General features: G+C 67.4%; 64 protein-coding genes, 3 tRNA genes and 1 pseudogene (1 of these 68 only partly in view). 10 read left to right on the plus strand and 58 right to left on the minus strand.

Annotated features, from left to right (window positions below):
- The 8 genes and pseudogenes from FB157_RS42950 to secY form a co-directional block, all read right to left on the minus strand.
- Nucleotides 1-261: pseudogene (locus tag FB157_RS42950) on the minus strand (DNA-directed RNA polymerase subunit alpha); the annotation flags it as partial.
- A 151-nt stretch (nt 262-412) separates the two neighbouring features.
- Entirely contained in the window at nt 413-817 is a 405-nt protein-coding gene (rpsK, locus tag FB157_RS42955) for a 30S ribosomal protein S11 (RefSeq protein ID WP_003956432.1), read from the minus strand.
- Nucleotides 818-882: 65 nt separating this feature from the next.
- Nucleotides 883-1,263: a 30S ribosomal protein S13 gene (gene rpsM, locus FB157_RS42960; RefSeq protein WP_020135802.1), complete on the minus strand. Its 381-nt coding sequence runs from the start codon at nt 1,261-1,263 to the stop codon at nt 883-885.
- 185 nt (nt 1,264-1,448) lie between these two features.
- Nucleotides 1,449-1,562, minus strand: coding sequence for a 50S ribosomal protein L36 (gene rpmJ, locus FB157_RS42965; protein ID WP_003998809.1), 114 nt, complete (start codon nt 1,560-1,562; stop codon nt 1,449-1,451).
- 59 nt (nt 1,563-1,621) lie between these two features.
- On the minus strand, nt 1,622-1,843 hold the full coding sequence (gene infA, locus FB157_RS42970; protein WP_004927214.1) for a translation initiation factor IF-1: 222 nt from the start codon (nt 1,841-1,843) through the stop codon (nt 1,622-1,624).
- 151 nt (nt 1,844-1,994) lie between these two features.
- The gene (map, locus tag FB157_RS42975; RefSeq protein ID WP_145886781.1) at nt 1,995-2,831 is read right to left on the minus strand and encodes a type I methionyl aminopeptidase; all 837 of its coding nucleotides are present in this window, start codon (nt 2,829-2,831) and stop codon (nt 1,995-1,997) included.
- 100 nt (nt 2,832-2,931) lie between these two features.
- Nucleotides 2,932-3,597 carry an adenylate kinase gene (locus FB157_RS42980; protein WP_145886657.1) on the minus strand — a complete coding sequence of 222 codons (666 nt, stop codon included), beginning with the start codon at nt 3,595-3,597 and terminating at the stop codon, nt 2,932-2,934.
- The gene (gene secY / locus FB157_RS42985) at nt 3,597-4,910 is read right to left on the minus strand and encodes a preprotein translocase subunit SecY (protein ID WP_145886659.1); all 1,314 of its coding nucleotides are present in this window, start codon (nt 4,908-4,910) and stop codon (nt 3,597-3,599) included. Before secY ends, FB157_RS42980 begins: the two co-directional genes overlap by 1 nt.
- A 704-nt stretch (nt 4,911-5,614) precedes the next feature.
- Here secY and FB157_RS42990 point away from each other — a divergent pair.
- Complete coding sequence (locus tag FB157_RS42990) at nt 5,615-5,950, plus strand: hypothetical protein (RefSeq protein ID WP_145886661.1); 336 nt, start codon at nt 5,615-5,617, stop codon at nt 5,948-5,950.
- 95 nt (nt 5,951-6,045) lie between these two features.
- The gene (locus tag FB157_RS42995; protein ID WP_145886663.1) at nt 6,046-6,990 is read left to right on the plus strand and encodes a hypothetical protein; all 945 of its coding nucleotides are present in this window, start codon (nt 6,046-6,048) and stop codon (nt 6,988-6,990) included.
- Between the two features lie 77 nt (nt 6,991-7,067).
- Here FB157_RS42995 and rplO read toward each other — a convergent pair whose 3' ends face one another.
- The 28 genes from rplO to rpsL all read right to left on the minus strand — a co-directional run bounded on the left by rplO (nt 7,068) and on the right by rpsL (nt 24,916).
- Nucleotides 7,068-7,523, minus strand: coding sequence for a 50S ribosomal protein L15 (gene rplO, locus FB157_RS43000; RefSeq protein WP_023547373.1), 456 nt, complete (start codon nt 7,521-7,523; stop codon nt 7,068-7,070).
- Between the two features lie 2 nt (nt 7,524-7,525).
- A complete protein-coding gene (rpmD, locus tag FB157_RS43005; protein WP_003974250.1) occupies nt 7,526-7,708 on the minus strand; it encodes a 50S ribosomal protein L30 in 183 nt (60 codons plus the stop codon).
- Nucleotides 7,708-8,313 carry a 30S ribosomal protein S5 gene (gene rpsE / locus FB157_RS43010; RefSeq protein WP_015658456.1) on the minus strand — a complete coding sequence of 202 codons (606 nt, stop codon included), beginning with the start codon at nt 8,311-8,313 and terminating at the stop codon, nt 7,708-7,710. The genes rpmD and rpsE overlap by 1 nt, the downstream gene beginning before the upstream one ends.
- Before the next feature lie 39 nt (nt 8,314-8,352).
- Nucleotides 8,353-8,736: a 50S ribosomal protein L18 gene (gene rplR, locus FB157_RS43015; RefSeq protein WP_145886665.1), complete on the minus strand. Its 384-nt coding sequence runs from the start codon at nt 8,734-8,736 to the stop codon at nt 8,353-8,355.
- 3 nt (nt 8,737-8,739) lie between these two features.
- Nucleotides 8,740-9,279, minus strand: a complete 540-nt coding sequence (gene rplF / locus FB157_RS43020) for a 50S ribosomal protein L6 (protein WP_020941678.1) — start codon at nt 9,277-9,279, stop codon at nt 8,740-8,742.
- A 24-nt stretch (nt 9,280-9,303) separates the two neighbouring features.
- Entirely contained in the window at nt 9,304-9,702 is a 399-nt protein-coding gene (gene rpsH / locus FB157_RS43025) for a 30S ribosomal protein S8 (protein ID WP_116148541.1), read from the minus strand.
- A gap of 212 nt (nt 9,703-9,914) precedes the next feature.
- Complete coding sequence (locus FB157_RS43035; protein ID WP_003948630.1) at nt 9,915-10,100, minus strand: type Z 30S ribosomal protein S14; 186 nt, start codon at nt 10,098-10,100, stop codon at nt 9,915-9,917.
- A gap of 5 nt (nt 10,101-10,105) precedes the next feature.
- Nucleotides 10,106-10,663: a 50S ribosomal protein L5 gene (gene rplE / locus FB157_RS43040; RefSeq protein ID WP_145886667.1), complete on the minus strand. Its 558-nt coding sequence runs from the start codon at nt 10,661-10,663 to the stop codon at nt 10,106-10,108.
- A complete protein-coding gene (gene rplX, locus FB157_RS43045; protein ID WP_033272457.1) occupies nt 10,663-10,986 on the minus strand; it encodes a 50S ribosomal protein L24 in 324 nt (107 codons plus the stop codon). Before rplX ends, rplE begins: the two co-directional genes overlap by 1 nt.
- Before the next feature lie 2 nt (nt 10,987-10,988).
- Nucleotides 10,989-11,357, minus strand: a complete 369-nt coding sequence (gene rplN, locus FB157_RS43050) for a 50S ribosomal protein L14 (RefSeq protein WP_003998823.1) — start codon at nt 11,355-11,357, stop codon at nt 10,989-10,991.
- A gap of 131 nt (nt 11,358-11,488) precedes the next feature.
- Nucleotides 11,489-11,773, minus strand: a complete 285-nt coding sequence (gene rpsQ / locus FB157_RS43055) for a 30S ribosomal protein S17 (RefSeq protein WP_018543912.1) — start codon at nt 11,771-11,773, stop codon at nt 11,489-11,491.
- Entirely contained in the window at nt 11,773-11,997 is a 225-nt protein-coding gene (rpmC, locus tag FB157_RS43060) for a 50S ribosomal protein L29 (RefSeq protein ID WP_018564811.1), read from the minus strand. Before rpmC ends, rpsQ begins: the two co-directional genes overlap by 1 nt.
- On the minus strand, nt 11,997-12,416 hold the full coding sequence (rplP, locus tag FB157_RS43065; protein ID WP_007443989.1) for a 50S ribosomal protein L16: 420 nt from the start codon (nt 12,414-12,416) through the stop codon (nt 11,997-11,999). Before rplP ends, rpmC begins: the two co-directional genes overlap by 1 nt.
- 5 nt (nt 12,417-12,421) lie before the next feature.
- Complete coding sequence (gene rpsC / locus FB157_RS43070; protein ID WP_055706471.1) at nt 12,422-13,240, minus strand: 30S ribosomal protein S3; 819 nt, start codon at nt 13,238-13,240, stop codon at nt 12,422-12,424.
- A complete protein-coding gene (gene rplV / locus FB157_RS43075; protein ID WP_019329637.1) occupies nt 13,240-13,587 on the minus strand; it encodes a 50S ribosomal protein L22 in 348 nt (115 codons plus the stop codon). Before rplV ends, rpsC begins: the two co-directional genes overlap by 1 nt.
- 44 nt (nt 13,588-13,631) lie before the next feature.
- Nucleotides 13,632-13,913, minus strand: a complete 282-nt coding sequence (rpsS, locus tag FB157_RS43080) for a 30S ribosomal protein S19 (RefSeq protein ID WP_003992359.1) — start codon at nt 13,911-13,913, stop codon at nt 13,632-13,634.
- A 12-nt stretch (nt 13,914-13,925) separates the two neighbouring features.
- Nucleotides 13,926-14,762 carry a 50S ribosomal protein L2 gene (gene rplB / locus FB157_RS43085; protein WP_145886669.1) on the minus strand — a complete coding sequence of 279 codons (837 nt, stop codon included), beginning with the start codon at nt 14,760-14,762 and terminating at the stop codon, nt 13,926-13,928.
- Nucleotides 14,763-14,802: 40 nt separating this feature from the next.
- Nucleotides 14,803-15,222: a 50S ribosomal protein L23 gene (gene rplW, locus FB157_RS43090; protein WP_145886671.1), complete on the minus strand. Its 420-nt coding sequence runs from the start codon at nt 15,220-15,222 to the stop codon at nt 14,803-14,805.
- Entirely contained in the window at nt 15,222-15,875 is a 654-nt protein-coding gene (gene rplD / locus FB157_RS43095) for a 50S ribosomal protein L4 (protein WP_145886673.1), read from the minus strand. Before rplD ends, rplW begins: the two co-directional genes overlap by 1 nt.
- 8 nt (nt 15,876-15,883) lie before the next feature.
- Entirely contained in the window at nt 15,884-16,528 is a 645-nt protein-coding gene (gene rplC, locus FB157_RS43100; RefSeq protein ID WP_020135811.1) for a 50S ribosomal protein L3, read from the minus strand.
- A gap of 17 nt (nt 16,529-16,545) precedes the next feature.
- The gene (gene rpsJ, locus FB157_RS43105; protein WP_003948644.1) at nt 16,546-16,854 is read right to left on the minus strand and encodes a 30S ribosomal protein S10; all 309 of its coding nucleotides are present in this window, start codon (nt 16,852-16,854) and stop codon (nt 16,546-16,548) included.
- 555 nt (nt 16,855-17,409) lie between these two features.
- Entirely contained in the window at nt 17,410-17,952 is a 543-nt protein-coding gene (locus tag FB157_RS43110; protein WP_145886675.1) for a hypothetical protein, read from the minus strand.
- Nucleotides 17,949-19,970, minus strand: a complete 2,022-nt coding sequence (locus tag FB157_RS43115) for a hypothetical protein (RefSeq protein ID WP_261386924.1) — start codon at nt 19,968-19,970, stop codon at nt 17,949-17,951. The genes FB157_RS43110 and FB157_RS43115 overlap by 4 nt, the downstream gene beginning before the upstream one ends.
- Nucleotides 19,971-20,005: 35 nt before the next feature.
- Nucleotides 20,006-20,440, minus strand: a complete 435-nt coding sequence (locus tag FB157_RS43120) for a hypothetical protein (protein WP_261386926.1) — start codon at nt 20,438-20,440, stop codon at nt 20,006-20,008.
- Between the two features lie 116 nt (nt 20,441-20,556).
- A complete protein-coding gene (tuf, locus tag FB157_RS43125; protein ID WP_020941664.1) occupies nt 20,557-21,750 on the minus strand; it encodes an elongation factor Tu in 1,194 nt (397 codons plus the stop codon).
- A 155-nt stretch (nt 21,751-21,905) separates the two neighbouring features.
- Entirely contained in the window at nt 21,906-24,032 is a 2,127-nt protein-coding gene (fusA, locus tag FB157_RS43130; protein WP_145886679.1) for an elongation factor G, read from the minus strand.
- A 39-nt stretch (nt 24,033-24,071) separates the two neighbouring features.
- Nucleotides 24,072-24,542 (minus strand): 30S ribosomal protein S7, encoded by a 471-nt coding sequence (gene rpsG, locus FB157_RS43135; protein WP_003992340.1) that lies wholly within the window; start codon nt 24,540-24,542, stop codon nt 24,072-24,074.
- Between the two features lie 2 nt (nt 24,543-24,544).
- On the minus strand, nt 24,545-24,916 hold the full coding sequence (gene rpsL, locus FB157_RS43140; RefSeq protein ID WP_003948652.1) for a 30S ribosomal protein S12: 372 nt from the start codon (nt 24,914-24,916) through the stop codon (nt 24,545-24,547).
- Between the two features lie 394 nt (nt 24,917-25,310).
- Between rpsL and FB157_RS43145 the strand changes: the two genes are divergently transcribed.
- Nucleotides 25,311-25,718 carry a hypothetical protein gene (locus tag FB157_RS43145; RefSeq protein WP_145886681.1) on the plus strand — a complete coding sequence of 136 codons (408 nt, stop codon included), beginning with the start codon at nt 25,311-25,313 and terminating at the stop codon, nt 25,716-25,718.
- Entirely contained in the window at nt 25,715-25,933 is a 219-nt protein-coding gene (locus tag FB157_RS47795; RefSeq protein WP_186581940.1) for a hypothetical protein, read from the plus strand. The genes FB157_RS43145 and FB157_RS47795 overlap by 4 nt, the downstream gene beginning before the upstream one ends.
- Before the next feature lie 307 nt (nt 25,934-26,240).
- Here the strand turns inward: FB157_RS47795 and FB157_RS43150 are convergent, their stop codons facing one another.
- From FB157_RS43150 to FB157_RS43205, 11 genes are all read right to left on the minus strand, one after another.
- On the minus strand, nt 26,241-26,903 hold the full coding sequence (locus tag FB157_RS43150; RefSeq protein WP_145886683.1) for a hypothetical protein: 663 nt from the start codon (nt 26,901-26,903) through the stop codon (nt 26,241-26,243).
- 174 nt (nt 26,904-27,077) lie between these two features.
- Nucleotides 27,078-30,977, minus strand: coding sequence for a DNA-directed RNA polymerase subunit beta' (locus FB157_RS43155; protein WP_145886685.1), 3,900 nt, complete (start codon nt 30,975-30,977; stop codon nt 27,078-27,080).
- Nucleotides 30,978-31,074: 97 nt separating this feature from the next.
- Nucleotides 31,075-34,560, minus strand: coding sequence for a DNA-directed RNA polymerase subunit beta (gene rpoB, locus FB157_RS43160; RefSeq protein WP_145886687.1), 3,486 nt, complete (start codon nt 34,558-34,560; stop codon nt 31,075-31,077).
- 568 nt (nt 34,561-35,128) lie between these two features.
- On the minus strand, nt 35,129-35,512 hold the full coding sequence (gene rplL, locus FB157_RS43170; RefSeq protein ID WP_145886689.1) for a 50S ribosomal protein L7/L12: 384 nt from the start codon (nt 35,510-35,512) through the stop codon (nt 35,129-35,131).
- A 116-nt stretch (nt 35,513-35,628) separates the two neighbouring features.
- The gene (gene rplJ, locus FB157_RS43175; RefSeq protein WP_145886691.1) at nt 35,629-36,159 is read right to left on the minus strand and encodes a 50S ribosomal protein L10; all 531 of its coding nucleotides are present in this window, start codon (nt 36,157-36,159) and stop codon (nt 35,629-35,631) included.
- A gap of 315 nt (nt 36,160-36,474) precedes the next feature.
- Nucleotides 36,475-37,398 (minus strand): hypothetical protein, encoded by a 924-nt coding sequence (locus FB157_RS43180; protein WP_145886694.1) that lies wholly within the window; start codon nt 37,396-37,398, stop codon nt 36,475-36,477.
- Between the two features lie 164 nt (nt 37,399-37,562).
- Nucleotides 37,563-38,288 (minus strand): 50S ribosomal protein L1, encoded by a 726-nt coding sequence (gene rplA / locus FB157_RS43185; RefSeq protein ID WP_145886696.1) that lies wholly within the window; start codon nt 38,286-38,288, stop codon nt 37,563-37,565.
- Between the two features lie 81 nt (nt 38,289-38,369).
- A complete protein-coding gene (rplK, locus tag FB157_RS43190; RefSeq protein ID WP_055515278.1) occupies nt 38,370-38,804 on the minus strand; it encodes a 50S ribosomal protein L11 in 435 nt (144 codons plus the stop codon).
- A 168-nt stretch (nt 38,805-38,972) separates the two neighbouring features.
- On the minus strand, nt 38,973-39,821 hold the full coding sequence (gene nusG, locus FB157_RS43195) for a transcription termination/antitermination protein NusG (protein WP_145886698.1): 849 nt from the start codon (nt 39,819-39,821) through the stop codon (nt 38,973-38,975).
- Nucleotides 39,822-39,901: 80 nt separating this feature from the next.
- Entirely contained in the window at nt 39,902-40,189 is a 288-nt protein-coding gene (secE, locus tag FB157_RS43200; protein WP_145886700.1) for a preprotein translocase subunit SecE, read from the minus strand.
- Nucleotides 40,190-40,294: 105 nt separating this feature from the next.
- Nucleotides 40,295-40,367 (minus strand) — tRNA-Trp (locus tag FB157_RS43205).
- 261 nt (nt 40,368-40,628) lie between these two features.
- Between FB157_RS43205 and FB157_RS43210 the strand changes: the two genes are divergently transcribed.
- Together FB157_RS43210 and FB157_RS43215 are read left to right on the plus strand one after the other, a co-directional pair.
- Nucleotides 40,629-41,855 (plus strand): pyridoxal phosphate-dependent aminotransferase, encoded by a 1,227-nt coding sequence (locus FB157_RS43210; protein ID WP_145886702.1) that lies wholly within the window; start codon nt 40,629-40,631, stop codon nt 41,853-41,855.
- Between the two features lie 123 nt (nt 41,856-41,978).
- The gene (locus tag FB157_RS43215) at nt 41,979-43,019 is read left to right on the plus strand and encodes an adenosine deaminase (RefSeq protein ID WP_145886704.1); all 1,041 of its coding nucleotides are present in this window, start codon (nt 41,979-41,981) and stop codon (nt 43,017-43,019) included.
- On the opposite strand, the gene FB157_RS43220 is transcribed toward FB157_RS43215, so the two are convergent.
- Both FB157_RS43220 and FB157_RS43225 read right to left on the minus strand, forming a co-directional pair.
- A complete protein-coding gene (locus tag FB157_RS43220; RefSeq protein ID WP_145886706.1) occupies nt 42,964-43,674 on the minus strand; it encodes a hypothetical protein in 711 nt (236 codons plus the stop codon). The two genes, FB157_RS43215 and FB157_RS43220, sit on opposite strands and share 56 nt — an antisense overlap.
- 57 nt (nt 43,675-43,731) lie before the next feature.
- The gene (locus tag FB157_RS43225; protein WP_145886708.1) at nt 43,732-44,328 is read right to left on the minus strand and encodes a TetR/AcrR family transcriptional regulator; all 597 of its coding nucleotides are present in this window, start codon (nt 44,326-44,328) and stop codon (nt 43,732-43,734) included.
- Nucleotides 44,329-44,432: 104 nt separating this feature from the next.
- Between FB157_RS43225 and FB157_RS43230 the strand changes: the two genes are divergently transcribed.
- Nucleotides 44,433-45,065, plus strand: a complete 633-nt coding sequence (locus tag FB157_RS43230; RefSeq protein ID WP_145886710.1) for an NAD(P)-dependent oxidoreductase — start codon at nt 44,433-44,435, stop codon at nt 45,063-45,065.
- 61 nt (nt 45,066-45,126) lie between these two features.
- On the opposite strand, the gene FB157_RS43235 is transcribed toward FB157_RS43230, so the two are convergent.
- The 8 genes from FB157_RS43235 to FB157_RS43270 form a co-directional block, all read right to left on the minus strand.
- Entirely contained in the window at nt 45,127-46,182 is a 1,056-nt protein-coding gene (locus FB157_RS43235; protein WP_145886713.1) for a UDP-N-acetylmuramate dehydrogenase, read from the minus strand.
- A gap of 189 nt (nt 46,183-46,371) precedes the next feature.
- A complete protein-coding gene (locus FB157_RS43240) occupies nt 46,372-47,808 on the minus strand; it encodes a DHA2 family efflux MFS transporter permease subunit (protein WP_145886715.1) in 1,437 nt (478 codons plus the stop codon).
- Nucleotides 47,809-47,901: 93 nt separating this feature from the next.
- A complete protein-coding gene (locus FB157_RS43245; protein ID WP_145886717.1) occupies nt 47,902-48,471 on the minus strand; it encodes a TetR/AcrR family transcriptional regulator in 570 nt (189 codons plus the stop codon).
- A 129-nt stretch (nt 48,472-48,600) separates the two neighbouring features.
- Nucleotides 48,601-49,029, minus strand: a complete 429-nt coding sequence (locus FB157_RS43250; protein WP_145886719.1) for a MaoC family dehydratase — start codon at nt 49,027-49,029, stop codon at nt 48,601-48,603.
- A gap of 7 nt (nt 49,030-49,036) precedes the next feature.
- The gene (locus tag FB157_RS43255; protein ID WP_145886721.1) at nt 49,037-49,489 is read right to left on the minus strand and encodes a MaoC family dehydratase N-terminal domain-containing protein; all 453 of its coding nucleotides are present in this window, start codon (nt 49,487-49,489) and stop codon (nt 49,037-49,039) included.
- An 88-nt stretch (nt 49,490-49,577) separates the two neighbouring features.
- The gene (gene rpmG / locus FB157_RS43260; protein WP_003948671.1) at nt 49,578-49,742 is read right to left on the minus strand and encodes a 50S ribosomal protein L33; all 165 of its coding nucleotides are present in this window, start codon (nt 49,740-49,742) and stop codon (nt 49,578-49,580) included.
- 88 nt (nt 49,743-49,830) lie between these two features.
- Nucleotides 49,831-49,903, minus strand: a tRNA-Met gene (locus FB157_RS43265).
- Nucleotides 49,904-49,949: 46 nt separating this feature from the next.
- A tRNA-Thr gene (locus FB157_RS43270) sits at nt 49,950-50,022 on the minus strand.
- A gap of 373 nt (nt 50,023-50,395) precedes the next feature.
- On the opposite strand from FB157_RS43270, the gene FB157_RS43275 reads away from it, so the two are divergent.
- The gene (locus FB157_RS43275) at nt 50,396-51,661 is read left to right on the plus strand and encodes an amidohydrolase family protein (protein ID WP_145886723.1); all 1,266 of its coding nucleotides are present in this window, start codon (nt 50,396-50,398) and stop codon (nt 51,659-51,661) included.
- 233 nt (nt 51,662-51,894) lie between these two features.
- Entirely contained in the window at nt 51,895-52,551 is a 657-nt protein-coding gene (locus FB157_RS43280; RefSeq protein WP_145886725.1) for an SDR family oxidoreductase, read from the plus strand.
- Nucleotides 52,552-52,623: 72 nt separating this feature from the next.
- Here FB157_RS43280 and FB157_RS49110 read toward each other — a convergent pair whose 3' ends face one another.
- Nucleotides 52,624-52,836 carry a hypothetical protein gene (locus FB157_RS49110; protein ID WP_145886727.1) on the minus strand — a complete coding sequence of 71 codons (213 nt, stop codon included), beginning with the start codon at nt 52,834-52,836 and terminating at the stop codon, nt 52,624-52,626.
- A 244-nt stretch (nt 52,837-53,080) separates the two neighbouring features.
- On the opposite strand from FB157_RS49110, the gene FB157_RS43290 reads away from it, so the two are divergent.
- Nucleotides 53,081-54,408, plus strand: part of the annotated coding region (locus FB157_RS43290) for a tetratricopeptide repeat protein (RefSeq protein ID WP_261386927.1) (this coding region is incomplete at its 3' end). The annotated region continues 977 nt past the right edge of the window; 1,328 of its 2,305 annotated nt are in view.

The following is a 54,408-nucleotide window of genomic DNA, read 5'->3' on the forward strand; positions in this document are numbered from 1 at the left end:
CGAGGAGACGACCAGCTGCTTGATGTTGAGGATCAGGTCGGTGACGTCCTCCTTGACGCCCGGCACGGTGGTGAACTCGTGCAGGACACCGTCGATACGGATGGACGTGACCGCCGCACCCGGGATCGACGACAGGAGGGTCCGGCGCAGGGAGTTGCCGAGGGTGTAGCCGAAGCCCGGCTCCAGCGGCTCGATCACGAACCGGGAGCGGAACTCGTCGACGACCTCTTCGGTCAACGAGGGACGCTGAGCGATCAGCATGTGTGGATCAGATCCTTCTTTCGTGGACGCCCGCTATTTGACGCCCGACGGACCGCGCCGCTCGCGCAGCACGGGGTACTGCAAGGGTACGGGCGGCACGACCCCGATGGGGTGGTACCGCCCGAGAACCGCAGGCCGCGAAGGCGACGCGTCAGACGCGACGACGCTTCGGCGGACGGCAGCCGTTGTGCGGGGTCGGGGTGACGTCCTGGATGGAGCCGACCTCGAGGCCCGTGGCCTGCAGGGAGCGGATCGCGGTCTCACGACCGGAGCCCGGGCCCTTGACGAACACGTCGACCTTGCGCATGCCGTGCTCCTGAGCGCGGCGGGCAGCCGACTCGGCGGCCATCTGCGCGGCGAACGGCGTGGACTTCCGGGAGCCCTTGAAGCCGACGTGGCCGGCGGAGGCCCAGGAGATCACGTTGCCGGACGGGTCCGTGATGGAGACGATCGTGTTGTTGAACGTGCTCTTGATGTGCGCGTGGCCGTGAGCGACGTTCTTCTTTTCCTTGCGGCGCACCTTCTTGGCAGCGCCCTGACGTCCCTTGGGGGGCATCTACTAACTCCTACGGGAGGTGGTCGGTCCTACAGCGAAGACCGTGGACTGAGGTCCGCTGCGGACTACTTCTTGCCCGGCTTCTTCTTGCCGGCGATGGCGCGACGCGGGCCCTTGCGGGTGCGAGCGTTGGTGCTGGTGCGCTGACCGCGGACGGGCAGACCGCGGCGGTGCCGCAGACCCTGGTAGCAGCCGATCTCGACCTTGCGGCGAATGTCGGCCTGGATCTCGCGACGGAGGTCACCCTCGGTCTTGATGTTGTTGTCGACGTACTCGCGGATCGCGACCAGCTGCTCTTCGCTCAGGTCACGAACGCGGGTGTTCGGGTCGATACCGGTCTCGGCCAGCGTCTGCTGGGAGAGCGTCCGGCCGATGCCGAACACATAGGTGAGGGCGACTTCCACACGCTTTTCGCGCGGGATGTCAACACCGGAAACGCGTGCCATTCAATGGCTCCTGGTGATCTTCGGAGGTCTTCCGCAGAGCCGGCTCCCGGCCGCCGTACGAGGTACGAACCGGGTCCTCGGCCTCCGAACCGAGGGTGTCGAGCTGGATGGCTCGGGCTCTGCGTATGAACAAATTCAGCTTGCGTCGCGCGAATCTCTGCGGGTGCAGAGGGTTCGGTCCTGCGTCAGCCCTGGCGCTGCTTGTGGCGCGGGTTCTCGCAGATGACCATGACCCGACCGTGACGGCGGATCACCCTGCACTTGTCGCAGATCTTCTTGACGCTCGGCTTGACCTTCATGGGATTGAGGTTCTCCGGGTCAGTGCCACCACCCCGCCGGAACGGGATGCGGGCAAGATCTACTTGTACCGGTAGACGATCCGGCCACGCGTCAGGTCGTACGGAGAAAGCTCCACCACGACCCGGTCGTCAGGGAGGATGCGGATGTAGTGCATACGCATCTTGCCGCTGATGTGTGCCAGGACCTGGTGGCCGTTCTGGAGCTCGACCCTGAACATGGCGTTCGGCAGAGACTCGACGACAGTGCCCTCGATCTCGATGGCACCTTGCTTCTTGGCCACGCTTCGCCCTTCGAATCGACTACCTTGATCGACTCTCCTGCTTCCCTTACGGGCGCATGCGGACATGCGGGTACACGAGAGCCGACGAGTCAGTCTACGTCAGCGCACCCGGAAACACGAATCGAGGGAATCTGCCCCGCATGGAAGATCGTCATGCAAGGGGATCGGGAGCGGCCACGATCCCGTACTCGGCCAGCTTCGCCCTGCCGCCGTCGGGAGCCGTCAGCACCAGCGGGCCCTCCTCGGTCAGCGCGACCGAGTGTTCCCAGTGGGAGGACCAGCTGCCGTCGGTCGTGATGACCGTCCAGTCGTCCTCGAGGACCTCGGTCCGCGGGGTGCCGAGGGAGACCATCGGCTCGATCGCGAGGCAGAAGCCGGGGACCAGCTTGGCGCCCTTGCCGCGGCGGCGGTCGACATAGTTCAGCAGGTGCGGGTCCATGTGCATCTCGGTGCCGATGCCGTGGCCGCCGTAGTCCTCGATGATGCCGTAGCGGCCGCCGCCGGGCTTCGGCTGGCGGCGGATGTACGTCTCGATGGCCCGGGAGACGTCGACCAGGCGGTTGCCCTGCTTCATGGCCGCGATGCCGGCCCACATCGACTCCTCGGTCACCCGGGAGAGTTCGATCAGCTCCGGAGCGTGACCGGAGCCCACGAAGGCGGTGTACGCGGCGTCGCCGTGCCAGCCGTCGACGATCGCGCCGCAGTCGATGGAGATGACGTCGCCGTCCTTCAGGACGACGTCGTCGGAGGGGATGCCGTGCACCACGACGTCATTGACCGAGGTGCAGATCGTCGCGGGGAAGCCGCCGTAGCCGAGGAAGTTCGACTTGGCACCGTGCTCGGCGATCACCTTGCGGGCGACCTCGTCCAGGTCCTTGGTGCTGGCGCCGGGGACGGCGACTTCGCGAGTGGCCGCGTGGATGGCGGCTACGACCAGGCCCGCCGCACGCATCTTGGCGATCTGCTCGGGGGTCTTGATCTGCACCATGGGGGGCCTGCGCTCTCCGTCACTCACGTCGACTGGGTTACCTACACAACACTACGGCCGCGGCGCCCGGGGAGGGCACCGCGGCCGGAAGGACCGCGATCTACTTGTTCTCGGCCTTCTCGCGCTTGAGCGCCTCCAGCGCCCGCTGCGTGATCTCGTCGACCGGACCCAGGGCGGAGATCGTCACGACCAGGCCCTGCGCCTTGTAGTAGTCGATGATCGGCTCGGTCTGCGTGTGGTAGACCTCCAGCCGCGTACGGACGGTCTCCTCGGAGTCGTCGTCGCGCTGGTACAGCTCACCGCCGCAGACGTCGCACACGCCCTCCTGCTTCGGCGGGCTGTACGTCACGTGGAAGACGTGGGACGAGTCGTTGCGGCAGATGCGCCGGCCGGCGATCCGCTTGACGACCTCCTCCTCCGGGACCTCCAGGTCCAGGACGGCGTCCAGCTTGATGCCCTCGTCGTCCAGCAGGCGGTCCAGCGCCTCGGCCTGCGAGACGTTGCGCGGGAAGCCGTCCAGCAGGAAGCCGTTCTCCGCGTCCGCCTGCTCCATGCGGTCCTTGGCCATCGCGATGGTGACCTCGTCGGGTACGAGGTTGCCGGCGTCCATGTAGGACTTCGCGAGCTTGCCCAGCTCGGTCTGCCGGCTGATGTTCGCCCGGAACAGGTCACCGGTGGAGATGTGCGGGATGGCCAGCTTCTCTGCGAGCCGGACGGCTTGCGTTCCCTTACCGGCACCAGGCGGCCCGACGAGGACGATACGCATCAGCGGAGGAACCCTTCGTAATTGCGCTGCTGGAGCTGGCTCTCGATCTGCTTCACCGTCTCAAGACCCACACCCACGATGATCAGGATGCTGGTCCCGCCGAACGGGAAGTTGTTCGACGCGTTGAACCCGACCAACGCCATTGTTGGCACGAGAGCGATCAGTCCCAGATACAGCGAACCCGGCCAGGTGATCCGGTTGAGCACGTAGCTCAGGTACTCAGCGGTCGGTCGGCCAGCCCGGATGCCCGGGATGAAGCCACCATACTTCTTCATGTTGTCGGCGACTTCCTCGGGGTTGAAGGAGATCGCCACGTAGAAGAACGCGAAGAAAACGATGAGCAAGAAGTACAGAGTGATGTAAATCGGGTGGTCGCCCTTGGTCAGGTTGTTCTGGACCCACTGCTTCCAGCCCGAGTTGCCCCCGGAGAACTGGGCCACCAGCGCCGGAATGTAGAGCAGCGACGAGGCGAAGATGACGGGAATCACACCCGCCTGGTTCACCTTGAGCGGGATGTAGGTGGACGTACCACCGTAGGAACGACGCCCGATCATGCGCTTCGCGTACTGCACCGGGATACGGCGCTGGGCCTGCTCCACGAAGACGACGAGCCCGACCATGACCAGGCCGACCAGGATGACGGTGCCGAACTCGATCCAGCCGCCGGCCAGGGAGCCCTGCTTCTTGATGGCCCACAGCGCGGACGGGAAGGTCGCGGCGATCGAGATGAACATCAGGATCGACATGCCGTTGCCGATGCCGCGGTCGGTGATCAGCTCACCGAGCCACATGACGACGGCCGTACCGGCGGTCATGCAGATGACCATGGTGATGGTGGTGAAGATCGCCTGGTCCGGGACGATCTGGTTCGCCACCGAGCAGGTGCTGAACAGAGCACCGCTGCGGGCGGTGGCCACCAGGCCGGTGCCCTGGAGGATGGCCAGCGCCACGGTCAGGTAGCGGGTGTACTGCGTGATCTTGGCAGTACCCGCCTGCCCTTCCTTCTTGAGCGCTTCCAGGCGCGGAATCACGACCGTCAACAGCTGCAGGATGATGCTCGCCGTGATGTACGGCATGATCCCGAGCGCGAAGATCGTGATCTGCAGCAGCGCACCACCGCTGAACATGTTGACCAGCCCGAAGAGACCCTGATTACCGGAGGCCTCACGGACACACGTCTGCACGTTCTTGTAGTTGACGCCCGGGATCGGGACATGGGTACCGACCCGGTAGACCACGATGATGGCCAGCGTGAACAGCAGCTTCTTGCGCAGGTCGGGCGTCCTGAACGCCCGGGCGAACGCGGTGAGCACGGTGCCTCCTGCGACCCCCGCGTATGCGCGTGAGGTGACGACTAATTTCGGGTTGATGAGCCTGTGTAACGAGGTTACGGCATGCCAAGACGGCGCTGGATGCCAGTCGCCACAGCCTACCTATATCAGGGCTGAGCCGGAACGCCGACCGACGGCCCGTCAGGAGTGAGGTGACGTGGCCCACACTTCGGGACATATTCGAATGTATGCCTGGAAACCACCCTCGTCCCCGCACAGGCACCTCGCAGACCCCCTGATCGAACGCGGCGCATCCTGCCGCGAGGCCCTGCTCGACGCGGGTCCGCGGGTCGACAGGGAGCGACGATCTGGCATCCAAAGACACGGAGCATTCCCCAAACCTGCCCGCCACTGATCACCCACCAACGCCTCAGCTCATCGCCGGGCGATACCACAGGCCGTCGGTCAAGGATAATTTTAAATTCGAACTGCCTCCGTTTTCAGCCATCATCTGCCACCCAGGGGCGGCCAAAATTCCTTGACAGGTTCAAACCAGGCTCCCTATGATCATCGGCGACCAATCCGATCAGGGATTTTCAACTGATCGCACTCGTGCGCGAGGACATCACGCACGAAAACACATTCCAAATAAAGGGGGACCTGTGGCAAAGGCGCGTCTGGCCGCCAGTACTGCGGCAGCCGTTGTAGCTGGGATTGCGTTGACTGCGACGCTCTCGTCACCTGCCATGGCCTCTACGGGGGACGGAAAGTGCGAGAGCACCGAACTGTGCGTGTACGACTCCTACGGCGAGAAGGCGAGTGAGGGCTACTACGACCTCAGGGGCGGACACAAGAATTTCCACGGAATGTACTGGTTCCGTGGCGACCACGGCTATATCGGTGATGACATCAGCTCTGTCAAGGCGGGGTCGAACCCTGACTGCGAGGGCTGGACCATTTGGAAGAACGTGAACTACACGGGCTACAGCTTCCACATCGCCAAGGGCGTGAAGTTCGACTTCACGGGTGGCTACTCCTGGATGTACAACGAGGCCTCCTCGCTCGAGAAGTGGCGCTGTTAATCCTCCGAGTGACGCCATCAACCAAATGCAGTTGAACTGAGTGCCGGTCCTTCAGGGCCGGCACTCAGCCGTCTCATAGGGCAGCTGAAAGAGGAATGAAGAATCTTACTCAGCGCAGCATAGGCACTCTTGCGCTCGCTGCAGCGCTGGTCGCCTGCTCGACAGAGGGAAAGGGCTCGCAGGAGAGACACCGGCCCGAACACGCGAGCATCGATGCGAAGGCGGAACACGTCAACCGGCCGCTGGACAGATACTTCCTGTCACCGCAAGACGTTCTCCAGATCCGGAAGGCAGAAGCCTCTCTGACCAATCGATGCATGCGCAATCTTCACTACGCGAGTCACCCCCTGCCAATGCCCCGGCTGGAACACGAGGAGTCGAATCTTTCCGAGTTCCTGATATTCCCTGTGTCGCAGGCCAGAGAACACGGCTACGAAGTTGCGCGCAAGGCGTCCGATTCAGATACGGAGTGGAAGAGTCGGGCTACGCGTACGCAGATCGCGCTATTAGACGGAACCCTAAGGCAGTACAAACGCAAGACCGTCCCCAAGGGCGGATGCTCGGCATTCGCCGCCCAGACCCTCATGAGGGGAACGAGGCACCAACGAATTCAAATCGACGGCATGTCGATTACGCATGACGCAAGCGCAACACCAGATGGAATTTTCGACACCGTGTTGAGCGCTATGCGGTACTCCACTGCCGTGAAATCCGACAGCGATGAAAGAGTCAAGAGCGTCACCGAAGAGTGGTCTTCCTGCATGCAGAAAGCAGGGTTTCACTACGCCTCTCCGGCGGAAGCGGCGACTGACAGCCGATGGTCCAAAGGCAACAGGCCGACAAAGCTGGAAACATCTGTGGCGGTAGCGGATATGAAGTGCAAGAAGGAGGTCCGCTACCTGGACACCGTGGTGGAAGTTCAATCCGAGAACGAGCGAAACATGGCTGCAGAGCAGTCAACGACTCTGAAATCGCTTCAGAAAGACTTGAAGGTGTGGCTGTCCAACGCCAGGAAAGAAGTCAATAGACAGCCGGCCTGAAAGTCGAGGCTATGAACAAGTAGAGCCGCCCCCCGCGACAACGCGGGGGGCGGCTCTACTTGCTACTGAGAACGAGCTCAGACGAGCTCGGTGACCGTACCGCCGGCGGCGGTGATCTTCTCCTTGGCGGAGCCGGAGACGGCGTCGACCGTCACCTGCAGCGCCACGGAGATCTCGCCCTGGCCGAGGACCTTGACGAGGCTGTTCTTGCGAACGGCACCCTTGGCCACCAGACCCTCGACCGTGACCTCGCCACCCTCGGGGTAGAGCGCGGCCAGCTTGTCGAGGTTCACGACCTGGAACTCGGTCTTGAACGGGTTCTTGAAGCCCTTCAGCTTCGGGAGGCGCATGTGGAGCGGCATCTGGCCACCCTCGAAGCGCTCCGGAACCTGGTAACGGGCCTTCGTACCCTTGGTACCACGACCGGCCGTCTTACCCTTCGACGCCTCACCACGACCGACACGGGTCTTGGCGGTCTTGGCGCCGGGGGCCGGACGGAGGTTGTGGATCTTGAGCGGGTTCTGCTCCGCCATGATCAGTCGACCTCCTCGACCGTCACGAGGTGGCGGACGGTGTGCACCATGCCGCGGAACTCGGGGCGGTCCTCCTTGACGACCTGCGTGTTGATGCCCTTGAGACCAAGGGAGCGCAGGGTGTCGCGGTGGTTCTGCTTGCTACCGATGTAGGACTTGACCTGCGTGATCTTGAGCTGAGCCATCACGCACCCGCCCCGGCACGCGCACGCAGCAGAGCCGCGGGAGCGACGTCCTCGAGGGGCAGGCCACGGCGGGCCGCGACCTCCTCGGGACGCTGCAGGCCCTTCAGGGCCTCCACGGTCGCGTGCACGATGTTGATCGCGTTGTCGGAGCCGAGCGACTTCGACAGGATGTCGTGGATACCGGCGCACTCGAGCACGGCACGCACCGGACCACCGGCGATAACACCGGTACCGGGGGACGCGGGCTTGAGCAGCACGACGCCGGCAGCCTTCTCACCCTGGATCGGGTGCGGGATGGTGCCCTGGATACGGGGGACCTTGAAGAAGTGCTTCTTGGCCTCCTCAACGCCCTTGGCGATGGCGGCCGGCACCTCCTTGGCCTTGCCGTAACCGACACCCACGGTGCCGTCACCGTCGCCCACCACGACCAGCGCGGTGAAGCTGAAGCGACGACCACCCTTCACAACCTTGGCGACGCGGTTGATCGCGACAACGCGCTCAACGTACGCGGTCTTCTCGGCGGCAGCAGCGCCGCCGTCACGGCCCTTCCGGTCCCGCCGCTCGCCGCCACCGGCACCGCCACCGCGGCGCTGGGGTCCAGCCATTGGAATTACCTCTCTCTGTTTCCGCTAGCTACGGCAGGCTCAGAACTTGAGCCCGGCTTCGCGGGCGGCGTCCGCCAGGGCGGCAATGCGCCCGGCGTACTGGTTGCCACCACGGTCGAACACGACAGCCTCGACACCGGCGGCCTTGGCACGCTCGGCGACCAGGGCGCCGACCTGCTTGGCCTGCGAGGACTTGTCGCCCTCGCCACCGCGGACGGACGCGTCCAGGGTGGACGCGGACGCCAGGGTGTGGCCCTTGAGGTCGTCGATCACCTGCGCCACGATGTGGCGGTTGGAGCGGGTCACGACCAGACGGGGACGCTCCGCCGTACCGGAGATCCGCTTGCGGATCCGGATGTGACGGCGCTTGATCGCGGCGCGCTTGTAGGCGTCGCCCTTGAGGATCTTCTGCCCGTATGCCATGGCTTACTTACCCGCCTTTCCGACCTTGCGGCGGATGACTTCGCCCTCGTACTTGACGCCCTTGGCCTTGTACGGGTCAGGCTTGCGCAGCTTGCGGATGTTGGCCGCAACCTCGCCGACCTTCTGCTTGTCGATGCCCTCGACCTGGAAGCGGGTCGGGGTCTCCACCTTGAAGGTGATGCCCTCGGGCGCCTCGACGGTGATCGGGTGGCTGTAGCCGAGCGCGAACTCGAGGTTCGAGCCCTTGGCCGTGACGCGGTAACCGACACCGCTGATCTCGAGCTTCTTCACGTAACCCTGGGTCACGCCGGTGATCATGTTCGCCACCAGCGTGCGGGACAGGCCGTGCAGGGCCTTGTTCTGACGCTCGTCGTTCGGACGGGTGACGTTCAGCACGCCGTCCTCACCCTTGACGATGTCGATCGGCGCAACGACGGTGTGGGTCAGCGTGCCCTTGGGGCCCTTGACCGAGACCGTACGGCCGTCGATGGTGACGTCCACGCCGGCGGGAACCGTGATGGGGAGCTTGCCAATACGCGACATAGCTGTTTCCTCCGTTCCCTTCCGCTACCAGACGTAGGCGAGGACTTCCCCACCCACGCCCTTCTTGCCGGCCTGCTTGTCGGTGAGGAGCCCGTGCGACGTGGAGATGATCGCCACGCCGAGGCCACCCAGCACCTTGGGCAGGTTGGTGGACTTCGCGTACACCCGGAGACCGGGCTTGGAGATCCGCTTGATGCCCGCGATGGAGCGCTCACGGTTCGGGCCGAACTTCAGCTCGAGGGTGAGGTTCTTGCCCACCTCGGCGTCCTCGACGCGCCAGCCCGTGATGAAGCCCTCCTGCTGGAGGATCTCCGCGATGTGAGACTTGATCTTGGACGCCGGCATCGTCACGGAGTCGTGGTATGCCGAGTTCGCGTTCCGCAGACGCGTAAGCATGTCTGCGATCGGATCAGTCATGGTCATGAATTGGCCTTCGGCCTCTCTCGCCGGGGTTTCCAGGTGCCCATCCCTCTCCTCGATCCGAGACGAGGCGGGTGCGATGCGGTGGACCTACGGCGTAGTAAGTCGTACGGGCGCGGCAGACGCCCAACCCCACAAGCCTACGGCATGCGGAGAAGGGCCCCTGCCGACCCAGATGCTTACCGAGAGCTTCAGGAATCCCTAAAAAGCGGGGATTACCAGGAGCTCTTGGTCACGCCCGGCAGCTCGCCACGGTGAGCCATCTCACGAAGGCACACGCGGCACAGGCCGAACTTGCGGTACACGGAGTGCGGGCGGCCGCAGCGCTGGCAGCGGGTGTAGCCACGCACACCGAACTTGGGCTTACGAGCAGCCTTGGCAATCAGAGCCTTCTTCGCCATCTCGCTTACGCCTCCTTGAACGGGAAGCCGAGGTGACGGAGAAGGGCACGGCCCTCAGCGTCGTTGGTCGCCGTGGTGACCACGGTGATGTCCATACCCCGGACGCGGTCGATCTTGTCCTGGTCGATCTCGTGGAACATGACCTGCTCCGTGAGACCGAAGGTGTAGTTGCCACGGCCGTCGAACTGCTTCGGGGACAGGCCGCGGAAGTCGCGGATGCGCGGGAGCGCGAGCGACAGGGTGCGGTCCAGGAACTCCCACATGCGGTCGCCACGGAGCGTGACGTGGGCACCGATCGGCTGACCCTCACGCAGCTTGAACTGCGCGATGGACTTGCGGGCCTTGGTGACCTGCGGCTTCTGACCGGTGATCGTGGTGAGGTCGCGGATGGCGCCGTCGATCAGCTTGGAGTCGCGGGCGGCGTCGCCCACACCCATGTTGACCACGATCTTGACGAGGCCGGGGATCTGCATGACGTTCTCGTACTTGAACTCGTCACGCAGCTTGCCCGCGATCTCCTCGCGGTACTTCGCCTTCAGACGCGGAGTGGTGGTGGTAGCCATCAGATGTCCTCACCCGTCCGCTTGGCAACGCGGATCTTGTTGCCTTCGTCGTCGAAGCGGTAACCGACACGCGTGACGACCTTGTTGCCGTCCTTCTCAACGACCAGCTGGACGTTGGAGACGTGGATCGGCGCCTCGGTCGTGACGATGCCGCCGGCCTGCGAACCGCTGGCGGTCGGGCCGGCCTTGGTGTGCTTCTTGACCCGGTTGACACCCTCGACCAGGACACGGTCCTCGCGGGGGAAGGCCGCGATGACCTTGCCCTGCTTGCCCTTGTCCTTACCGGTGATGACCTGGACCAGGTCGCCCTTCTTGATCTTCATGCTTACAGCACCTCCGGCGCGAGCGAGATGATCTTCATGAACTTCTTCTCGCGCAGCTCACGGCCGACCGGGCCGAAGATGCGGGTGCCGCGAGGGTCGCCGTCGTTCTTCAGAATGACGGCGGCGTTCTCGTCGAAGCGGATGTACGAGCCGTCCGGACGGCGGCGCTCCTTGACGGTGCGAACGATGACCGCCTTGACGACGTCACCCTTCTTCACGTTGCCACCGGGGATCGCGTCCTTGACGGTGGCGACGATGACGTCACCGATGCCCGCGTAGCGGCGACCGGAGCCACCGAGCACACGGATGCAAAGGATTTCCTTCGCACCAGTGTTGTCGGCGACGCGCAGTCGCGACTCCTGCTGGATCACGTCTATCTCCTGTTTGTCTGCCGGTTCCCGGCAGGGGCCCTGTTACGGAACCCCTGCCGAGCCTGGCGGAACTGTCCTGCGAGGGATGTCCCGCAGGAACTTACTTTTTGGAATTCCCTTGCGGGAATTACCTACTTGGCCTTCTCGAGGATCTCGACGACGCGCCAGCGCTTCGTCGCGGACAGCGGCCGGGTCTCCATGAGGAGGACGCGGTCGCCGACGCCCGCAGCGTTCTGCTCGTCGTGCGCCTTGAGCTTGTTCGTACGGCGGATGACCTTGCCGTACAGCGCGTGCTTCACGCGGTCCTCGACAGCGACGACGACGGTCTTGTCCATCTTGTCGCTGACGACGAGACCCTCACGGGTCTTGCGGAAACCGCGCGCCTCTGCGTTCTCAGTCACGTTCTTCTCGCTCATCAGGCGTTCTCCACCGTTTCGATGCCCAGCTCACGCTCGCGCATCAGGGTGTAGATCCGCGCGATGTCCTTGCGGACCGCCTTCAGACGGCCATGGTTCTCGAGCTGCCCCGTCGCCGCCTGGAAGCGGAGGTTGAACAGCTCTTCCTTGGCCTCGCGGAGCTTGCCCAGAAGCTCCTCGTTGCCCAGCTCGCGCAGCTCGGACGCCTTGGTACCGGCCGACATCACGCTTCACCTGCCTCGCGCTTGACGATCCGGCACTTCATCGGCAGCTTGTGGGCTGCACGAGTCAGGGCCTCACGGGCGATCTTCTCGTTCGGGTAGGACAGCTCGAACATCACCCGACCCGGGTGAACGTTCGCGATCCACCACTCCGGCGAACCCTTACCGGAACCCATGCGGGTCTCGGCAGGCTTCTTGGTCAGCGGACGGTCCGGGTAGATGTTGATCCAGACCTTGCCGCCACGCTTGATGTGGCGGGTCATCGCGATACGAGCCGCCTCGATCTGGCGGTTGGTCACGTACGCCGGCGTGAGGGCCTGGATGCCGTACTCGCCGAACGCAACCGTCGTACCACCCTTGGCCATACCGCGGCGCTTGGGGTGGTGCTGCTTGCGGTGCTTGACCCTACGGGGGATCAGCATGTCGGTCAGGCCTCCGTTCCGGTGCTCTCAGCCGGAGCGGCGGGGGCCTCGGCCTTGGGGGCCTCGGCGCCGGCAGCCTGCTGCGGCTTACGACCACGCCGCTCGCCACCACGGCCACCACGGGCCGGGCGGTCGGCGCCACCGCGAGCCGGGCGGTTACCCGCACGGGCGGCAGCGTTCTCGGCGCGGACCTCGGCGATGTTCTTGACATCGCCCTTGTAGATCCAGACCTTCACACCGATGCGGCCGAAGGTCGTCTTGGCCTCGAAGAAGCCGTAGTCCACGTTCGCACGGAGCGTGTGCAGGGGCACACGGCCCTCGCGGTAGAACTCCGAGCGGGACATCTCGGCGCCGCCGAGACGGCCACCGCACTGGATCTTGATGCCCTTGGCGCCCGCCTTCATCGCCGACTGCATGCTCTTGCGCATGGCACGGCGGAAGGAGACACGGGAGGAGAGCTGCTCGGCAACGGCCTGGGCCACGAGCTGAGCGTCGGTCTCGGGGTTCTTGACCTCGAGGATGTTCAGCTGGACCTGCTTGCCCGTGAGCTTCTCGAGGTCGCCGCGGATGCGGTCGGCCTCGGCGCCACGGCGGCCGATGACGATGCCCGGACGAGCGGTGTGGATGTCCACCCGCACGCGGTCACGGGTGCGCTCGATCTCAACCTTCGAGATACCGGCGCGCTCCATGCCGGACGTCATCATCCGACGGATGGCGACGTCTTCCTTGACGTAGTCCTTGTACAGCTTGTCGGCGTACCACCGGGACTTGAAGTCCGTGGTGACACCGAGCCGGAACCCATGCGGGTTAACCTTCTGGCCCATTACCGGGTTCCTTCCTTGCTGCTGACGACCACGGTGATGTGGCTGGTCCGCTTGCGGATCCGGTAGGCACGGCCCTGGGCACGCGGACGGAACCGCTTCAGGGTCGGACCCTCGTCGACGTACGCCTCGGAGATGTAGAGGCTGTCGGCGTCGGTGTGGTCGTAGTTGTGCGCGGCGTTGGCGATGGCGCTGTCGAGCACCTTGCCGACCGGCACGGAGGCTGCCTGCGGAGCGAATCGCAGAACAGCCTGAGCCTCCGTGGCGTCCATGCCACGGATAAGGTCCACCACGCGGCGGGCCTTCATGGGCGTAACGCGGATGTACCGCGCCTGGGCCCTGGCTTCCATGGTTGTCCCTCTCAGTTACTTACGTGTCTGAATGCGATCCGCTACTAGCGGCGCTTCGACTTCCGGTCGTCCTTGACGTGGCCCCGGAAGGTGCGGGTCGGCGAGAACTCGCCGAGCTTGTGGCCGACCATCGACTCGGTGACGAACACCGGGATGTGGGTCTTGCCGTTGTGCACCGCGAGCGTGTGGCCCAGCATGGCCGGGACGATCATGGAGCGACGGGACCAGGTCTTGATGACGTTCTTGGTGCCGGCTTCGTTCTGGGCGTCCACCTTCTTGATCAGGTGGTCGTCGACGAAGGGCCCCTTCTTCAGGCTACGAGGCATCTCAACCCGTCCTTAGCGCTTCTTGTTCGTCTTGCGGCGGCGGACGATGTACTTGTTCGACGCCTTCTTGGGCGAACGAGTACGGCCTTCCTTCTTGCCCCACGGGGACACAGGGTGGCGACCACCGGAGGTCCGGCCCTCACCACCACCGTGCGGGTGGTCAACCGGGTTCATGACGACACCACGGACGGTCGGGCGAACGCCCAGCCACCGCTTACGGCCGGCCTTACCCCAGTTGATGTTGCTCTGCTCGGCGTTGCCGACCTCACCGATGGTGGCGCGGCAGCGGATGTCGACCAGGCGGATCTCACCGGACGGCATGCGCAGGTGGGCCATCTGGCCCTCCTTCGCGAGCAGCTGCACGGAGGCACCGGCGGAGCGGGCGAACTTGGCACCGCCACCGGGACGGAGCTCGATCGCGTGGATCGTGGTACCGACCGGGATGTTGCGGATGGCCAGGTTGTTGCCCGGCTTGATGTCGGCCCCGGGACCGTTCTCGACGCGGTCACCCTGCTGCAGGTTGCGCGGGGCGAGGATGTAGCGCTTCTCGCCGTCGGCGTAGTGCAGCAGCGCGATGCGCGCGGTGCGGTTGGGGTCGTACTCGATGTGCGCGACCTTCGCCGGCACGCCGTCCTTGTCGTGACGACGGAAGTCGATCACGCGGTAGGCGCGCTTGTGTCCGCCACCCTGGTGGCGAACGGTCACACGACCGGCGTTGTTACGGCCGCCCTTGCTGTGCAGGGGGCGGACCAGCGACTTCTCCGGCGTGGACCGCGTGACCTCGACGAAGTCGGCGACGCTGGCGCCACGACGGCCCGGCGTAGTCGGCTTGTACTTGCGGATTCCCATTTCTCAGTCCTCGTCCGATATCGGACGATCCGGACCGCCCTTAGGCGGTCGGACCGCCGAAGATGTCGATACGGTCGCCCTCGGCGAGGGTCACGATCGCGCGCTTGCTGCCGGCACGCTGACCGAAGCCGGTCTTCGTGCGCTTGCGCTTGCCTTGGCGGTTGATCGTGTTGACCCCGGTGACCTTGACCGAGAAGACCGCCTGGACGGCCTGCTTGATCTGGGTCTTGTTGGCGTTCGGGTCGACGATGAACGTGTACTTGTTCTCGTCGAGGAGCGCGTAGCTCTTCTCGGAGACGACCGGCTTGAGCAGCACGTCACGGGGGTCCGTGTACGACTTGCTCAGCGGGGTCTCGACGGTGTTCTTGCCCTCGGTGGCGTGGCGACGCGCCTTGGCGACGCGCGCGGCCTTGGCGGCCTTGGCGGCCTTCGAGGCAATGCTCGGGTGACGCGTAGCCATCAGGCCTCGCTCCCTTCGGTGTCAGCGGCCTTGGGGCCAGACACGAAGGACTCGAAAGCGGCCTGGGTGAAGACCACGTCGTCCGAGACGAGAACGTCGTACGTGTTCAGCTGGCCCGGCTCCAGGATGTGGACCTGGGGCAGGTTGCGGGCGGACAGCCACGCGGCCTCGTCGGCGCGGTCGACGACCAGGAGCAGGTTCTTGCGCTCCGAGATCTTGCCGAACAGCGACTTGGCGGCCTTCGTGGACGGGTTCGCGCCCTCGACCACGCCGGAGACGACGTGGATGCGGTTGTGACGCGCCCGGTCGGTGAGGGCACCGCGCAGGGCGGCGGCCTTCATCTTCTTCGGGGTGCGCTGCGAGTAGTCACGCGGCTGCGGGCCGTGCACGACGCCACCACCGGCGAACTGCGGGGCGCGGGTCGAACCCTGACGGGCGCGACCGGTGCCCTTCTGGCGGTACGGCTTCTTGCCGCCACCACGGACCTCGCCACGGGTCTTGGTCTTGTGCGTGCCCTGACGGGCAGCAGCCAGCTGCGCGACGACGACCTGGTGGATCAGCGGAACGCTGACCTTGGCGTCGAAGATCTCCGCGGGGAGCTCGACGGAACCGGCCTTGTCGCCCGCCGGCGAAAGGATGTCAACAGTGCTCATCGGTTACCTCAGGCCCCCTTGGCCGCGGTGCGGACCAGGACGAGGCCGCCGTTCGGACCGGGAACCGCGCCCTTGATGAGCAGCAGACCCTTCTCCGCGTCAACGGCGTGGACGGTCAGGTTCTGGGTGGTGACCCGCTCGTTGCCCATGCGACCCGCCATGCGGAGGCCCTTGAACACGCGGCCCGGGGTGGCGCAGCCACCGATGGAACCGGGCGAGCGGTGCTTGCGCTGGGTGCCGTGTCCGGCGCCGAGGCCCTTGAAGTTGTGACGCTTCATGACACCGGCGAAGCCCTTGCCCTTGCTCTTGCCGGTCACGTCGACCTTGATGCCGGCCTCGAACACCTCGGCGGTGATCTCCTGGCCGAGGGTGTACTCGCTGGCGTCAGCGGTACGGATCTCGACGAGGTGGCGGCGGGGAGTGACGTCGGCCTTGGCGAAGTGGCCCTTGAGGGGCTTGTTCACCTTGCGCGGGTCGATCTCGCCGAAAGCGATCTGGACGGACTCGTAGCCGTCGACATCGTTCGTACGGACCTGGGTGACGACGTTGGGGCCGGCCTTGACGACGGTGACCGGAACAACGCGGTTGTTCTCGTCCCACACCTGCGTCATGCCGAGCTTCTCGCCCAGGATGCCCTTGATCTGCTTAGCCATTCTCAGCTCACCGACCCTCAGAGCTTGATCTCGATGTCGACACCGGCCGGGAGGTCGAGTCGCATCAGAGAGTCAACGGTCTTGGGGGTGGGGTCGAGAATGTCGATCAGGCGCTTGTGCGTGCGCATCTCGAAGTGCTCGCGCGAGTCCTTGTACTTGTGCGGCGACTTGATGACGCAGTACACGTTCTTCTCAGTGGGCAGCGGCACCGGGCCCGCGACCGACGCACCAGTGCGGGTCACCGTCTCGACGATCTTCTTCGCCGAGGAGTCGATGACCTCGTGGTCGTAGGCCTTGAGCCGGATGCGGATCTTCTGTCCCGCCATGGCTACTCAGTAGTCCTGTCTCTTCTAACGCTCTGGAACCCGGTGTTCCTGACTTCTTTCTCCGACCCACGCGGTCGGGCGTGTCGCGCTCCCGCTGACACAGATGTCCCTTGTTCGAACATCCCTGCGGGGAATGCACACGGCCCTTCCGGAACCGCAAGCCGAGGGCGGAAGGCCCACCGGGCGCCTGGTCGGTGCCGCACCACACTTCCCGGAAGATTCCCGTACGTCCGCCCCAGTGCTGCCCGCAGGCAGTTAGGGCGACGAGTACTGTGGGACTCGCTTCCGGTCCTCCCGGCGGGAGGCGCGCAGCATCAACACTCGACCGAGCAACTCCGACAGTCTGCCATATGGGGCGGGGGGCTGGCCAATCGGGCCGGAGAGAATACCCCCAGGGTGACGCAGGTCAAACACAGACCCGACGCCGACGACCCATCGCCCCGCGCGCCCCGCACGGCGCGTAACCGACCGATCACCGGTTACGACCACCCGGGTCGGCGCGCCGCCGGCCCCGCGAGGCGGACCCCACACGGAGGACTCCCTCCGCCCCCTGACCTACTCCCGCTTGCAGCCGAGAGTCTCGACAGTGGCAGGAAAGTAGGCACGCATGAACTTTTCGATGTCCTTGCGGTGAGTTTGGTCCGTTGGGTTGATTTGGGGGAGTTGGAGGGTGAGCGTGAAGTAGTTGCCACCCTTGGTTTTGCAGGGGGCCTGCGAGATGGCTCCGTCGGTGCCGATGATTGTCTTGTTGGGAATGCCCTTCACGTAGCGCGGGGCTGTGACTCCCGAGACTGAACCTGTGCCAGTTGCCAAGTACATGAGGTCCGTCGCATAGCCGTCCCACGAGAAACGAAACTCGAGCACGGGATCATGGCGCGACAAAAGAATACAAGGTGCTGTAATTTCCTCGCGCCTATCCACTCGAGTGAACTCGTGCAAGTCATCGGCGGACTGCACGAGCAGGCGCGCGAGACCCTTATCGATGCGAGTACCGCAGATAGCCCCGGGCATCTCAGCGGGATGGGCGCAGGAGAGCTCACACAGAGCGAGGGACAAGGCAGCCAATCCGAGCATACCGGCACGAAGGACAGCATTCACTTGGGCTGCTCTCCCGACATTCCAGCTGCATGCGAAATTCCAGCCTCAGCAGATTGAGTGATCTCCTCTTTAGGGTTGTAGTACGGGTCGCCGCCCAGTTGGCGAGCCTTCGTCCACTCCCCTGCAAGCGCCATCAACTGACCGTTCCTCATGGAGTAGGCCTTGACGTTGTCCTCCGCCTGCTGGCCATCGAGTCTCTTCTGCTCGTCCGCGAGCCATTGGTCGGTGACATAGTCGAATCCGGTCTGTACGTCTCCACCGACCATCGGAATGTAACTGATTGCCTTGTCGAAGAACGGCTTGGTTTCGAACTCCGCACCCTTCGGGGATCCCGCTGCCTGAATCCGGGCCTCCTCCAGGAAGCCAACCGTCCGGCCTGCCCGGGTCAGTGATTCCGCCGACTCGCTGTGATCGCCGTGAATGTTCGCAACCATCGCCTGGTTCATCCCCCCGTTCAAAATGCCGTAGGCACCCTTGTCCTTCGACACCTGTTTTGCCACCTCGAAGAGCTGGTCCTGGGGAAGAGGCGAGTGCTGGATGTCGATCTCGCTCATGGACGCGTGAACCGTGGCGCCATGGTTGACAAGAATGTTGGCCATCGGACGGCGCAACGACGGTGGGAAGTCGTCACCCCGGTCGGCCAGGCAACCCAGAGCCGATCTGAAGGCCGCATCGTTCGCACCGGTATGAGCCACATAATGCGCGTGCTTGTCGGTGGGATCGATGCCCGTCGCCGCCGCCTGGAGCGCCGCCCCGAACCCCGCCCGGTCGTCCCCGTCGACACGCGCCTCGTACGTACCCACGTCGGAGTTCTTCGGATCGCGCAGGGTGACCTGCCAGTCGCGCTCCTGCACCAGGTACTTCATGCGCGCGTCCGAGCCCAGATAGTGCGCCGCCGTCTTCGGATCGTGGCTCATGATGCCGAGCACCCCGTCCACCGGATCGTTGGCGAACCAGCCGCCCCGCTCGCCGGCGTAGCCGCCCTTCAACCGCCAGATCCCGGGCTCCCGCCGCTCCGCCGCGATCATGTCGTCGCCCAGGTCCTCGAGCATCTGCGGCGCATACCCGTGCCCCCGCTCCATGAGCGTCACCAGCGACTGGTACCCCACCGCCTTGTCCAGCCGCTCCCCCTGCGCGGCCGTGGCGTAGTGCCGGACGCCGGCGTGCCGCATCGCCGCGCGCCAGTGCCGGTACCAGGCCGAGCCCGTGTCCCGCGTCGCCGCCGCCAGCGAGTCCGCCAGGCCCGTTTCGATCGGGGCGTACGCGCCCGCGGCCGACCCGCCCCGCACATGGATCAGGTCGTTCAGCTCGTTGGTCAGCCGGATCGTGCCCGCCGCGCCCAGATCGTCCAGCAGAGTGCGGGAGAACGCCTCGTCGTCGGAGTTGTCGTGGAACAGCCGCCGCAGTTCCGTCAGTTCGCGCCCCGAGAGAAGCCGGCCGCCGCTCAGCTTCTCCAGCGTGTCCTCGGCCTTCAGGGCCTCGTACTTCTCGACGTCCCCCATCGCCCGGCCGTTGAAGCCCCGGCCCCCGGCCAGCGGGTCCGAGTCGACGACCGCGGCCGTGAGCGCGAGCTGGACGCCGGTGTCCGCGTCCGTCACGTCCCGCACCGCCTTGTCGAGCCGGTCCTGCCAGGAACGTACGGCCGACTCGTCCCCCTCGCCCTCCCCCGCCTCACGGTCGGCTCCCGCGCTGACCAGGCCACGCTCCGACACCCGCAGCCCCGCCGCCACCGCCTCCCCCCGCACCGCCACCAGCCGCCCCCGCAGCTCCACGAACTGCGCATGCGCGTCCCGCAGCAGGGAGGCGATCGCCTTCGCCTCCGTCTGCGCGTACTGGAACTCCCTGAGGGTCACGTCGAAGCGCCCGTGCGCCGCCTCCGCGCTCATCCCGGTCCAGGCGGGGCCCGTCGTGATGCCGTACACATCCCGCCGGTACACCCGCTCCTGCTTCGCGAACTCCCCCGCCATGCCCTCCCAGGACTCCGCGGCGGAGGTGAGCGCGGAGAGGTCGGCGCTCATGATCTCGTGGTACGTCGGCATCCCGGCCGGGCCCGTCAGTAACGGTCCAGCGGGGACAGCTGCCGGACGCGCGCCCCGGCCGCCAGGTCCGCGGCCGTCAGTACCGTGTTCGCGCTGCCCAGGGCGTCCCGTTCCGAGCCCAGCCGGGCCATCAGGTTCCGCACCTGGTCGTCCCACGTCTCGTGGGCCTTCCGCAACGCCGTCGAGGTCAGCCAGCCGTCACCGTCCCGCGCACCGAACGCCCTGACCGCCGCCGCGGTCTCCTCGTCCGCCCGGTTCCCGGCCTTGCGGGTCTCAGGCTCGATGTGGTCCTGGATCGCCCTGACCGCCGCCCGCTTCCCGGCGGGCGAGGACGCCAGCCCCTTCGCTCCGTACCCCATGACCAGGCCGCCCACCGTGCACCCCTCGCCGTGCCACACCGTCGACAGCTTCAACCGGTGCACACCGATCTTCGTCACGGTGTGTCTCACGGCCACCAGGTTGACGTGGTCCGGGGCGTGAACAGCAGAAGGGCCCGTACGACCGAAGTCGTACGGGCCCTTCCGACAGCTACCAGGTCGAAGACCCGGGCCGGATCAGCTCAAGATCACTTGTTGATCTTGGTGACCTGGCCGGCGCCCACGGTCCGGCCACCCTCACGGATGGCGAACTTCAGGCCCTCCTCCATGGCGACGGGCTGGATGAGCTCCACCTTCATCTCGGTGTTGTCACCCGGCATGACCATCTCGGTGCCCTCGGGGAGGGTCACAACGCCGGTCACGTCCGTCGTACGGAAGTAGAACTGCGGACGGTAGTTGTTGAAGAACGGCGTGTGGCGGCCACCCTCGTCCTTGGACAGGATGTAGGCCTGCGCCTCGAACTCGGTGTGCGGGGTGACCGAGCCCGGCTTGATGATGACCTGGCCGCGCTCGACGTCCTCGCGCTTGATGCCACGGAGCAGCAGACCGACGTTCTCACCGGCCTGGCCCTCGTCGAGCAGCTTGCGGAACATCTCGATGCCGGTGACCGTGGTGGTGGTCTTCTCGGTCTTGATGCCGATGATGTCGACGGTCTCGTTGACCTTGAGGACACCACGCTCGATACGACCGGTGACGACGGTGCCACGACCGGTGATCGTGAAGACGTCCTCGATCGGCATCAGGAACGGCTTGTCGACGTCACGCTCGGGCTCGGGGATGTTCTCGTCCACAGCCTGCATCAGGTTGAGGACGGACTGGCCCCACTCCTTGTCGCCCTCGAGGGCCTTGAGCGCGGAGACGCGGACGACCGGCAGGTCGTCGCCCGGGAACTCGTACTCGGAGAGGAGCTCACGGACCTCGAGCTCGACGAGCTCGAGGATCTCCTCGTCGTCCACCATGTCGGCCTTGTTCAGGGCGACGACGATGTACGGAACGCCGACCTGGCGGGCCAGGAGCACGTGCTCCTTGGTCTGCGGCATCGGGCCGTCGGTGGCGGCGACCACGAGGATGGCGCCGTCCATCTGGGCAGCACCGGTGATCATGTTCTTGATGTAGTCCGCGTGACCGGGGCAGTCGACGTGGGCGTAGTGACGGGTCTCCGTCTGGTACTCGACGTGCGCGATCGAGATGGTGATACCGCGCTGGCGCTCCTCAGGAGCCTTGTCGATCTGGTCGAACGCCGAGGCCTCGTTCAGGTCCGGGAACGCGTCGTGCAGCACCTTGGTAATGGCGGCCGTGAGGGTCGTCTTACCGTGGTCGATGTGACCGATGGTGCCGATGTTGACGTGCGGCTTAGTCCGCTCGAACTTCGCCTTCGCCACTGGGGTCCTCCTGTGGAGTGGTTCTGAACGCCTTGCTTCATCGGCGCCAGGTGATCTTTGCTGGAAAGCCCGGAACCCGGGGCAAACATCCAGGAATGCGGGTGTTTGCCCCTCGAGGCTCCGGAGTCAAGCCTAAAGCGTGTGAACGCGGTGCGTTACTCGCCCTTGGCCTTCGCGATGATCTCCTCGGCGACGTTCCGCGGAACCTCGGCGTAGGAGTCGAACTGCATGGAGTAGCTCGCACGGCCGGACGTCTTGCTGCGCAGGTCGCCGACGTAGCCGAACATCTCCGAGAGGGGCACGAGGCCCTTCACGACGCGGGCACCGGCCCGCTCCTCCATGGCCTGGATCTGGCCACGGCGGGAGTTGATGTCACCGATGACCTCACCCATGTAGTCCTCGGGCGTGGTGACCTCGACGGCCATCATCGGCTCGAGCAGCACGGGGCTGGCCTTGCGCGCGGCCTCCTTGAAGGCCTGCGAACCGGCGATCTTGAAGGCGAGCTCGGAGGAGTCGACCTCGTGGTAGCCACCGTCGATCAGCGTGACGCGCACGCCGGTCATCTCGTAGCCCGCGAGGATGCCGAACTGCATGGCCTCCTGAGCACCGGCGTCCACCGAAGGGATGTACTCCTTCGGGATACGGCCACCGGTCACCTTGTTCACGAACTCGTACGAGGCGTCGCCGCCCTCGATGGGCTCGATCGCGATCTGCACCTTGGCGAACTGGCCGGTACCACCAGTCTGCTTCTTGTGCGTGTAGTCGACGCGCTCGACGGCCTTGCGGATCGTCTCGCGGTACGCCACCTGCGGCTTGCCGACGTTGGCCTCGACCTTGAACTCACGGCGCATACGGTCGACCAGCACCTCGAGGTGCAGTTCGCCCATACCACCGATGATGGTCTGGCCGGTCTCCTCGTCCGAGTGGACCTGGAAGGACGGGTCCTCCTCGGCCAGGCGCTGGATCGCGACGCCCAGCTTCTCCTGGTCACCCTTCGACTTGGGCTCGATGGCGACCTGGATGACCGGCGCCGGGAAGTCCATGGACTCCAGGATGACCGGGGCCTTGTCGTCGCACAGCGTCTCACCGGTCGTGGTCTGCTTCAGACCCATGACGGCGATGATGTCGCCGGCGCCCACCGACTCGATCTCCTCACGCTTGTTCGCGTGCATGCGGTAGATCTTGCCGATGCGCTCCTTCTTGCCCTTGACGGAGTTCAGCACCGCGGTGCCGGACTCCAGGCGGCCCGAGTAGACCCGGACGAAGGTGAGCTTGCCGAGGTGCGGGTCGCTCATGATCTTGAACGCCAGCGCCGACAGCGGCTCGTCGTCGGACGGCTTGCGCTTGACGACCGTCTCCGGGTCCTTCACGTCGTGGCCCTCGATGGCCTCGACGTCCAGGGGGGAGGGGAGGTAGCGCACGACCGCGTCGAGCAGGGGCTGAACACCCTTGTTCTTGAACGCGGTACCGCAGAACACCGGGGTGACCGTGGTGTCCTTGGACTTGCCGGACGCGATGGTGATGCGACGGATCGCGGCGTACAGCTGCTCCACGGAAGGCTCGGCGCCCTCCAGGTACAGCTCCATGATCTCTTCGTCGTTCTCGGCCACGGCCTCGAGCAGCTTGCCGCGGTACTCCTCGGCAGCCTCGGTGTGCGTGTCCGGGATGTCGACGACGTCGTACATCTCGCCCTTGGTGGCCTCGGCGGACCAGACCAGGGCCTTCATCGTCACCAGGTCGACGACGCCCTTGAAGTCGGCCTCGGCACCGATCGGGAGCTGCATCACGATCGGCTGAGCGCCCAGGCGGTCAGAGATCATGTCGACGCAGCGGTGGAACTCGGCACCGGTCCGGTCGAGCTTGTTGACGAAGCAGATACGCGGAACGCCGTAACGGTCCGCCTGACGCCACACGGTCTCGGACTGCGGCTCAACACCGGCGACGCCGTCGAACACCGTCACGGCACCGTCGAGCACGCGCAGGGAACGCTCCACCTCGACGGTGAAGTCGACGTGGCCCGGCGTGTCGATGATGTTGATGGTGTGATCGACGTCTTCCAGCGGCCAGTGGCAGGTGGTGGCAGCAGAGGTGATCGTGATGCCACGCTCCTGCTCCTGCTCCATCCAGTCCATGGTGGCAGCGCCGTCGTGGACCTCACCGATCTTGTAAGACACACCGGTGTAGAACAGGATCCGCTCGGTGGTGGTCGTCTTGCCCGCGTCGATGTGGGCCATGATCCCGATGTTGCGGACCTTGGCCAGGTCAAGTGAAGTGGTAGCCATAAGGCTTCAGTCTTCTCTCGGTCTCGATGTGGGTAGCGACTACCAGCGGTAGTGCGCGAAGGCCTTGTTGGACTCGGCCATCTTGTGCGTGTCCTCGCGCTTCTTCACAGCGGCACCAAGGCCGTTGGAGGCGTCGAGGAGCTCGTTGAGCAGACGCTCGGTCATGGTCTTCTCGCGACGGGCGCGGGAGTAACCGACGAGCCAGCGCAGCGCGAGGGTGTTGGCGCGACCGGGCTTGACCTCGATCGGAACCTGGTACGTCGCACCACCGACACGGCGGGACTTGACCTCGAGGGTCGGCTTGATGTTCTCCAGCGCGCGCTTCAGCGTGATGATCGGGTCGTTGCCCGTCTTCTCACGCAGACCCTCCATGGCGCCGTAGACGATGCGCTCGGCGGTGGAGCGCTTGCCGTTCAGCAGCACCTTGTTGATCAGGGAGGTCACCAGAGGAGAACCGTAGACCGGGTCGATGATGACCGGGCGCTTCGGGGCGGGGCCCTTACGAGGCATTCTTACTTCTCCTTCTTGGCGCCGTAGCGGCTGCGGGCCTGCTTGCGGTTCTTGACACCCTGGGTGTCGAGCGAACCACGGATGATCTTGTAGCGAACACCCGGCAGGTCCTTCACACGGCCGCCGCGCACGAGCACGATGGAGTGCTCCTGCAGGTTGTGTCCCTCACCCGGAATGTAAGCGGTGACCTCGATCCCGCTGGTCAGACGCACACGCGCGACCTTACGCAGGGCCGAGTTCGGCTTCTTCGGGGTGGTCGTGAACACACGCGTGCAGACGCCACGACGCTGAGGAGAACCCTCAAGTGCGGGCGTCTTGTTCTTCTCGACCTTGTCCTGCCGGCCCTTGCGGACCAGCTGCTGGATCGTAGGCACTACTTCTCCGGTTTCTGTGTGCCGATAGGTACAGCTAACCTGGAACGTCGCCGACCCACGCGGTCGGGTGTGTCGAATCTCGCGGACCTTTGCCGCAAGGCGAAAAGGGCGCAGATTACGGTGGCCGGTGTCGGCTCGCCATGCGGTTAAAGGCACGCACGAGAGCCAGGGCACACCCCAGGCACAAGGTCTGAGCGTACCTACCTCATTCGCTGTGGTCAAAACAAATGGAGTCCAGCGGCCCCGAGCTGCGGGCGATGTCAAGCCGCTGTACCCTACGTGATCTTCGAATCGGTGATCGACGCATGTCCGGGCGAGCGCTGTATCGGGAGCGGTCAGCCTGGCGGAGGGTCTCCGCGTGCGGGCCCGACGGGGCGCGAACAGACTGAGACCCATGACCGCGCCGCAGGAGCCGCTGGCCGGCCCCCAGCCCCCGCCAGGGCACTCCCCCGTGTCGTCCTTCGCGCAGGAGGCGGCGCTCGTCGCGGCACCCGGGACCATCGCACTCGCCCTGCTGTACTACTTCGGCAGCCTCTACATCAGGGAGTACTACTCCACCCTGGGCGTGGTGCCCGAGGACCTCGGGATGTCCGTCCAGAACGTCATGGCCAACAGCACGAGCGCGATCTTCCTCCCCCTGTGCGTCCTGCTGGCCGGCGGGCTGATCGTGTTTCTCGTGTTCGGCCGGCTGGAACAGGCGCTGGCCGGGCCGGAGCACGCCGTGCGTCGATCGTCCTGCTGCTCGCCGTCGGCATCGCCATGGTGTTCCTGGGCCTCCCGGCCCTCGTGGCGGCACCGGTGATCCCTTTCCCGGCGGGCTGGCCCCGCGTGTTCATGCCTGCCGTGATGGTGGCCCTGGGGTCCACGCTGGCCGTCTGCGCGGTCCATCTGCGGCTCAACCAGAGCACCGGTCTGCGGGCCCGGCAGCGGACCCCCGACGGCGACCGGGTGTGGCTGGCGATCGGCGCACTGCTCATCGGACTGCTGACGGTGAGCCTGTTCTTCGACATGGCTTAGTACGCGGCGGTCGTCGGTCACAGCAACGCCAGGCTGGACGCGGAGCAGGGGTACAAGCGGCTGCCGGCCGTGGTGATCCACTCCCGGGTGCCCCTCACCCACAACGCACGGGACATCGAGTTCAGGGACCACGGCAGCCCGAACGGGCCGTACCGGTACGAGTACCGGGGCTTCCGCCTGCTCGCGAAGGCGCCGACCCGCTTCTATCTGATCTCCCGCACCGCGCGCTACAGGGACGGTGTGGTGGTGCTGCCCGACGACGGCACCGCCTGGCTGGAGATCCGCGCGCCCGGGAGAGCGCCCGGCGTCACGTCTGCTGCTCCCCCGTCCCGTCCTCGGACGGTGTCCCGTGCTCGGACGGAGTCTCCGGATCGGTGGTGACGGGCTCGGGGGTCGTGGGACCCGGGCTGGTCGGGCCCGTGTCCGAGGTCGTGGCCTCGTCCGCCTCACCGTGGACGGGGACGGTGACGGTGGAGCCGTCGGCCGTCGTGAGGGTCAACTCCCCGTCGTACGGGCCCGGTTCCGTCGGCGTGTACCGGAAGGTCACCGTGCAGCCGTCCGACGGCACCTCGCCCAGACACCCCTCGACGATCTCGACCTCGTGGCCCTTGATCTCGCCCCTGACGTCCTGCAGGGGCGGGGGCGGCCGCTCCTTCGACGCCTTGATCTCCACGTCCTCCTGGACCGGCTCGCCCACCTGTGTCCTCGTCAGCTCGATGTCCGACGCGGTGGACTCCTCGTTGTCGGCGTCCAGGAAGACCTGGGCGTCCGACCCGCCCGGGTCCGAGGTCGTCCCGGTCTCGTCCGGGCCCGGTGTCCCGGTTCCGTTCTCCTGCGTCCCGGCGGTCTCGGTCCCGGTGGGGCCCGGAGGCGTCGGACCGCCGTCTCCGCCGGCCCCGCAGGCCGCCGTCGTCGCCAGCACGGCCAGCGCCGCCGCCACGACAAGACGCCGGGCAGTCGCTGCAGTCATGACGTGGGCACCTCCGCCTCCGCTCGGCCGGTCCGGCACAACCTCGCACACCGGCTGCAGGGCAGGCGTGGACGGACGTGGCTGACACGGAGCGATCACTCGAACGAAAGACCCGAACAACGCCGAAGGGCGGTCACCCCACGGGGTGACCGCCCTTCAGTTCAAGCTGCTCGCTTACTGGTTGTACGGACCGTAGTCGTAGTCCTCCAGCGGAACGGCCTGGCCGGAGCCGGTGCCGAACGGCGAGTAGTCGATGTCGTCGTAGCCGACGGCCGAGTACATCGCGGCCTTGGCCTCCTCGGTCGGCTCGACCCGGATGTTGCGGTAGCGGGACAGACCCGTACCGGCCGGGATGAGCTTACCGATGATGACGTTCTCCTTGAGGCCGATGAGGCTGTCGGACTTGGCGTTGATCGCCGCGTCCGTCAGAACTCGGGTCGTCTCCTGGAAGGAGGCGGCCGACAGCCAGGACTCCGTCGCCAGCGAGGCCTTGGTGATACCCATCAGCTGCGGACGACCGGAGGCCGGGTGACCACCCTCCTGGACCACACGACGGTTCTCGGTCTCGAACTTCGAGCGCTCGACCAGCTCACCGGGCAGCAGCTCGGCGTCGCCGGACTCGATGATCGTCACGCGGCGGAGCATCTGCCGGATGATGATCTCGATGTGCTTGTCGTGGATCGACACACCCTGCGAGTTGTACACCTTCTGGACCTCGCCGACCAGGTGGACCTGGACGGCACGCTGACCCAGGATGCGCAGCACGTCGTGCGGGTTGGTGGCACCCACGGTGAGCTGCTGGCCCACCTCGACGTGGTCGCCCTCGCGGACCAGGACCTTGGCGCGCTTCGAGATCGGGAACGCCGTCTCGTCGCTGCCGTCGTCCGGGGTGACGACGATCTTCTTGGTCTTCTCGGTCTCCTCGATCCGGATGCGGCCGTTGGCCTCGGAGATCGGGGCGACACCCTTCGGGGTACGGGCCTCGAAGAGCTCGACGACACGGGGCAGACCCTGGGTGATGTCGTCACCGGCCACACCACCGGTGTGGAAGGTACGCATCGTCAGCTGGGTACCGGGCTCACCGATGGACTGGGCGGCGATGATGCCGACCGCCTCACCGATGTCGACCAGCTTGCCGGTGGCGAGCGAACGGCCGTAGCACATCGCGCAGGTGCCGACGTGCGACTCGCAGGTCAGGATCGAGCGGGTCTTGACCTCCTCGATGCCGTGGTGCACCAGCTGGTCGATGAGCACGTCGCCCAGGTCCACGTTGGCCGGCGCGATCACCTTGCCGTCGATGACGACGTCCTCGGCGAGCATGCGGGCGTAGACGCTGGTCTCGACGTCGTCCGCCTTGCGCAGCACGCCGTCGGCGCCGCGCGAGGCGATCCGCAGCTTCAGACCGCGCTCGGTGCCGCAGTCCTCCTCGCGGATGATGACGTCCTGCGAGACGTCCACCAGACGACGGGTCAGGTAACCCGAGTCGGCGGTACGCAGGGCGGTGTCGGCGAGACCCTTACGGGCACCGTGCGTGGAGATGAAGTACTCCAGCACCGACAGACCCTCACGGAACGAGGCCTTGATCGGACGCGGGATGGTCTCGTTCTTCGCGTTCGACACCAGACCACGCATACCGGCGATCTGCCGCATCTGCATCATGTTTCCTCGGGCACCCGAGTCAACCATCATGAAGATGGGGTTCGTCTTGGGGAAGTTCTCGTTCATCGCCTCGGCGACCTCGTTGGTCGCCTTGGTCCAGATCGCGATGAGCTCCTGAGTGCGCTCTTCCTTGGTGATCAGACCGCGCTCGTACTGCTTCTGGACCTTCTCGTCCTGCGCCTCGTAGCCGCGGACGATCTCCTTCTTCGCCTCGGGAACGACGACGTCGGAGATGGCGACGGTGACACCGGAACGGGTCGCCCAGTAGAAGCCGGACGCCTTCAGGTTGTCGAGCGTCGCCGCCACGATGACCTTGGGGTAGCGCTCGGCGAGGTCGTTGACGATCTCGGAGAGCTGCTTCTTGCCCACCGAGTAGTCGACGAACGGGTAGTCCTCGGGCAGCAGCTCGTTGAAGAGCGCGCGGCCCAGGGTGGTGCGCAGGCGGAACGAGTCACCCTGCTGCCACTCGGGCTCGCCCTCCTCGCGGGCCGGCGGGGTCCAGCCGCGCGGCGGGATGGTGCCCACCGGGAAGCGGATGTCGATCGGCGACTGCAGCGCCAGCTCGCCGGCGTCGAACGCCATGATCGCCTCGGCCGTGGAGCCGAACGCACGGCCCTCGCCCTTGGTGTCACGCAGCTCGCCGTCGGTGGTGAGGAAGAACAGACCGAGGACCATGTCCTGGGTCGGCATCGTCACCGGACGGCCGTCGGCCGGCTTGAGGATGTTGTTCGAGGACAGCATCAGGATGCGGGCCTCGGCCTGCGCCTCCGCGGACAGCGGCAGGTGCACGGCCATCTGGTCACCGTCGAAGTCCGCGTTGAACGCGGTGCAGACGAGCGGGTGGATCTGGATGGCCTTGCCCTCGACCAGCTGCGGCTCGAAGGCCTGGATGCCGAGGCGGTGCAGGGTGGGAGCACGGTTCAGCAGCACCGGGTGCTCGGCGATGACCTCTTCGAGGACGTCGTACACGACGGTGCGGCCGCGCTCCACCATGCGCTTGGCGCTCTTGATGTTCTGCGCGTGGTTCAGGTCGACCAGACGCTTCATCACGAACGGCTTGAAGAGCTCCAGCGCCATGGCCTTGGGCAGACCGCACTGGTGCAGCTTCAGCTGCGGGCCGACGACGATGACGGAACGCGCCGAGTAGTCGACTCGCTTACCGAGCAGGTTCTGACGGAATCGACCCTGCTTACCCTTCAGCATGTCGCTGAGGGACTTCAGCGGGCGGTTACCGGGGCCGGTGACCGGACGGCCACGACGGCCGTTGTCGAAGAGCGCGTCGACGGCCTCCTGGAGCATGCGCTTCTCGTTGTTCACGATGATCTCGGGCGCACCGAGGTCGAGGAGGCGCTTCAGGCGGTTGTTGCGGTTGATCACACGGCGGTACAGGTCGTTCAGGTCGGAGGTCGCGAAGCGGCCACCGTCCAGCTGCACCATCGGACGCAGGTCCGGCGGGATGACCGGCACGCAGTCGAGCACCATGCCCTTGGGGCTGTTGCTGGTCTGCAGGAACGCGGAGACGACCTTGAGGCGCTTGAGCGCACGGGTCTTCTTCTGGCCCTTGCCGGTACGGATGATCTCGCGGAGGCGCTCGGCCTCCTCGTCGAGGTCGAAGGACTCCAGGCGCTTCTGCAGCGCCGCGGCACCCATCGAGCCGTCGAAGTACGTGCCGAAGCGGTCACGCAGCTCGCGGTAGAGCAGCTCGTCGCCCTCGAGGTCCTGGACCTTGAGGTTCTTGAACCGGTTCCACACCTCGTCGAGGCGGTCGATCTCGCGCTGCGCACGGTCACGCAGCTGCTTCATCTCGCGCTCGGCACCCTCGCGCACCTTGCGGCGCACGTCGGCCTTGGCACCCTCGGCCTCGAGCTCGCCCAGGTCGGCCTCGAGCTTCTTGGCGCGGGCCTCCAGGTCGGCGTCGCGACGGTTCTCGATCTGCTGGCGCTCGACCGAGACGTGCGCCTCCAGGGAGGACAGGTCGCGGGTACGGCGCTCCTCGTCGACGTACGTGATCATGTACGCGGCGAAGTAGATGACCTTCTCGAGGTCCTTGGGCGCCAGGTCCAGCAGGTAGCCGAGGCGCGACGGGACACCCTTGAAGTACCAGATGTGCGTGACGGGCGCGGCCAGCTCGATGTGGCCCATCCGCTCACGGCGCACCTTGGCGCGCGTGACCTCGACGCCACAGCGCTCACAGATGATGCCCTTGAAGCGGACACGCTTGTACTTGCCGCAGTAGCACTCCCAGTCCCGGGTCGGACCGAAGATCTTCTCGCAGAAGAGTCCGTCCTTCTCGGGCTTCAGGGTGCGGTAGTTGATGGTCTCGGGCTTCTTGACCTCGCCGTGGCTCCACTGACGGATGTCGTCCGCGGTGGCCAGGCCGATCCGGAGCTCGTCGAAGAAGTTGACGTCGAGCACTATGCGTCAATCCCTCTCAGGGTCGTGAGTCTGTGGTCTGAAACGGGGGCCTGGGGGTCGGCGGGGCCCTGTGGGTGAGGGCCCCGCCGGACTCCCGTCAGACCTCTTCGACGCTGCTCGGCTCGCGCCGGGACAGGTCGATACCGAGCTCCTCCGCAGCGCGGAAGACGTCCTCGTCGGTGTCACGCATCTCGATGGACATACCGTCGCTTGACAGCACCTCCACGTTCAGGCAGAGCGACTGCATCTCCTTGATGAGCACCTTGAAGGACTCGGGGATGCCGGGCTCGGGGATGTTCTCGCCCTTGACGATGGCCTCGTAGACCTTCACGCGGCCGGTGACGTCGTCGGACTTGATGGTCAGCAGCTCCTGGAGCGCGTACGCGGCGCCGTAGGCCTCGAGGGCCCACACCTCCATCTCACCGAAGCGCTGGCCACCGAACTGCGCCTTACCACCCAGCGGCTGCTGGGTGATCATCGAGTACGGACCGGTCGAGCGGGCGTGCAGCTTGTCGTCGACCAGGTGGTGCAGCTTCAGGATGTACATGTAGCCGACCGAGATCGGGTCCGGGAACGGCTCACCGCTACGGCCGTCGAACAGCCGCGCCTTACCGGTCGGGAGCACCATGCGCTCGCCGTCGCGGTTCGGGATGGTGTGCTGCAGCAGACCCGCCAGCTCGTCCTCGCGGGCACCGTCGAACACCGGGGTGGCGACGTTGGTGCCGGGGGCGACCTGGTCGGCGCCGATGGCCTGCAGGCGCTGCGCCCACTCCTCCGCGAGACCGGAGACGTCCCAGCCGCGGCTGGCGAGCCAGCCGAGGTGGATCTCCAGGACCTGTCCCGGGTTCATTCGGGACGGGACACCCAGCGGGTTGAGGATGATGTCGACCGGAGTTCCGTCCTCGAGGAACGGCATGTCCTCGATGGGCAGGATCTTCGAGATGACACCCTTGTTGCCGTGACGGCCGGCGAGCTTGTCACCGTCGGTGATCTTGCGCTTCTGCGCGACGTAGACGCGGACCAGCTGGTTCACGCCCGGCGGCAGCTCGTCGCCCTCCTCGCGGTCGAAGACGCGCACGCCGATGACCTTGCCGGTCTCACCGTGCGGCACCTTCAGCGAGGTGTCACGGACCTCACGGGCCTTCTCACCGAAGATCGCGCGCAGCAGGCGCTCCTCGGGGGTCAGCTCGGTCTCACCCTTCGGGGTGACCTTGCCGACGAGGATGTCGCCGGCGATGACCTCGGCACCGATGCGGATGATGCCGCGCTCGTCGAGGTCGGCGAGGACCTCCTCGGAGACGTTCGGGATGTCCCGGGTGATCTCCTCGGGGCCGAGCTTGGTGTCACGGGCGTCGACCTCGTGCTCCTCGATGTGGATCGAGGAGAGGACGTCGTCCTGCACGAGGCGCTGCGACAGGATGATCGCGTCCTCGTAGTTGTGACCCTCCCACGGCATGAACGCCACGAGCAGGTTCTTGCCGAGGGCCATCTCACCGTTCTCGGTGGCCGGACCGTCGGCGAGGACCTGGCCCTCGATGATCCGGTCGCCCTCGTTGACGACGACCTTCTGGTTGACCGAGGTGCCCTGGTTGGACCGGGCGAACTTGTGCAGGCGGTACGTGATGTACGTGCCGTCGTCGTTGGCCGTGGTGATGTAGTCCGCGGAGACCTCCTGGACCACACCCGCCTTCTCGGCCTTGACCACGTCACCGGCGTCCACGGCGGAGCGGTACTCCATGCCGGTGCCGACGAGCGGGGCCTCCGACTTAATCAGCGGCACGGCCTGGCGCATCATGTTCGCGCCCATGAGGGCACGGTTGGCGTCGTCGTGCTCGAGGAACGGGATCATGGCGGTCGCGACCGACACCATCTGGCGCGGCGAGACGTCCATGTAGTCGACGTCCTCGGGGCTGACGTAGTCGACCTCACCGCCACGGCGGCGGACCAGGACACGCGCCTCGGCGAACCGGAGTTCGTCGTTCAGCGTGGCGTTGGCCTGCGCGATGACGAAGCGGTCCTCCTCGTCGGCGGTCAGGTAGTCGACCTCGTCGGTGACCTGGCCGTCGTTCACCTTGCGGTACGGGGTCTCGACGAAACCGAACGCGTTGACCCGGCCGTAGGAGGCGAGCGAGCCGATCAGACCGATGTTCGGGCCTTCAGGGGTCTCGATCGGGCACATGCGGCCGTAGTGCGACGGGTGCACGTCACGGACCTCGAAGCCGGCCCGCTCACGGGAGAGACCACCCGGACCAAGAGCCGACAGACGGCGCTTGTGGGTGAGACCCGACAGCGGGTTGTTCTGGTCCATGAACTGGGACAGCTGGCTGGTGCCGAAGAACTCCTTGATGGAGGCGACGACCGGCCGGATGTTGATCAGGGTCTGCGGCGTGATCGCCTCGACGTCCTGGGTGGTCATGCGCTCGCGCACGACGCGCTCCATACGGGCGAGACCCGTACGGACCTGGTTCTGGATCAGCTCGCCGACGCTGCGCAGACGACGGTTGCCGAAGTGGTCGATGTCGTCCGTCTCGACAACGATCATGTCGCCGTTGTCGCCGGTGGTCTCGGTCTCGCCGGCGTGCAGCTGCACCAGGTACTTGATCGTCGAGATGATGTCCTCGACGGTCAGGATGCCCGCGTCGAGCGGAGCGTCCGCACCCAGCTTCTTGTTGACCTTGTAGCGGCCGACCTTCGCGAGGTCGTAGCGCTTCGGGTTGAAGTAGAGGTTCTCGAGCAGCGTCTGCGCGGCCTCACGCGTGGGGGGCTCGCCCGGACGCAGCTTGCGGTAGATGTCGAGCAGCGCGTCGTCCTGGCCCTGGGTGTGGTCCTTCTCCAGGGTGGCGCGCATCGACTCGTAGTCGCCGAACTCCTCGAGGATCTGCTCGGTCGTCCAGCCGAGCGCCTTGAGCAGCACGGTGACCGACTGCTTGCGCTTGCGGTCGATACGGACACCGACCATGTCGCGCTTGTCGATCTCCATCTCCAGCCAGGCACCCCGGGACGGGATGATCTTGGCGGAGAAGATGTCCTTGTCGGACGTCTTGTCGATGCTGGAGTCGAAGTAGACACCGGGGGAACGGACCAGCTGAGACACCACGACACGCTCGGTGCCGTTGATGACGAAGGTGCCCTTGTTCGTCATGAGCGGGAAGTCACCCATGAAGACGGTCTGGGACTTGATCTCGCCGGTCTCGTTGTTGGTGAACTCGGCGGTGACGAAGAGCGGGGCCGCGTACGTGAAGTCGCGCTCCTTGCACTCGTCGATGGAGTTCTTCGGCGGCTCGAAGCGGTGGTCCCGGAACGTCAGGGACATCGACCCGGAGAAGTCCTCGATCGGGGAGATCTCCTCGAAGATCTCCTCCAGACCGGACTTGGTGGGGACGTCCTGACCGTTCTCAAGAGCCTCCTCGACCCGACTCTGCCAAGCGGTGTTGCCGAGCAGCCAGTCGAAGCTCTCGGTCTGCAGCGCGAGCAGGTTCGGAACCTCGAGAGGCTCCTTGATCTTTGCAAAGGAGATGCGCAGCGGGGCGGTGCTGGCGCCGTTGTTCGTATTCGCGGTCGAGGCGTTGCGCGAGGCGGCCAAGAGGGGGTCCTTCCGAGGGCTCGGACTCACTACGCGCGTGCCGGTCCCTCTCCGTACACAGAGACAGAAACCCCAGGTCAAGGGAGCTTCGGTCATCGATGCTGGAGTGAGGGCAGACCCCTGGTGACGGGCAGGGGGCAGCTAACAGGCAGCGCAAAGGGTCAGTGTAGCCACTTGGCACACTGATGTCCAGTGCGGGTTTTTCGAGACCCTCGTTGTTCTCAACACCCTTGTCAACGCCTTCGGCCTGCTGCCCTCAACGCACGTTGATACTGCCCTCTTCGTCGTCGATCCATGCCTCGGATTCGGATCCTTGTGACGACGCGTCCTGAGAATTGCGCGCTGCGTGCGGTTCGTCAAGGCCCCTCAGCCCAAACGGGACTGTCCGGAGACACGACGAAGATCACCATACCCCTCGCCACCAGGGGTACAAGGCAACCGAGGCCGGACCTCCGATACGCCGAAGAGCGACCACCCGGATGGATGATCGCTCTTCGGTGCGTTCGCGTTACAGCCCTAGGAGGCCGTACTCAGCGCGCGGAGAGAGTCGCGGGGACTCCTTGAGGTCTTACTTGACCTCGACGGAGGCGCCGGCGGCCTTGAGGGACTCGGCGGCCTTCTCGGCGGCGTCCTTGGCGACCTTCTCGAGGACGGGCTTCGGGGCACCGTCAACGAGGTCCTTGGCCTCCTTCAGACCCAGCGAGGTCAGCTCACGCACGACCTTGATGACCTGGATCTTCTTGTCGCCGGCGCCGGTGAGGATGACGTCGAACTCGTCCTTCTCCTCCTCGGCCGGGGCGGCGGCGGCCGGACCGGCCGGGCCCGCAACGGCGACCGCAGCGGCGGCGGTGACGTCGAACTTCTCCTCGAAGGCCTTCACGAACTCGGAGAGCTCGATGAGGGTCATCTCCTCGAACTGGGCGAGCAGGTCTTCCTGGCTGAGCTTCGCCATGATGGGCGATCCTTCCACTGATTCGGCAGGTGCCGGATGTACTGGGTGAGGCGGGCGTACGTCGGCCCGCTGCGACCCGTGCCGCCTATACGGCCAGGGTCAGAAAGCGAGCCGAGTTACTCGGCACCGCCCTGCTCGTCCTGCTTGGCACGAAGAGCGTCCACGGTGCGGACGAGCTTCGAGGGAAGCGCCTGGAAGAGCTGAGCAGTCTGCGACTGCTTGCCCTTGAAGGCACCCGCCAGCTTGGAGAGCAGAACCTCGCGGGACTCGAGGTCCGCAAGCTTCTTGATCTCATCGGCGGACAGCGCCTTGCCGTCAAGGACACCGCCCTTGATGATGAGATTCGGGTTTTCCTTGGCGAAGTCACGGAGACCCTTCGCCGACTCCACCGGGTCACCGGTGACGAAGGCGACGGCCGTCGGACCAGCGAAGAGCTGGTCGTCCAGCGTGATCCCGGCCTCGTTGGCCGCAATCTTGGTCAGCGTGTTCTTCACCACGGCGTACTGGGCGTTCTCACCGAGCGACCGGCGCAGCGTCTTGAGCTGCGCCACGGTGAGACCGCGGTACTCGGTCAGCACGGCGGCGCTGGAGCTGCGGAACTTGTCCGTCAGCTCGGCAACCGCGGCAGCCTTGTCGGGCCTCGCCATAGAGCCTCGGCCTCCTTCCGGGTGATTCGGACCGCGCGGACCCGAAGGAGGTCTGGGTAAAACAAACGCCCCGGCGCAGGCGCTCGGGGCGGACTCGACCGGCTGCACATGCGTGAGCGCATCTGCTCCGGGAGTTCTTCCACAATCACCTGCGCGGGTCGCCCACTTTGCAGCGGATCCTTCGGCCACCGCACCCTCGTACAAGCGTGCGGCAACGACCAGCGGTCTTTGGCTTCTTCGGAAGAGTACGGGACCGGGGCGGTGTCGAGCAAATCGGGCCCTACGGGGCCGCCCCGGTCCCTCAGCGTGCGGGCCTCAGGAGGTGGTGGCGGTGCCGCTGCTGCTGCCCGACACGGTCCCGGGCCCTCCGGCCTTCATCAGCTCCGTGAAGTCCTTGGTGTCGGCGGCCGGGGGCGCCTCGGCGGCGACCTTCACGCCGTAGTCGCTGTAGTAGGCCGTGCTGGTCATGGTGCCGGTCGCCATGTCCGCCTTCTCGACCTTCTTGACCAGCAGGTCCTGGCCGTCGACCCAGATGTCGATGGTCTCGGTGGTGACGCCCGCCTGGCTGAGCTGCTTCTTCAGGCCGGCCAGCTGGTCGGCGGTGAGGTGGCTGTTCTTGCCGGCCAGGTCGGCGACGTCGACCTTGCCCGAGTAGTGCGTGGCGTCGACGCCGGAGACCTTCTCCTGGCCGACCTTCTTCACGTCACCGGAGGCCAGCAGCAGCTTCACCGACTGGTTCGGCGTGGTGTTCTGCATCTGGTCCTTGAGGTACGCGCCGGAGCTGCCGCCGAGCTTGGCGAGGTCGTCGTACGCGTACTTGATCCAGTGCTTGCCGCCGAACTGTGCGGCGAACTTCTCGCTCATCTTGGCGTAGTAGGCGTCCGGCAGATAGCGGGCCTCCATCGACGTGGTGCCGGCCTTGCGCATGGCTTCGGCCATCTTGCCGCCGGTGTAGTTGATGGTGAGGTTGCCCTTGAGGCCGTCGCCCCAGGCGAGGGCGCCGTCGGCCGTCATCGACATGGTGTCGCCGAGGGTCGTGCTGGAGCGGACCTTGGCCGACTCGGCCTTGTCCGTGGACTTCTCGGCGGAGAGCAGGGCGGCAAGGGGGCTGACGTGCGTGACGCTCTTGCCGACCGTCTTGTCGTCCTTCCCGGACTGCGAGCCGCAGGCGGCCACACCGGTCAGCGCGGTCACCACCGCGACAGAAAGGGTCACCCGGCGAACGGTCGTGCTCTTCATGTAGTCCCACCCCTATGCGAGTCCTGTGCCTGCAACGTAGCCCAGGCCACTGACAGTCGTACGAAAAGTCGCACAAAGAAAGGACGGGCCCCGAACCTTTCAGGTTCCAGGGCCCGCCCTCTGCTTACGCGTGCCTGACGCGGCTACCGGGGTGAGCGCGGGGCTCAGACGGCGGCCGGGTCCTCCTCGACGAGGAGGTTACGGGTGCGGTTCGAGTCGACCGGAATGCCGGGGCCCATCGTGGTGCTGATGGCGGCCTTCTTGATGTAGCGACCCTTGGCGGCGGACGGCTTGAGACGGGTGATCTCCTCGAGCGCCGCAGCGTAGTTCTCCACCAGCTGGGTGTCCTCGAAGGACGTCTTGCCGATGATGAAGTGCAGGTTCGAGTGCTTGTCGACGCGGAACTCGATCTTGCCACCCTTGATCTCGGTGACAGCCTTGGCCACGTCGGGGGTGACGGTGCCGGTCTTCGGGTTCGGCATCAGACCACGCGGACCGAGCACGCGGCCGAGGCGGCCGACCTTGCCCATGAGGTCCGGGGTGGCGACGACGGAGTCGAAGTCCAGGCGGCCCTTCGAGACCTCGTCGATCAGCTCGTCGGCGCCGACGATGTCGGCGCCCGCGGCACGCGCGGCCTCGGCACGGTCACCGGTCGCGAAGACCAGGACCCGGGCGGTCTTACCGGTGCCGTGCGGGAGGTTCACGGTGCCACGGACCATCTGGTCGGCCTTACGCGGGTCGACACCCAGACGGAAGGCGACCTCGACGGTGCCGTCGAACTTGGTCGTGGAGGTCTCCTTGGCGAGACGGACGGCCTCGAGCGGGGCGTACAGCTTCTCCCGGTCGACCTTGGCGTCCGCAGCGCGGAGAGCCTTGCTGCGCTTGCTCACAACTGCTCCTGTGTGTTCTGAGAGGAGTCGTGGTGTACGGGCCGAGCAGGCCCTACCACGGTGGTTCTACGAAGGTGGGCTTCAGCCCTCGACCGTGATGCCCATGGAGCGGGCGGTGCCGGCGATGATCTTCGACGCGGCGTCCAGGTCGTTGGCGTTCAGGTCGGGAAGCTTGGTCTGGGCGATCTCGCGGACCTGCGCCTCGGTGATCTTGGCGACCTTGGTCTTGTGCGGCTCGCCGGAGCCCTTCTCGACACCAGCGGCCTTGAGGATCATCTTCGCGGCCGGCGGGGTCTTGGTGATGAAGGTGAAGGAGCGGTCTTCGTAGACCGTGATCTCCACCGGGATCACCCAGCCACGCTGCGACTCGGTCGCGGCGTTGTAGGCCTTGCAGAACTCCATGATGTTGACGCCGTGCTGGCCCAGCGCGGGACCGACCGGCGGGGCCGGGTTCGCCGCACCGGCGTTGATCTGGAGCTTGATGAGCCCCGTGACCTTCTTCTTCTTGGGAGGCATAGCTCTCCGGGTCCTTTCGATTCGGGTCCTGCCGGCATCCGGGGGCCACCCGGACGCAGGCATACCGCACAACGATAACGGGTATGGATGTGCGGCCAAAAACCGTGCAGGTCAGACTGGCTACGAGAGCCTGCCTGACCTGCGCGGAAGCGATTGGTCCAGAAGGAACTAGTTCTTCTGGATCTGGTCGAAGGAGAGCTCGACCGGCGTCTCGCGGCCGAAGATCTCCACCAGGCCCTTGACCTTCTTCGAGTCGGGGTTGATCTCGTTGATGGTCGCCTGGAGCGTGGCGAACGGGCCGTCGGTGACGGTGACCGAGTCGCCGACCTCGAAGTCCAGCACCTGGACCTCGACCTTGCGCTGCGGGGCGGGCTTGCCCTCGGCCTCGGCGGCCTCGCGGGCGGCCTTCTCCTCCGCCTCCGGAGCGAGCATCTTGACGATCTCGTCCAGGGTCAGCGGGTAGGGGTCGTAGGCGTTGCCCACGAAGCCGGTGACACCGGGGGTGTTGCGGACGACGCCCCAGGACTCGTTGGTCAGGTCCATGCGGACCAGGACGTAACCGGGCAGCTTGTTCTGCTTGATCGTCTTGCGGTCGCCGTTCTTGATCTGGACGACCTCTTCCTGCGGCACCTCGGCCTGGAAGATGTAGTCCTCGACGTTCAGCGAGACGGCGCGCTGCTCCAGGTTCGTCTTCACGCGGTTCTCGTAGCCGGCGTAGGTGTGGATGACGTACCACTCACCGGGCAGGGAGCGCAGCTCCGTGCGCAGGGCCTCGATCGGGTCGACCGGGGCGGCGGCCTCCGCCTCGACCGCTTCCTCGGCCTCGTCCTCGGTCTCGACCGCTTCCTCGGTCTCGTCCTCGTCCTCGACGTGCAGCGCGGCTTCCTCGGCAGGCTCGCCCGCCTCGGCCTCGGCAGCCTCGAACTCGTCCTGCTCGTCCGCGCCCTCGACGATGTCGAGCTCGTCGTCCACCGTCTCGTCCGGCTCGATGGCGTCGTTCAGGTTCGGGTCAGACACGATGGCTGCTTCTTCCTGGATACATAGGGGTAGAACATGCGAAAACGGGCGCCGGTACCACGGCGCCCTTCGCTCTTGGCTCAGCCGAAGACGTACTTGGCCGCGTGGTTGAGCCCATAGTCAATCACGGTCACCAGGGCGATCATGATTGCGACGAAGAAGATCACCACGGTGGTGTACGACGTCAGCTGATTGCGCGTCGGCCAGACGACCTTGCGGAGTTCCGCGATGACCTGTCGGTAGAAGATGCCGAGGCGCTTCAGCGGGCCCTTCTTGGCGCGCTTGCCACCCTTGCGGGCCTTCTTCTTGGTCTCCAGCGCCTCGTCCTGGGCATCAGGCGTGTCGATGGAGCCCACGGCGTCCGTCATTCGTCCTCACCTGATTCCGGGTCGTGGCCGTGCCGCGCCCGGTCTGAGCCGCACGGCGGTGCATCGCTGTACGTACATGTGCACACATCCTGGCGGTGTGTGTAGCAGGGCCGGAGGGACTTGAACCCCCAACCGCCGGTTTTGGAGACCGGTGCTCTACCAATTGAGCTACGACCCTTTGTGTGTCCCCCAACGTACCGCATCCGGACGAGTGCTCGGTGTGCACCTGCTGTGGACCGGCTGCTGAAGGCCAACGAGGTGAGAGTGTACGTGGTCCACGGCCCGGCGTCGAACAGAAAGTGCCTGTACGGAGTCGCCGCACCGAAGATCGTCCTGGCCGGAGGCCGGATTCGGATGCCTGTTCACGCCTCGACCCCTTGCTGTTCAGTCCGTGAAACCCGCGTGCCGGGGGCGTTTCCGGTCTGGAACGATGGGCCCCATGAGCGCTGCAATCCCTCCCACCGAGCGCCGGGTCTCCGCCCGAGTCGGCGCGATCTCCGAGTCCGCCACCCTCGCCGTGGACGCCAAGGCCAAGGCCCTGAAGGCCGCCGGGCGTCCGGTGATCGGCTTCGGCGCGGGTGAGCCCGACTTCCCGACGCCGGACTACATCGTCGAGGCGGCCGTCGAGGCCTGCAAGAACCCGAAGTACCACCGCTACACGCCGGCCGGCGGCCTGCCCGAGCTGAAGGCCGCGATCGCCGCGAAGACGCTGCGCGACTCGAACTACGAGGTCGACGCGTCCCAGATCCTGGTGACCAACGGCGGCAAGCAGGCCATCTACGAGGCGTTCGCCGCGATCCTCGACCCGGGCGACGAGGTCATCGTCCCGGCGCCGTACTGGACGACCTACCCCGAGTCGATCCGGCTCGCGGGCGGTGTCCCGGTGGAGGTCGTCGCCGACGAGACCACCGGCTACCGGGTGAGCGTGGAGCAGCTGGAGGCGGCCCGCACGGAGAAGACGAAGGTCGTGCTCTTCGTCTCCCCGTCGAACCCGACCGGCGCGGTCTACAGCGAGTCGGAGGCCGAGGCGATCGGCCGCTGGGCCGTCGAGCACGGCCTGTGGGTGCTCACGGACGAGATCTACGAGCACCTCGTCTACGGCGACGCGAAGTTCACCTCGCTGCCGGCGCTCCTGCCCGAGCTGCGCGACAAGTGCATCGTGGTCAACGGCGTGGCGAAGACGTACGCCATGACCGGCTGGCGCGTGGGCTGGGTCATCGGCCCCAAGGACGTCGTCAAGGCCGCGACGAACCTGCAGTCGCACGCCACCTCGAACGTCTCCAACGTGGCCCAGGTGGCCGCCCTGGCCGCCGTCTCCGGTGACCTGGAGGCCGTGGCGAAGATGCGCGAGGCCTTCGACCGGCGCCGCAAGACCGTCGTGCGGATGCTCAACGAGATCGACGGTGTGCTGTGCCCCGAGCCCGAGGGCGCGTTCTACGCCTACCCGTCGGTCAAGGGCCTGCTCGGCAAGGAGATCCGCGGCAAGCGCCCGCAGGACACCGTCGAGCTGGCCGCGCTGATCCTGGAGGAGGCCGAGGTCGCGGTCGTCCCGGGCGAGGCCTTCGGCACGCCGGGCTACCTGCGGCTGTCGTACGCGCTCGGTGACGAGGACCTCGTCGAGGGCGTGAGCCGGATGCAGAAGCTGCTCGCGGAGGCGCGGGACTGAGGTCCGCTCCGCACACGGGGGCCGCTCACCTTTCCGGGAGCGGCCCCCGTCCGCATGTGCGAGCAAGACCACGTTCGGGGAAAGAGGTACCGGCGTGACCGGGACGTACGGCAGGATCCTGGGATGGAGCGTGTACGTGATCTCTCTGAGCTGCCGAAAGCCCATCTGCACCTGCACTTCACCGGCTCGATGCGGCCGGGGACCGTCCTGGAACTGGCCGACAAGTACGGCGTGCGCCTGCCCGAGGCCCTGACCGAGGCGCTGACCAGCGGCGAGCCCCCGAAGCTGCGCGCGACGGACGAACGCGGCTGGTTCCGCTTCCAGCGGCTGTACGACGCGGCGCGCTCCTGCCTCCGGGAGCCGGAGGACATCCGGCGGCTGGTCCGGGAGGCCGCCGAGGAGGACCTGAAGGACGGCTCGGGCTGGCTGGAGATCCAGGTGGACCCGACGTCGTACGCGCCCCGGCTGGGCGGTCTGATTCCGGCCCTGGAGATCATCCTGGACGCGGTCGAGACGACGGCGCGCGAGACCGGGCTCGGGATGCGGGTCCTGGTGGCGGCGAACCGTATGAAGCACCCGCTGGACGCGCGCACGCTGGCCCGGCTCGCGGTGCGGTACGCCGACCGGGGTGTGGTCGGCTTCGGTCTGTCGAACGACGAACGGCGGGGCATGGCGCGCGACTTCGACCGCGCCTTCGCCATCGCACGCGACGGCGGCCTGCTGTCGGCCCCGCACGGCGGCGAGCTGACCGGCCCGGCGTCGGTGCGCGACTGCCTGGACGACCTGCACGCCTCGCGGATCGGGCACGGCGTGCGCGCCGCGGAGGACCCGCGGCTGCTGAAGCGGCTCGCCGACCGGGGCGTGACCTGCGAGGTCTGCCCGGCGTCGAACGTGGCGCTCGGTGTCTACGAGAAGCCGGAGGACGTGCCGCTGCGCACGCTCTTCGAAGCGGGCGTCCCGCTGGCCCTCGGCGCCGACGACCCGCTGCTCTTCGGCTCCCGGCTGGCCGCCCAGTACGAGATCGCCCGCCGGCACCACGGCTTCACGGACGCGGAGCTGGCGGAGCTGGCCCGGCAGTCGGTGCGGGGTTCGGCGGCGCCGGAGGACGTCAAGGCCCGGCTGCTGGCCGGCGTGGACGAGTGGCTGACTCGCCCGGTCGTCTGAAGTGGGCGTAGGGCGGATACGCCTGGAAGCAGATCAGCACCTCGGGGCGGCGCCACGGGTCCGCCTCGGACTCCAGCCCGCGGATGCAGCCCATGAGGGCTGAGCCGCCCTTCACGATCCGCTTCTGGCGCGGTCCCCGGCCCGCCGCCGAGGCGCACTCCATGGCCGTGTCGGCGAAGACGTCACGGCTGCCGATGAGGAAGAGCGTCCGCGCGTGGGTGGTGTGGCGCAGCTCGTCCCGGAAGCCGCTGTCGTGGCTGCGCCGCTCCCAGGCGGCCGCGTCGCGCGCGGTGCGAGCCTCGTCGGTGCGGACGGTCAGCGGGGTACCCCGGGCCAGTCTGCGGCGCAGCTCGGGCCACTTGCCGGGCCGCAGCCCGTAGGTGTGGTGGGCCAGGACCAGGTCGACCCGCTCGCCGCCGCCTCCGTGATGCGCGGTGACGGTGTCGCGCAGCGGGACGTGGACGACGGTGTGCCGCGAGTAGGCGGCGAAGGAGAACAGGCCGGCCAGCCGGCTGAGTCCGTCGTGGTCGCCGGTCAGGACGCCGTAGGGCGCCGGCTCGTGCAGTGACGTGTGCCGCAGCGGCTGCCGGGGCTGGACGACGCGGTGCTCGTGCGGCCCCGTCCTGAACCGGAACTCCCGCAGCCTCAGCCGCATGTGCGATGCCTCATGGCACCAGCGTCGCGATCGGCCGCCGTCCCGCGCAACGGGGTTTCACGGGGCCACGCCGCCCAGCAGGGTCCGGGCGAGCCCGGTGGCGAACGCGTCCACGGGCGGTCGTTCGCCGCTCTCCGTGGCGTCGTAGGCGAACGCGCGCTGGGCGCAGGCGCCGAGCAGGAGCGAGGCGGCCGAGAAGGTGTCGGCGTCGGCGCGGACGCGGCCTGCGGCCTGCTCGGCGCGCAGATAGGCGTCCAGGCTCTCGATCGGTGTGTGCGGCCCGGAGCCGATCTTCCGCAGCGCCTCGTAGTGCCGCCGCTTGAGCTGCGTCTCGGCGTACAGGGAGGCGGCGATCGGGAAGCTCTGCTCGTAGAAGAGGGCCGCCTGGCGGGCGATCTCGGTGAGGTTCTCCTCCAGGGTGCCCCGGCCCGGCTCGGCCTCGAGACTGCTCAGCAGCGGGGTGAGCCGGGGCAGACGCTCGGCGAGCACCCGGACGAACAACTCCTCCTTGCTGTCGAAGTACTTGTAGAGCGCAGCCTCGGAGCAGCCGGCCGCTCTGGCGATCTCCTTGGTGGTGGCGCGGGCGAGTCCGACGGTGAGCATCAGCTCGTGAGCGGCGTCGAGGATGCGGACACGCGCCGGCTTCGTCTCCATGGAACGTCCAATCGGGGCTTGACGAGTGAGTGAGTGCTTACCCACTCTAGAAGAAACCAGGGTGAGTGAACGCTCACCCACCCCACGTGAGGGCGGGAGTCCCCATGAAACTCACCGTTTTCGGCGCCACCGGCGGCATCGGCCGGGAGATCGTCCGACAGGCGCTCGACGCGGGTCACCGGGTGACCGCCGTCGTCCGCGATCCGGCCAGGCTGGACGTCACGGGGAGCGCCCTGGAGGTGTTCCGCGCGGACCTCACCGACCCGCAGGAGCTGCGCGCCGCCGTCGCCGGCCGGGACGCGGTCCTGTCCGGCCTCGGCGCACGCAGCCGCAAGGACGCGGGGGTGGCCGCCCGGCTCACCCGTACGGTGCTCGGGGCCATGGAAGCAGAAGATGTGCGGCGACTGCTGGTGGTCAGCGCCGGCCCGGTCGGACCGGAGCCGGAGAACGACGGCCTCCTGGACCGCAGCATGCGCGGATTGGTCTCGGCGATCCTGAAGGACGTCTACGCCGACCTGCGCGAGATGGAGGCCGGGCTGGCGCGCAGTGGCACGGACTGGACGTCGGTACGGCCGCCGCGCCTGCAGGACAAGCCGCTCACCGGGCGCTACCGCACGGTCGTCGGCGGCTTCCCGCCCAAGGGCCGCTTCATCGCGCGCGCGGACGTCGCCCACGCGAGGCTGTCGATGATCGACGACATGGGCACGGTGAAGCAGGGGGTGGGGGTCGCGTACTGAACCCGGATGTGCGTACGGCTCTTGCGGGCCTGTCGAGCGTGCGGCTTTCCCGACTTGTCGGCTACAGGCTCACGCCGACGGTCACCGGCTCGTTGACCAGCGTGATCCCGAAGGCCGCCTGGACCCCGGCGACGACCTCGCGGGCCAGGGCCAGGAGGTCCTCGGTGGTGGCGGCGCCCCGGTTGGTGAGGGCGAGTGTGTGCTTGGTGGAGATCCGGGCCGGTCCGCTGCCGTAGCCCTTGGTGAAGCCCGCCTTGTCGATCAGCCAGGCGGCCGAGATCTTGGTACGGCCCTCACCCGACGGGTAGGCGGGCGGCTCGACGCCCTCGCCCAGCCGCTCCCGCACGCGCGCGTGGAACGCGGCGAACTGCCCGTCGGTGAGGATCGGGTTGGTGAAGAAGGACCCGGCGGACCAGGTGTCGTGGTCCTCGGGGTCGAGGACCATGCCCTTGCCGGCGCGCAGCTTCAGCACGGTCTCGCGGGCTGCGGCGAGCGGCACCCGCTCCCCCGGCTCCACACCGAGTGCCCGGGCCGCCTCGGCGTACCGGACGGGCGCCGACAGCCCGTCCGCGTCCTCCAGCTCGAAGCGGACGCGCAGCACGACATAGCGCTCGGGGTCGGCCTTGAATCGGCTGTGCCGGTACGAGAAGGCGCACTCCTCGTTCGTGAGCGTGACGGTCCGGCCGGCCCGGCGGTCGTACGCGATCACCTCGGTGATCGTCGAGGAGACCTCCTGGCCGTAGGCGCCCACGTTCTGGATCGGGGTGGCGCCCGCTGAGCCGGGGATCCCGGCCAGGCACTCGACGCCGGCGAGCCCGGCCTCGACGGCGCGGGCGACGGCGTCGGTCCAGATCTCGCCGGCGGCCAGCTCCAGCGTGGTGCCGCGCAGCTCGACGCCGGTCGTGGCGATGCGCAGGGCGGTGCCGTCGAAGCCCTTGTCGCCGATGACCAGGTTGGATCCGCCGCCGATGAGCAGCAGTGGCGTCCCGGTGTCGTCGGCCTCGCGGACGGCGGCGATCACCTCGGCGTCGGTCGTCGCGGTGACCAGCCGGGTGGCGGGGCCGCCCAGCCGGAAGGTGGTCAGCGGGGCGAGGGGGGCGTCGTGGAGTTCCTGCACGCGCCCAAGACTACGAGACGGCACGGACAGCACCGCGAGGCGGCACGGGTGCGCCCGGCCGGGGGCCGTTCCTCCGGCCCGGCACGCGCGCGCGTACGGCCCCGTCCTCACCGACGGGGCCGTACGCGCGCGCGTGCCGGGCGGTGTTCCGTGAGCCGAGCCGGGCTGCCGGCACCGGGCGGCGTGCGCTCAGTGCGCGGCGGTCTCCAGGACCGGCGCGGGCTCGGTCGTGCCGGTGGCGAGGACAGTGCGGCGCCGGGCGGGGATCAGCAGGGCCGCGACTCCGGCGAGGGCGACCATCGCGGCGCCGACGACCAGCGCGGGCCGCAGTCCGTCGACGAAGGCCTGGGCGCTCTCGTAGCCGCCCTGGGCCGAGAAGATCGACGACATGACCGCGATGCCGAGCGCGCCGCCCACCTCGCGCAGGGCGTTGTTGGCGCCGGAGGCGATGCCCTGCTCCGCGGGCAGGACGCTGGACATGACCAGGTTGGAGGCGGGCGCGAAGAACAGGGCCATGCCGATGCCGCTGATGATCAGGCCGGGCAGCTGGGCCGCGTAGGACACGTCGGCGGTGGCCACGGAGGCCAGGTAGCCGAGCCCCGCGGCCTGCAGGAACAGGCCGGTGGCGACGACCGGGCGGCCGCCGATGCGGTCGGAGAGGATGCCGGCGATCGGCGCGACGAGCATCGGCATGCCGGTCCACGGCAGCATCCTGAGGCCCGCCTCGGTGGGCGAGTAGCCGAGCACGCCCTGCATGTACTGGCTGAGCAGGAAGATCGAGCCGAACATCCCGAGGAACATCAGCAGGCTCGCGGCATTGATCCCGGAGAAGGCGCGCGAGCGGAAGAGCCGCATCGGCAGCATGGGGTGCTTGCTGCGGCTGCCGTGGTGCACGAATCCGCCGAGCAGCGCGGCGCCCGCGATCAGGCCGGTCAGCACGAGGGAGCCGGTCCAGCCGTCGACCGGGCCGCGCACCAGTCCGTACACGATCCCGAAGAGCCCGCCGCTGACGAGCAGGGTGCCGGGGAGGTCGAGCCGGGCGCCGGCACCGTAGGACTCGGCGAGGCGCAGGCGGGCGAGCGGCAGCAGGGCCACGCCGAGCGGGACGTTCAGCCAGAAGATCCAGTGCCAGGAGATGTGCTCGGTGAGGCTGCCCCCTATGAGCGGCCCGGAGGCCACGGCAAGGCCGTTGACGGCCCCCCAGATGCCGTACGCCATACCCCGCCTGGCGGCGGGCACGGCCGCGGTCAGCAGGGTCAGTGTGAGCGGCATCATCACGGCCGCTCCGACGCCCTGGACCGCGCGGGCGGCGATGAGGGAGCCGATGCCGGGGGCCATGGCCGCCGCGGCGGAGGCGCCGGTGAAGACGGCGAGTCCGGCGAGGAAGAGCCGGCGGCGCCCGAAGCGGTCGCCGAGCGCGGCGCCGAACATCAGCAGGACGGCGAAGGTGAGCGTGTAGGCGCTCACGGTCCACTCCAGGTCGTCCAGCGCGCCGCCGAGGTCCTTGCGGATGGAGGGCAGGGCGGTGGTGACGACGAGGTTGTCGAGCGCCGCCATGAACCCGGCGACGCTGGTGATGACGAGGGCCCAGACGGCGCCCCCACGACGTGCGGTCTGCTGTGACATCTCTCCCCCAGAGGGTGATCACTGCCGTTGATTAGTTATTGCTGACTAACTTTGCAGCCCATGGAAAAGGGCGGGACGCCGCCCTCTCTCGCGCTACTTCTCCAGCCGCCCGGTGATCCGGGCCGACGGGTACATCCCCTGCCAGACCCGGTGCTCGGGCGGAAATCCCATGGCGGTAAGGGTGTTGATGAGCATTCCGTACGCCAGGAAGGTCGTGGTGTCGTTCACGTCCGCCCCGAGCGGCGGGTGCACGGTCTCCCAGAGCTTCATCCAGCCGGCCCGCACGGCCTCGCCGAACGCGTGGTCGCCTTCCGCCTCGGCGGCCGCCACCGTGATGTACGTCTGCATCTGCATCTGGAGCGTCTCGGGGTGCTCCGTGAGCAGACGCACATAGGCGTTCGCCATGGCGTGCCGGGCTTCGTCGCCGTCCAGCCCCTCGGCGGCCTCCCCGAGGATCCGGCAGGTGTCCTCGATGCACCGGAGGGACGCGGCGGCGAAGATCGCCTTCTTGCCCGGGAAGAGCCGGAAGAGGTACGGCTGCGAGACGCCGACCCGCTTGGCGATCGCCTCGGTGGAGGTGCCGAAGTAGCCCCTCTGCGCGAACTCCGCGATCGCCGCGCGAATGACGCTCTCGCGCCGCTCCTCTGCGCTCATCCTGACCATGCGAGAAAGTTAGTACTCAATCACTAACCAGTCAAGGGATGACCGTGCCGACCCGCGCGCAGGTGACTGTGCCGCTCCATGCGTAAGGGGCGCCCACCCTTGGTCGACGCCCCTTACCCGGCTCTGCCGTCAGGCCAGTCGCACGACCGCCCGGGACATGCCCAGCACCTTCTCACCCTCGCTGGTCGCGATCAGGTCCACGCGGACCGTGTTGTCGTCCAGCTTGGCCGCGACCTTGGCGCTGACCTCGATCACCGCACCCTTGTCGTCGTTCGGCACGACGACCGGCCTGGTGAAGCGGACCCCGTACTCCACGACCGCGCCCGGGTCACCGGTCCAGTCGGTGACCACGCGGATCGCCTCGGCCATGGTGAACATGCCGTGCGCGATGACGTCCGGCAGGCCCACCTCCTTGGCGAACTTCTCGTTCCAGTGGATGGGGTTGAAGTCCCCGGAGGCACCCGCGTACCGCACCAGTGTGGCGCGGTTCACAGGGAAGGTCTGCGCCGGCAGTTCGGTGCCGACCTCGACGTCGTCGTACGCGATCTTCGCCGTCATCGCTGTCTCACGCCTCCTCGGCCGCACGGGCCACGAGCTTGGTCCAGGCGGTCACCACGTGCTCGCCCGCCTCGTCGTGCACCTCACCACGGATGTCCAGCACGTCGTTGCCCGCGAGGGACTTGATCCCCTCGATGGTGGAGGTGACCGTGAGCCGGTCACCCACGCGCACCGGGCGGTTGTAGGCGAACTTCTGGCTGCCGTGCACCACGCGGCTGTAGTCGAGACCGAGCTGCGGGTCCTCGATGACCTCTCCGGCCGCCCGGTAGGTGATGGCGAACACGAACGTCGGCGGCGCGATCACATCGGGGTGCCCGAACGCCTTGGCGGCCTCCGGGTCCGAGTACACGGGGTTGGCCTCCCCGACCGCCTCGGCGAACTCACGGATCTTCTCCCGGCCCACCTCGTAGGGCTCGGTGGACGGATAGGTCCGTCCCACGAAGGACTGGTCGAGCGCCATGGCCCGGCACCTCCTGGTCTCGGCAGCGTATGAAACGACGTAAGGCCGCCCCCCTGTTCGAGGGGGCGGCCTTACGTACGAGCCTGATTTATCGCGTCTCGCGGTGCGCGGTGTGCGCGTTGCAACGCGGGCAGTGCTTCTTCATCTCCAGTCGGTCCGGGTTGTTACGCCGGTTCTTCTTGGTGATGTAGTTCCGCTCCTTGCACTCCACGCAGGCCAGCGTGATCTTCGGGCGGACGTCGGTGGCAGCCACGTGAGTGCTCCTTGACGAACGGATTGATTGAACTAACGCAAAAAGAGTAGCCGATCGAAGGACCGACCCCGCAATCGGCTACCGTCAGTAGCGGTGACCGGACTTGAACCGGTGACACAGCGATTATGAGCCGCTTGCTCTACCGACTGAGCTACACCGCTTTGATGAGATCAGTCCCCGCCTTGCGACGGGAACCTCTCACACCAGAGCCCCAAAACGGAATCGAACCGTTGACCTTCTCCTTACCATGGAGACGCTCTGCCGACTGAGCTATTGGGGCGAGCGATGAAGACATTACACGGTCCGCCGCCGTTCACCCAAATCCGTATCCGGCCGCCCGCCACGGGCTCGTTCGCGGGCCCTCAGCGGGCCGTTCCCAGGCCTCCCGGGAACCTCGCGAGTCCCCTCCGCGGCCCGGGCACGCGCGCGTGAGACACCGGTCATGACCGGTCGCGGTGCGCAGCGCGCGCACGCATGAGCGCTGGTCACACCGGCGGGCGACGCGGGTACCGCCGGAGGCGGACCACGCCGGTACGACTATTGCGCTCCTCCGCGCCGCGCACTGCTCGCCACCCTAGGCTCGACTCACTCTGCGTGATCTTGGGTCCGTCGTGGCCCTGCCCCCCAGCCCCCGGCCCGACCCCTGGAGTCCGATGCCCGACAGCCAGCCGCAGCCACCCTCGCCGTCGAACCCGTCCGGGTCCTCCGGACAACCCGACCCGGCCGCCCTGCTGCTGTGCGGGGCTCGGCTCACCGACGGCCGGACCGTGGACGTACGGCTGGGCGGCGGGCGCATCGAGGCGGTCGGCACGACCGGCAGCCTGACCGCGGGGCCGGCCCGCAAGGGCGCCGCGCGCGTGGACCTCGGCGGCTACCTGCTCCTCGCGGCCCCGGCCGAAGCGCACGCCCACAGCGACACCGCGCTCTCCGCCGAACAGCCGGGACCGGTCTCGTACGCCCCCGAGGACGTCCAGCGCCGGGCCACGGAGGCGGCCCTGCTCCAACTCGGCCACGGGGCGACGGCGTTGCGCGCACACGTGCGCGTGGGCGATGTCCAGGGCCTGGGCTCGCTCGGCGCCGTACTGCAGGCACGGCGCTCCCTGCGGGGGCTGGCGGAACTGACCACGGTGGCGATGCCGCGCCTGCTGACCGGGGTGGCCGGGGCCGACGGGCTCGCGATGCTGCGGGACGCGCTGAAGATGGGCGCCTCCGTGGTGGGCGGCTGCCCGGACCTGGACCCGGATCCCACGGGTTACGTGGAGGCCGTGCTGGAGGTGGCCTCGGAGCACGGCTGCCCGGTGGACCTGCACACGGACGCGGCGGACCCGGCCCGGCTGTCCCGGTTCGCGGCCATGGCGGGTGGCCTGCGCCCCGGCGTGACGATCGGCCCGTGCGCCGGTCTGGCACGCCTGAACACCGAGGCCGCCTCCCGGCTCGCGGACCAGCTCGCGGCGGCCGGTGTGACGGTGGTGTGCCTGCCCCAGGGCGGTTGCGGGGGCGCGGACCGGCGGGGCACGGCCCCGGTACGGCTGCTGCGCGCGGCAGGGGTGCGGGTGGCGGCCGGCAGCGGCGCCCTGCGGGACGCCTCGAACCCCGTCGGCCGCGGCGACCCCCTGGAGGCCGCCTACCTCCTCTCCTCCGCCCATGGCCTGCGCCCCGAGGACGCCTACGACGCGGTGAGCGCCTCGGCGCGCGCGGTCCTGGGCCTGCCCGAGGTCCGCGTGGAGGCCGGCTTCCCCGCCGAACTGCTCGCCGTGCGCGGCGACCACCTGTCCGGCGCCCTCTCCCTCGCCTACAGCCGGATCGTGGTGCACCGGGGGCGAGTGGTGGCACGCACCAGCGCGGTGCGCGAGTACTGCAGCTCGGCGGCAGCGGCGGAACTGGGACTGCCGCGGCAGGGGCGGAAGGAGCTGTCGTGAGGTGGCACCGGTCGCGCAGGGGCACCCGCCAGCCCTCGGGACGCCCGTACGGTTCGGGGGCGCATGTTCGCAACGAGGGGCGCACATCCCAGCCTGTACACCCCGATCGTGCGCCCAGGCGCCCTCTAGCCGCCGCACGCCCTTGATCATGCTCCGGCGCACCCCCGAGCCACGGCGCGCCCCGGCGTGAACCCGTGCGGCGGCCGCGCTTCTTCGGGCGTACGGTCGGAATCATGCGCATTGTCATCGCTGGTGGTCATGGTCAGATCGCGCTGCGGCTGGAGCGACTGCTCTCCGCGCGCAGGGACGACGTCGCGGGGATCATCCGCAACGCGGAACAGAGCGACGATCTGCGGGCGGCCGGCGCCGAACCGGTCCTGCTCGACCTGGAGTCCGCCTCGGTCGAGGAGGTCGCGGCGCATCTGCAGGGCGCGGACACCGCGGTGTTCGCGGCGGGCGCGGGCCCGGGCAGTGGTGCGACCCGCAAGGACACGGTGGACAGGGGTGCGGCCGTGCTGTTCGCGGACGCGGCCGTACGCGCGGGCGTACGACGTTTCGTGGTGGTCTCCTCGATGGGCGCGGACCCCGCGCACGAGGGCGACGACGTGTTCGACGTGTACCTGCGCGCCAAGGGCGCGGCCGACGCGTACGTCACCCGTCAGGACGCGCTCGACTGGACGATCCTGCGCCCCGGGACGCTGACGAACGACGCGGGCACCGGCCAGGTCCGTCTGGAAGCCCACACCGGGCGCGGCTCGATCCCGCGGGACGACGTGGCGGCCGTACTGGCGGAGCTGGTGGACACCTCGGCGACGGCCGGCCTGACGCTGGAACTGATCAGCGGGTCGACGCCGGTGTCGGTCGCGGTGAAGTCGGTCGCGGGGAACTGAGGCGGGCCGCCGGGCGTTCACCTGTCGGAGCGTCAGGGCATCACGGCACCAGAAGGTCAGAGCGCCAGAAGGTCAGAACAGAGGCAGCTGCCCGGGAAAGTCCGGCACGGCGTACCCGTCCAACGCCGGCTGGACCGCCCCGAGTTGGGCCTGCCGCCGGGATCCGGAACACGAGACGAGCTCCCCGCCCTCCCGTGCCCCGGGCGGGTCGTGCCGCGCGAAGCGCCCCGCGACGACGGCGATCTCGCGACGGCACACAGGGCAGGTTCTGCGACGGGAGGTCATGCCGCCAGTGTGCCCGCCGCGCAACGAAGACACCCCTGTGTGGCGGCGCCGGGATTCGAACCCGGGAAGGCTGAGCCGACGGATTTGCAGCATCCCTTTGCCGCCCCGGTCACTGGTGTCCTGACCTGCACGAGTCCGGACACAATCCCGAGGGCATGCCCAGCCCGGCCGCGTGTCGTCCACACAGGTCTGTTCTTCGTCGCGAATCCAGGGCGAACTGGGTAGGTGCGCGGGTACGGTCGAGGTGCTGGATCCGACCGTGTTCGAGGGGGCTTTGGTGGCGGGCGGGGAGGCGCAGTACGGCGCCGACGGTGGGGACCACGTCGACTTCCGTGACGGTTCGTTCAACGGCCCGGTCGCGGGCAAGGTCGACAACCACTTCTACGGGGCCCGGCGGCCTGCGGCCGGGTGGCCGCATCAGGTGGGGGTGATCCCGCCGCGGGCGGCCTGTTTCCAGACCCGCGCGGAAGTGGTGCGGCTGCGTGAAGCACTCACGGGTGGACAGGCCGCGGTCCTGGTGGGGCAGGACACGGTCCACGGTCAGGTGCTGGCCGGGATGGGCGGGGTGGGCAAGACCCAGCTGGCCGCCGACTACGCCCGCACGGCCTGGCAGGCCGGTGAGCTGGACGTGCTGGTGTGGATCACCGCGGCCAACGCCACCGCGGCTGCCTCCGGGTATGCGCAGGCCGCGGTGGAGATCCTGGGCGCCGACCCGGCGGACCGGGAGGCAGCCGCGCGTGCGTTCCTGGCCTGGCTGGAGCCCAAGGCGACCGCGACGCCGTGCCGGTGGCTGGTCGTCCTCGACGACGTGACCGACCCGGCCGACCTGAACGGATTATGGCCACCGGCCGGCCCGCACGGCCGCACCCTGGTCACCACCCGCCGGCAGGACGCCGCCCTGGCCGGCCGTCTGATCAAGGTCGGGCTGTTCACCGAGGCCGAGTCCCTCGCCTACCTCACCACCGCACTCGGCGCCCGCGACCGCCGCGAGCCCGACGAACAGCTGACGGCACTCGCCCAGGACTTAGGGCATCTGCCGCTCGCGTTGTCGCAGGCCGCTGCCTATCTCATCGACGCGGGCATCAGTGCCGCCGCCTACCGGGCTCGGCTGGCCGACCGTGCCACCTCTCTCGCTGACGCCGCCCCCGAGGTCCTGCCCGACGGTCAGACTCAGAGCGCGGCGGCAGCCTGGTCGCTGTCCGTGGACCGCGCCGACACCCTGCGCCCGGTGGGCCTGGCCCGCCCGATGCTCCAGCTCGCCGCATTCCTCAACGCCAACGGCATCCCCGAAACCGTCCTGACCAGCGAACCCGCCCTCGCCCACCTGACCCGGCACCGCGCCGAAGAGCAGGACAGGACTCCCGTGTCTGTCACTGCGGACGAGGCGGTCGGTGCGCTGCGGGCGCTGGCTCGGCTCAGCCTCATCGACCACACCCCCGCCACCCCCCACCAGGCCGTCCGCGTCCACCAGCTCATCCAGCGCGCCACCCGTGACACGCTCACCCCCGGCCGGCACGACCAGCTCGCCCGCACCACCGCCGACGCCCTCACTAAGGCTTGGCCCGCCATCGA

Source organism: Streptomyces sp. BK340, from assembly GCF_007827595.1.
In the GTDB taxonomy this organism is placed as follows: domain Bacteria; phylum Actinomycetota; class Actinomycetes; order Streptomycetales; family Streptomycetaceae; genus Streptomyces.

What these genes read in the sequence shown, in the direction of transcription:
- FB157_RS43280 (WP_145886725.1), top strand. Translation starts at nt 51,895, where the DNA reads ATGCGCATTGTCATCGCTGGTGGTCATGGTCAGATCGCGCTGCGGCTG.
- rplV (WP_019329637.1), bottom strand. Translation starts at nt 13,587, where the DNA reads ATGGAAGCCAGGGCCCAGGCGCGGTACATCCGCGTTACGCCCATGAAG.
- rplE (WP_145886667.1), bottom strand. Translation starts at nt 10,663, where the DNA reads ATGGCTACCACCACCACTCCGCGTCTGAAGGCGAAGTACCGCGAGGAG.
- rplK (WP_055515278.1), bottom strand. Translation starts at nt 38,804, where the DNA reads ATGCCTCCCAAGAAGAAGAAGGTCACGGGGCTCATCAAGCTCCAGATC.
- FB157_RS43255 (WP_145886721.1), bottom strand. Translation starts at nt 49,489, where the DNA reads ATGGCGCTCGACCAGTCCTTCGTGGGACGGACCTATCCGTCCACCGAG.
- rpsG (WP_003992340.1), bottom strand. Translation starts at nt 24,542, where the DNA reads ATGCCTCGTAAGGGCCCCGCCCCGAAGCGCCCGGTCATCATCGACCCG.
- FB157_RS42990 (WP_145886661.1), top strand. Translation starts at nt 5,615, where the DNA reads ATGGCCTCTACGGGGGACGGAAAGTGCGAGAGCACCGAACTGTGCGTG.
- FB157_RS43220 (WP_145886706.1), bottom strand. Translation starts at nt 43,674, where the DNA reads ATGCGGCTGAGGCTGCGGGAGTTCCGGTTCAGGACGGGGCCGCACGAG.
- FB157_RS43230 (WP_145886710.1), top strand. Translation starts at nt 44,433, where the DNA reads ATGAAACTCACCGTTTTCGGCGCCACCGGCGGCATCGGCCGGGAGATC.
- FB157_RS43275 (WP_145886723.1), top strand. Translation starts at nt 50,396, where the DNA reads ATGCCCGACAGCCAGCCGCAGCCACCCTCGCCGTCGAACCCGTCCGGG.
- rplF (WP_020941678.1), bottom strand. Translation starts at nt 9,279, where the DNA reads ATGTCGCGTATTGGCAAGCTCCCCATCACGGTTCCCGCCGGCGTGGAC.
- FB157_RS43240 (WP_145886715.1), bottom strand. Translation starts at nt 47,808, where the DNA reads ATGTCACAGCAGACCGCACGTCGTGGGGGCGCCGTCTGGGCCCTCGTC.
- rplX (WP_033272457.1), bottom strand. Translation starts at nt 10,986, where the DNA reads ATGAAGATCAAGAAGGGCGACCTGGTCCAGGTCATCACCGGTAAGGAC.
- rplD (WP_145886673.1), bottom strand. Translation starts at nt 15,875, where the DNA reads ATGAGCACTGTTGACATCCTTTCGCCGGCGGGCGACAAGGCCGGTTCC.
- rplC (WP_020135811.1), bottom strand. Translation starts at nt 16,528, where the DNA reads ATGGCTAAGCAGATCAAGGGCATCCTGGGCGAGAAGCTCGGCATGACG.
- rpmJ (WP_003998809.1), bottom strand. Translation starts at nt 1,562, where the DNA reads ATGAAGGTCAAGCCGAGCGTCAAGAAGATCTGCGACAAGTGCAGGGTG.
- FB157_RS42995 (WP_145886663.1), top strand. Translation starts at nt 6,046, where the DNA reads ATGAAGAATCTTACTCAGCGCAGCATAGGCACTCTTGCGCTCGCTGCA.
- FB157_RS43180 (WP_145886694.1), bottom strand. Translation starts at nt 37,398, where the DNA reads ATGAAGAGCACGACCGTTCGCCGGGTGACCCTTTCTGTCGCGGTGGTG.
- FB157_RS43115 (WP_261386924.1), bottom strand. Translation starts at nt 19,970, where the DNA reads ATGAGCGCCGACCTCTCCGCGCTCACCTCCGCCGCGGAGTCCTGGGAG.
- FB157_RS43250 (WP_145886719.1), bottom strand. Translation starts at nt 49,029, where the DNA reads ATGACGGCGAAGATCGCGTACGACGACGTCGAGGTCGGCACCGAACTG.
- rplB (WP_145886669.1), bottom strand. Translation starts at nt 14,762, where the DNA reads ATGGGAATCCGCAAGTACAAGCCGACTACGCCGGGCCGTCGTGGCGCC.
- rpsS (WP_003992359.1), bottom strand. Translation starts at nt 13,913, where the DNA reads ATGCCTCGTAGCCTGAAGAAGGGGCCCTTCGTCGACGACCACCTGATC.
- rpsQ (WP_018543912.1), bottom strand. Translation starts at nt 11,773, where the DNA reads ATGAGCGAGAAGAACGTGACTGAGAACGCAGAGGCGCGCGGTTTCCGC.
- rpsM (WP_020135802.1), bottom strand. Translation starts at nt 1,263, where the DNA reads ATGGCACGCGTTTCCGGTGTTGACATCCCGCGCGAAAAGCGTGTGGAA.
- FB157_RS43225 (WP_145886708.1), bottom strand. Translation starts at nt 44,328, where the DNA reads ATGGAGACGAAGCCGGCGCGTGTCCGCATCCTCGACGCCGCTCACGAG.
- rpsE (WP_015658456.1), bottom strand. Translation starts at nt 8,313, where the DNA reads ATGGCTGGACCCCAGCGCCGCGGTGGCGGTGCCGGTGGCGGCGAGCGG.
- rpsC (WP_055706471.1), bottom strand. Translation starts at nt 13,240, where the DNA reads ATGGGCCAGAAGGTTAACCCGCATGGGTTCCGGCTCGGTGTCACCACG.
- FB157_RS43035 (WP_003948630.1), bottom strand. Translation starts at nt 10,100, where the DNA reads ATGGCGAAGAAGGCTCTGATTGCCAAGGCTGCTCGTAAGCCCAAGTTC.
- FB157_RS42980 (WP_145886657.1), bottom strand. Translation starts at nt 3,597, where the DNA reads ATGCGTATCGTCCTCGTCGGGCCGCCTGGTGCCGGTAAGGGAACGCAA.
- FB157_RS43245 (WP_145886717.1), bottom strand. Translation starts at nt 48,471, where the DNA reads ATGGTCAGGATGAGCGCAGAGGAGCGGCGCGAGAGCGTCATTCGCGCG.
- rpsJ (WP_003948644.1), bottom strand. Translation starts at nt 16,854, where the DNA reads ATGGCGGGACAGAAGATCCGCATCCGGCTCAAGGCCTACGACCACGAG.
- rplR (WP_145886665.1), bottom strand. Translation starts at nt 8,736, where the DNA reads ATGGCATACGGGCAGAAGATCCTCAAGGGCGACGCCTACAAGCGCGCC.
- fusA (WP_145886679.1), bottom strand. Translation starts at nt 24,032, where the DNA reads ATGGCTACCACTTCACTTGACCTGGCCAAGGTCCGCAACATCGGGATC.
- map (WP_145886781.1), bottom strand. Translation starts at nt 2,831, where the DNA reads ATGGTGCAGATCAAGACCCCCGAGCAGATCGCCAAGATGCGTGCGGCG.
- rpmD (WP_003974250.1), bottom strand. Translation starts at nt 7,708, where the DNA reads ATGGCTCAGCTCAAGATCACGCAGGTCAAGTCCTACATCGGTAGCAAG.
- secE (WP_145886700.1), bottom strand. Translation starts at nt 40,189, where the DNA reads ATGACGGACGCCGTGGGCTCCATCGACACGCCTGATGCCCAGGACGAG.
- rplL (WP_145886689.1), bottom strand. Translation starts at nt 35,512, where the DNA reads ATGGCGAAGCTCAGCCAGGAAGACCTGCTCGCCCAGTTCGAGGAGATG.
- rplO (WP_023547373.1), bottom strand. Translation starts at nt 7,523, where the DNA reads ATGGCGGAGCAGAACCCGCTCAAGATCCACAACCTCCGTCCGGCCCCC.
- FB157_RS43145 (WP_145886681.1), top strand. Translation starts at nt 25,311, where the DNA reads ATGACCGCGCCGCAGGAGCCGCTGGCCGGCCCCCAGCCCCCGCCAGGG.
- FB157_RS43210 (WP_145886702.1), top strand. Translation starts at nt 40,629, where the DNA reads ATGAGCGCTGCAATCCCTCCCACCGAGCGCCGGGTCTCCGCCCGAGTC.
- FB157_RS43150 (WP_145886683.1), bottom strand. Translation starts at nt 26,903, where the DNA reads ATGACTGCAGCGACTGCCCGGCGTCTTGTCGTGGCGGCGGCGCTGGCC.
- rpsH (WP_116148541.1), bottom strand. Translation starts at nt 9,702, where the DNA reads ATGACCATGACTGATCCGATCGCAGACATGCTTACGCGTCTGCGGAAC.
- FB157_RS49110 (WP_145886727.1), bottom strand. Translation starts at nt 52,836, where the DNA reads ATGACCTCCCGTCGCAGAACCTGCCCTGTGTGCCGTCGCGAGATCGCC.
- rpsK (WP_003956432.1), bottom strand. Translation starts at nt 817, where the DNA reads ATGCCCCCCAAGGGACGTCAGGGCGCTGCCAAGAAGGTGCGCCGCAAG.
- rplP (WP_007443989.1), bottom strand. Translation starts at nt 12,416, where the DNA reads ATGCTGATCCCCCGTAGGGTCAAGCACCGCAAGCAGCACCACCCCAAG.
- rplJ (WP_145886691.1), bottom strand. Translation starts at nt 36,159, where the DNA reads ATGGCGAGGCCCGACAAGGCTGCCGCGGTTGCCGAGCTGACGGACAAG.
- rpmC (WP_018564811.1), bottom strand. Translation starts at nt 11,997, where the DNA reads ATGTCGGCCGGTACCAAGGCGTCCGAGCTGCGCGAGCTGGGCAACGAG.
- rplW (WP_145886671.1), bottom strand. Translation starts at nt 15,222, where the DNA reads ATGGCTACGCGTCACCCGAGCATTGCCTCGAAGGCCGCCAAGGCCGCC.
- FB157_RS43215 (WP_145886704.1), top strand. Translation starts at nt 41,979, where the DNA reads ATGGAGCGTGTACGTGATCTCTCTGAGCTGCCGAAAGCCCATCTGCAC.